Annotated in this window: 58 protein-coding genes (2 of these 58 running past the window's edge); 34 read left to right on the forward strand and 24 right to left on the reverse strand. The window is 67.1% G+C overall.

Annotated features, from left to right (window positions below):
- The 3 genes in view from NA11_RS05915 to NA11_RS05925 are tightly spaced (at most 1 nt apart) and all read right to left on the reverse strand, a layout consistent with a single transcriptional unit that may run on beyond the window.
- Positions 1-381, reverse strand: partial view of a carbohydrate ABC transporter permease gene (locus tag NA11_RS05915; protein ID WP_174567663.1) — the start only. 525 nt of this gene lie to the left of the window's left edge; the window shows 381 of its 906 coding nt (coding positions 1-381); it begins with the start codon at positions 379-381; its stop codon lies off the left edge, out of view.
- Positions 378-1,259 (reverse strand): carbohydrate ABC transporter permease, encoded by an 882-nt coding sequence (locus NA11_RS05920; protein WP_069160698.1) that lies wholly within the window; start codon positions 1,257-1,259, stop codon positions 378-380. The genes NA11_RS05915 and NA11_RS05920 overlap by 4 nt, the downstream gene beginning before the upstream one ends.
- A gap of 1 nt (position 1,260) precedes the next feature.
- Positions 1,261-2,511, reverse strand: coding sequence for an extracellular solute-binding protein (locus tag NA11_RS05925; RefSeq protein WP_245745732.1), 1,251 nt, complete (start codon positions 2,509-2,511; stop codon positions 1,261-1,263).
- Positions 2,512-2,667: 156 nt separating this feature from the next.
- Between NA11_RS05925 and NA11_RS05930 the strand changes: the two genes are divergently transcribed.
- From NA11_RS05930 to NA11_RS05955, 7 genes are all read left to right on the forward strand, one after another.
- Positions 2,668-3,585: an SIS domain-containing protein gene (locus NA11_RS05930; RefSeq protein ID WP_245745733.1), complete on the forward strand. Its 918-nt coding sequence runs from the start codon at positions 2,668-2,670 to the stop codon at positions 3,583-3,585.
- A gap of 111 nt (positions 3,586-3,696) precedes the next feature.
- Entirely contained in the window at positions 3,697-4,728 is a 1,032-nt protein-coding gene (locus NA11_RS05935) for an ROK family protein (RefSeq protein ID WP_084654204.1), read from the forward strand.
- Between the two features lie 284 nt (positions 4,729-5,012).
- Entirely contained in the window at positions 5,013-6,167 is a 1,155-nt protein-coding gene (locus NA11_RS05940) for an N-acetylglucosamine-6-phosphate deacetylase (protein ID WP_069160700.1), read from the forward strand.
- An 8-nt stretch (positions 6,168-6,175) separates the two neighbouring features.
- Positions 6,176-7,117, forward strand: coding sequence for a hexose kinase (locus NA11_RS05945; protein WP_281196818.1), 942 nt, complete (start codon positions 6,176-6,178; stop codon positions 7,115-7,117).
- A 20-nt stretch (positions 7,118-7,137) separates the two neighbouring features.
- Complete coding sequence (locus NA11_RS46990) at positions 7,138-7,263, forward strand: hypothetical protein (RefSeq protein WP_281196819.1); 126 nt, start codon at positions 7,138-7,140, stop codon at positions 7,261-7,263.
- Positions 7,254-8,081, forward strand: coding sequence for a class II fructose-bisphosphate aldolase (locus NA11_RS05950; protein ID WP_069160701.1), 828 nt, complete (start codon positions 7,254-7,256; stop codon positions 8,079-8,081). The genes NA11_RS46990 and NA11_RS05950 overlap by 10 nt, the downstream gene beginning before the upstream one ends.
- Before the next feature lie 406 nt (positions 8,082-8,487).
- Positions 8,488-9,354, forward strand: coding sequence for a PDDEXK-like endonuclease domain-containing protein (locus NA11_RS05955; protein ID WP_069160702.1), 867 nt, complete (start codon positions 8,488-8,490; stop codon positions 9,352-9,354).
- 300 nt (positions 9,355-9,654) lie between these two features.
- Here the strand turns inward: NA11_RS05955 and ramB are convergent, their stop codons facing one another.
- On the reverse strand, positions 9,655-11,061 hold the full coding sequence (gene ramB, locus NA11_RS05960) for an acetate metabolism transcriptional regulator RamB (protein WP_069160703.1): 1,407 nt from the start codon (positions 11,059-11,061) through the stop codon (positions 9,655-9,657).
- Between the two features lie 93 nt (positions 11,062-11,154).
- Here ramB and NA11_RS05965 point away from each other — a divergent pair, with 93 nt between their 5' ends.
- The 6 genes from NA11_RS05965 (at position 11,155) to NA11_RS05985 (ending at position 15,251) form a co-directional block, all read left to right on the forward strand.
- Positions 11,155-12,666, forward strand: a complete 1,512-nt coding sequence (locus NA11_RS05965; protein ID WP_069160704.1) for an ATP-dependent DNA ligase — start codon at positions 11,155-11,157, stop codon at positions 12,664-12,666.
- A gap of 79 nt (positions 12,667-12,745) precedes the next feature.
- Entirely contained in the window at positions 12,746-12,874 is a 129-nt protein-coding gene (locus NA11_RS46995) for a hypothetical protein (protein ID WP_281196820.1), read from the forward strand.
- A 91-nt stretch (positions 12,875-12,965) separates the two neighbouring features.
- Positions 12,966-14,213: an inorganic phosphate transporter gene (locus NA11_RS05970; RefSeq protein WP_069160705.1), complete on the forward strand. Its 1,248-nt coding sequence runs from the start codon at positions 12,966-12,968 to the stop codon at positions 14,211-14,213.
- 93 nt (positions 14,214-14,306) lie between these two features.
- On the forward strand, positions 14,307-14,591 hold the full coding sequence (locus NA11_RS05975; RefSeq protein ID WP_069160706.1) for a hypothetical protein: 285 nt from the start codon (positions 14,307-14,309) through the stop codon (positions 14,589-14,591).
- A gap of 10 nt (positions 14,592-14,601) precedes the next feature.
- Positions 14,602-14,937: a DUF3349 domain-containing protein gene (locus tag NA11_RS05980; RefSeq protein ID WP_069160707.1), complete on the forward strand. Its 336-nt coding sequence runs from the start codon at positions 14,602-14,604 to the stop codon at positions 14,935-14,937.
- A gap of 17 nt (positions 14,938-14,954) precedes the next feature.
- Positions 14,955-15,251: a DUF3349 domain-containing protein gene (locus NA11_RS05985; protein ID WP_069160708.1), complete on the forward strand. Its 297-nt coding sequence runs from the start codon at positions 14,955-14,957 to the stop codon at positions 15,249-15,251.
- Here NA11_RS05985 and NA11_RS05990 read toward each other — a convergent pair.
- Positions 15,248-16,021 (reverse strand): hypothetical protein, encoded by a 774-nt coding sequence (locus NA11_RS05990; protein ID WP_141717429.1) that lies wholly within the window; start codon positions 16,019-16,021, stop codon positions 15,248-15,250. The two genes, NA11_RS05985 and NA11_RS05990, sit on opposite strands and share 4 nt — an antisense overlap.
- A 248-nt stretch (positions 16,022-16,269) precedes the next feature.
- On the opposite strand from NA11_RS05990, the gene NA11_RS05995 reads away from it, so the two are divergent.
- Positions 16,270-16,638 (forward strand): hypothetical protein, encoded by a 369-nt coding sequence (locus tag NA11_RS05995; protein ID WP_069160710.1) that lies wholly within the window; start codon positions 16,270-16,272, stop codon positions 16,636-16,638.
- 93 nt (positions 16,639-16,731) lie between these two features.
- Here the strand turns inward: NA11_RS05995 and NA11_RS06000 are convergent, their stop codons facing one another.
- Positions 16,732-17,961, reverse strand: a complete 1,230-nt coding sequence (locus tag NA11_RS06000) for an MFS transporter (RefSeq protein ID WP_069160711.1) — start codon at positions 17,959-17,961, stop codon at positions 16,732-16,734.
- A 74-nt stretch (positions 17,962-18,035) separates the two neighbouring features.
- On the opposite strand from NA11_RS06000, the gene NA11_RS06005 reads away from it, so the two are divergent.
- Positions 18,036-18,878, forward strand: a complete 843-nt coding sequence (locus tag NA11_RS06005; protein WP_245745734.1) for a TetR/AcrR family transcriptional regulator — start codon at positions 18,036-18,038, stop codon at positions 18,876-18,878.
- 280 nt (positions 18,879-19,158) lie between these two features.
- On the opposite strand, the gene NA11_RS06010 is transcribed toward NA11_RS06005, so the two are convergent.
- A complete protein-coding gene (locus tag NA11_RS06010; protein WP_069160712.1) occupies positions 19,159-20,985 on the reverse strand; it encodes an acyl-CoA dehydrogenase in 1,827 nt (608 codons plus the stop codon).
- A 368-nt stretch (positions 20,986-21,353) separates the two neighbouring features.
- On the opposite strand from NA11_RS06010, the gene urtA reads away from it, so the two are divergent.
- The 6 genes from urtA (at position 21,354) to NA11_RS06040 (ending at position 26,923) form a co-directional block, all read left to right on the forward strand.
- The gene (gene urtA, locus NA11_RS06015) at positions 21,354-22,592 is read left to right on the forward strand and encodes an urea ABC transporter substrate-binding protein (RefSeq protein ID WP_141717442.1); all 1,239 of its coding nucleotides are present in this window, start codon (positions 21,354-21,356) and stop codon (positions 22,590-22,592) included.
- A gap of 73 nt (positions 22,593-22,665) precedes the next feature.
- On the forward strand, positions 22,666-23,550 hold the full coding sequence (gene urtB, locus NA11_RS06020) for an urea ABC transporter permease subunit UrtB (protein WP_069160714.1): 885 nt from the start codon (positions 22,666-22,668) through the stop codon (positions 23,548-23,550).
- Positions 23,547-24,695 (forward strand): urea ABC transporter permease subunit UrtC, encoded by a 1,149-nt coding sequence (urtC, locus tag NA11_RS06025; protein WP_069160715.1) that lies wholly within the window; start codon positions 23,547-23,549, stop codon positions 24,693-24,695. Before urtB ends, urtC begins: the two co-directional genes overlap by 4 nt.
- A complete protein-coding gene (urtD, locus tag NA11_RS06030; RefSeq protein WP_069160716.1) occupies positions 24,692-25,528 on the forward strand; it encodes an urea ABC transporter ATP-binding protein UrtD in 837 nt (278 codons plus the stop codon). The genes urtC and urtD overlap by 4 nt, the downstream gene beginning before the upstream one ends.
- A complete protein-coding gene (gene urtE / locus NA11_RS06035) occupies positions 25,528-26,220 on the forward strand; it encodes an urea ABC transporter ATP-binding subunit UrtE (RefSeq protein WP_069160717.1) in 693 nt (230 codons plus the stop codon). The genes urtD and urtE overlap by 1 nt, the downstream gene beginning before the upstream one ends.
- A 10-nt stretch (positions 26,221-26,230) precedes the next feature.
- Positions 26,231-26,923, forward strand: a complete 693-nt coding sequence (locus NA11_RS06040) for a GntR family transcriptional regulator (protein ID WP_069160718.1) — start codon at positions 26,231-26,233, stop codon at positions 26,921-26,923.
- 14 nt (positions 26,924-26,937) lie between these two features.
- Here NA11_RS06040 and NA11_RS06045 read toward each other — a convergent pair whose 3' ends face one another.
- Positions 26,938-27,810: an NERD domain-containing protein gene (locus tag NA11_RS06045; RefSeq protein WP_069160719.1), complete on the reverse strand. Its 873-nt coding sequence runs from the start codon at positions 27,808-27,810 to the stop codon at positions 26,938-26,940.
- A gap of 303 nt (positions 27,811-28,113) precedes the next feature.
- Here NA11_RS06045 and NA11_RS06050 point away from each other — a divergent pair, with 303 nt between their 5' ends.
- Positions 28,114-28,659 (forward strand): carboxymuconolactone decarboxylase family protein, encoded by a 546-nt coding sequence (locus tag NA11_RS06050; RefSeq protein ID WP_069160720.1) that lies wholly within the window; start codon positions 28,114-28,116, stop codon positions 28,657-28,659.
- A 41-nt stretch (positions 28,660-28,700) separates the two neighbouring features.
- Here the strand turns inward: NA11_RS06050 and NA11_RS06055 are convergent, their stop codons facing one another.
- The gene (locus NA11_RS06055) at positions 28,701-29,504 is read right to left on the reverse strand and encodes a TetR/AcrR family transcriptional regulator C-terminal domain-containing protein (protein WP_069160721.1); all 804 of its coding nucleotides are present in this window, start codon (positions 29,502-29,504) and stop codon (positions 28,701-28,703) included.
- Between the two features lie 128 nt (positions 29,505-29,632).
- Between NA11_RS06055 and NA11_RS06060 the strand changes: the two genes are divergently transcribed.
- Positions 29,633-30,010: a VOC family protein gene (locus NA11_RS06060; RefSeq protein WP_069160722.1), complete on the forward strand. Its 378-nt coding sequence runs from the start codon at positions 29,633-29,635 to the stop codon at positions 30,008-30,010.
- Positions 30,011-30,223: 213 nt separating this feature from the next.
- Here NA11_RS06060 and NA11_RS06065 read toward each other — a convergent pair whose 3' ends face one another.
- Positions 30,224-31,075 (reverse strand): SDR family oxidoreductase, encoded by an 852-nt coding sequence (locus NA11_RS06065; RefSeq protein ID WP_069160723.1) that lies wholly within the window; start codon positions 31,073-31,075, stop codon positions 30,224-30,226.
- 99 nt (positions 31,076-31,174) lie between these two features.
- Here NA11_RS06065 and NA11_RS06070 point away from each other — a divergent pair, with 99 nt between their 5' ends.
- The gene (locus NA11_RS06070) at positions 31,175-31,573 is read left to right on the forward strand and encodes a winged helix-turn-helix transcriptional regulator (RefSeq protein WP_069160724.1); all 399 of its coding nucleotides are present in this window, start codon (positions 31,175-31,177) and stop codon (positions 31,571-31,573) included.
- A gap of 50 nt (positions 31,574-31,623) precedes the next feature.
- Positions 31,624-32,040, forward strand: a complete 417-nt coding sequence (locus tag NA11_RS06075) for a PPOX class F420-dependent oxidoreductase (protein ID WP_069160725.1) — start codon at positions 31,624-31,626, stop codon at positions 32,038-32,040.
- Between the two features lie 17 nt (positions 32,041-32,057).
- Here the strand turns inward: NA11_RS06075 and NA11_RS06080 are convergent, their stop codons facing one another.
- Together NA11_RS06080 and lpdA are read right to left on the reverse strand one after the other, a co-directional pair.
- Complete coding sequence (locus NA11_RS06080) at positions 32,058-32,762, reverse strand: polysaccharide deacetylase family protein (RefSeq protein WP_141717444.1); 705 nt, start codon at positions 32,760-32,762, stop codon at positions 32,058-32,060.
- A gap of 91 nt (positions 32,763-32,853) precedes the next feature.
- Positions 32,854-34,257, reverse strand: a complete 1,404-nt coding sequence (lpdA, locus tag NA11_RS06085) for a dihydrolipoyl dehydrogenase (RefSeq protein ID WP_069160727.1) — start codon at positions 34,255-34,257, stop codon at positions 32,854-32,856.
- Positions 34,258-34,403: 146 nt separating this feature from the next.
- On the opposite strand from lpdA, the gene NA11_RS06090 reads away from it, so the two are divergent.
- The 3 genes from NA11_RS06090 to NA11_RS06100 all read left to right on the forward strand — a co-directional run bounded on the left by NA11_RS06090 (position 34,404) and on the right by NA11_RS06100 (position 37,206).
- Positions 34,404-35,477 (forward strand): AraC family transcriptional regulator, encoded by a 1,074-nt coding sequence (locus NA11_RS06090; protein ID WP_084654206.1) that lies wholly within the window; start codon positions 34,404-34,406, stop codon positions 35,475-35,477.
- Positions 35,478-35,718: 241 nt separating this feature from the next.
- Entirely contained in the window at positions 35,719-36,765 is a 1,047-nt protein-coding gene (locus NA11_RS06095; protein ID WP_069160728.1) for an NADP-dependent oxidoreductase, read from the forward strand.
- Between the two features lie 102 nt (positions 36,766-36,867).
- Entirely contained in the window at positions 36,868-37,206 is a 339-nt protein-coding gene (locus NA11_RS06100; protein WP_069160729.1) for an MmcQ/YjbR family DNA-binding protein, read from the forward strand.
- On the opposite strand, the gene NA11_RS06105 is transcribed toward NA11_RS06100, so the two are convergent.
- Entirely contained in the window at positions 37,203-38,177 is a 975-nt protein-coding gene (locus NA11_RS06105; protein ID WP_069160730.1) for a dipeptidase, read from the reverse strand. The genes NA11_RS06100 and NA11_RS06105 overlap by 4 nt on opposite strands.
- Before the next feature lie 170 nt (positions 38,178-38,347).
- Here NA11_RS06105 and NA11_RS06110 point away from each other — a divergent pair, with 170 nt between their 5' ends.
- Together NA11_RS06110 and NA11_RS06115 are read left to right on the forward strand one after the other, a co-directional pair.
- The gene (locus NA11_RS06110) at positions 38,348-38,884 is read left to right on the forward strand and encodes an AMIN-like domain-containing (lipo)protein (protein WP_069160731.1); all 537 of its coding nucleotides are present in this window, start codon (positions 38,348-38,350) and stop codon (positions 38,882-38,884) included.
- A gap of 40 nt (positions 38,885-38,924) precedes the next feature.
- Complete coding sequence (locus NA11_RS06115; protein ID WP_069160732.1) at positions 38,925-40,982, forward strand: prolyl oligopeptidase family serine peptidase; 2,058 nt, start codon at positions 38,925-38,927, stop codon at positions 40,980-40,982.
- Between the two features lie 100 nt (positions 40,983-41,082).
- Here NA11_RS06115 and NA11_RS06120 read toward each other — a convergent pair whose 3' ends face one another.
- The 3 genes from NA11_RS06120 to NA11_RS06130 all read right to left on the reverse strand — a co-directional run bounded on the left by NA11_RS06120 (position 41,083) and on the right by NA11_RS06130 (position 43,787).
- Positions 41,083-41,940, reverse strand: coding sequence for an alpha/beta hydrolase family protein (locus tag NA11_RS06120; RefSeq protein ID WP_069160733.1), 858 nt, complete (start codon positions 41,938-41,940; stop codon positions 41,083-41,085).
- 131 nt (positions 41,941-42,071) lie between these two features.
- A complete protein-coding gene (locus tag NA11_RS06125; protein WP_245745735.1) occupies positions 42,072-42,704 on the reverse strand; it encodes a TetR/AcrR family transcriptional regulator in 633 nt (210 codons plus the stop codon).
- A 621-nt stretch (positions 42,705-43,325) separates the two neighbouring features.
- Positions 43,326-43,787 carry a MarR family winged helix-turn-helix transcriptional regulator gene (locus NA11_RS06130; protein ID WP_174567664.1) on the reverse strand — a complete coding sequence of 154 codons (462 nt, stop codon included), beginning with the start codon at positions 43,785-43,787 and terminating at the stop codon, positions 43,326-43,328.
- Positions 43,788-43,911: 124 nt separating this feature from the next.
- On the opposite strand from NA11_RS06130, the gene NA11_RS06135 reads away from it, so the two are divergent.
- Entirely contained in the window at positions 43,912-44,916 is a 1,005-nt protein-coding gene (locus tag NA11_RS06135; protein WP_069160735.1) for an SMP-30/gluconolactonase/LRE family protein, read from the forward strand.
- A gap of 93 nt (positions 44,917-45,009) precedes the next feature.
- Here NA11_RS06135 and groL read toward each other — a convergent pair whose 3' ends face one another.
- Complete coding sequence (gene groL / locus NA11_RS06140; RefSeq protein ID WP_069160804.1) at positions 45,010-46,635, reverse strand: chaperonin GroEL; 1,626 nt, start codon at positions 46,633-46,635, stop codon at positions 45,010-45,012.
- A 216-nt stretch (positions 46,636-46,851) separates the two neighbouring features.
- A complete protein-coding gene (locus NA11_RS06145; protein WP_040739548.1) occupies positions 46,852-47,145 on the reverse strand; it encodes a hypothetical protein in 294 nt (97 codons plus the stop codon).
- A 90-nt stretch (positions 47,146-47,235) separates the two neighbouring features.
- On the opposite strand from NA11_RS06145, the gene NA11_RS06150 reads away from it, so the two are divergent.
- Entirely contained in the window at positions 47,236-49,290 is a 2,055-nt protein-coding gene (locus tag NA11_RS06150; protein WP_069160736.1) for an NAD(+) synthase, read from the forward strand.
- A gap of 68 nt (positions 49,291-49,358) precedes the next feature.
- A complete protein-coding gene (locus NA11_RS06155; RefSeq protein WP_069160805.1) occupies positions 49,359-50,033 on the forward strand; it encodes a suppressor of fused domain protein in 675 nt (224 codons plus the stop codon).
- 241 nt (positions 50,034-50,274) lie between these two features.
- On the opposite strand, the gene NA11_RS06160 is transcribed toward NA11_RS06155, so the two are convergent.
- The 6 genes from NA11_RS06160 to NA11_RS06185 form a co-directional block, all read right to left on the reverse strand.
- Positions 50,275-50,997 carry a Clp protease N-terminal domain-containing protein gene (locus NA11_RS06160; protein ID WP_069160737.1) on the reverse strand — a complete coding sequence of 241 codons (723 nt, stop codon included), beginning with the start codon at positions 50,995-50,997 and terminating at the stop codon, positions 50,275-50,277.
- Positions 50,998-51,120: 123 nt separating this feature from the next.
- On the reverse strand, positions 51,121-52,209 hold the full coding sequence (locus tag NA11_RS06165) for an NAD(P)/FAD-dependent oxidoreductase (protein ID WP_069160738.1): 1,089 nt from the start codon (positions 52,207-52,209) through the stop codon (positions 51,121-51,123).
- A gap of 91 nt (positions 52,210-52,300) precedes the next feature.
- The gene (locus NA11_RS06170; RefSeq protein ID WP_084654208.1) at positions 52,301-53,413 is read right to left on the reverse strand and encodes an RNA polymerase sigma-70 factor; all 1,113 of its coding nucleotides are present in this window, start codon (positions 53,411-53,413) and stop codon (positions 52,301-52,303) included.
- Between the two features lie 59 nt (positions 53,414-53,472).
- Positions 53,473-54,375: a CDP-alcohol phosphatidyltransferase family protein gene (locus NA11_RS06175; RefSeq protein ID WP_439957046.1), complete on the reverse strand. Its 903-nt coding sequence runs from the start codon at positions 54,373-54,375 to the stop codon at positions 53,473-53,475.
- A complete protein-coding gene (locus NA11_RS06180) occupies positions 54,375-55,103 on the reverse strand; it encodes a phosphatidylserine decarboxylase (protein ID WP_069160740.1) in 729 nt (242 codons plus the stop codon). The genes NA11_RS06175 and NA11_RS06180 overlap by 1 nt, the downstream gene beginning before the upstream one ends.
- A gap of 102 nt (positions 55,104-55,205) precedes the next feature.
- Positions 55,206-55,478, reverse strand: coding sequence for a GlsB/YeaQ/YmgE family stress response membrane protein (locus tag NA11_RS06185; protein ID WP_069160741.1), 273 nt, complete (start codon positions 55,476-55,478; stop codon positions 55,206-55,208).
- A 231-nt stretch (positions 55,479-55,709) separates the two neighbouring features.
- Between NA11_RS06185 and NA11_RS06190 the strand changes: the two genes are divergently transcribed.
- Positions 55,710-56,485: the 5' portion of a beta-ketoacyl-ACP synthase III gene (locus NA11_RS06190; RefSeq protein WP_069160742.1), read on the forward strand. The gene runs 253 nt beyond the window's last position; the window shows 776 of its 1,029 coding nt (coding positions 1-776); the start codon lies at positions 55,710-55,712; its stop codon lies beyond the right edge, outside the window.

A 56,485-nucleotide genomic window follows, 5' to 3' on the forward strand; every position in this document is an offset into this window, starting at 1 on the left:
CGGAAACTTGTGCCGCGCCGTGTAATACGCCGCGGGGATGGCGACGAGCAGCACCAGCACCGTTGCGCACACCGAGATGATGATCGTGCTCGTCAGGTTGTACGACAGCGGCGTTTCCGGGGTGTCCCACATGGTGACGTAGTTGTCCGGATGCCAGCTCTCCGGCAGGTACGTCGGTGGGATGCGCAGGATTTCGGCGCGTTCCTTCAACGAGCCGAGCACCATGACGATGAACGGCAGCAGGAACAGCGCGGCCAGCACGACGCCAACCGCGGTCAGGTCCCAGCGACGGCGCTTCGCGCGGCCCGCCGACCGTTCGTCACGCGCACCGACTTCGGTTGCGCCGGTGACCTTTTCGAGCTGGGTCAGATCGGCGGTCATCCGTCCACCTCCTGGGTAGGCCGGATCACCTTCACGTAGATCGCGATGATGACGATGATCAGCACGAAGTTCAGCACGCTCATCGCCGCCGCCGTGTCGATCTGTTGATTCTGCCGAATCAGCTTGAACAACAACGTGGTCGTCGTATCAGCCTGGAAGCCGGCGATGCTGCCGGTGATCACCTGCAGAATCGGCAGCGAGTTGAACGAGTTGATGATGTTGATGATCGTCGCCACCGCGATCGCCGGACGCAGCTGCGGCAGCGTGAGAAAGCGGTAGCGCTGCCACGCGCTCGCACCGTCGACCCGGCCCGCCTCGCCGATCTCGGCCGGAATCGCTTGCAGCCCGGCCAGAATCGTGTAGGTGGTGAAGGGGATCGAGACGAACACCGCGACACCGATCGCCACCACGAACGCGGGCCCCGGCTGCTTGGTGAAGCCGAAACCCCGGTCGAGCAGGCCGATATCGACCAGGAACCGGTTGGCGATGCCGACGTCGGGGTCGAGCATGTAGTAGAAGATCGTGGTCGTCATGACCACCGAGGCCGCCCACGGCACCAGGATCGCCATCCGGACCGCGGTGCGGCCGGGAAAGTCCTTGTTGAGGAATTGGGCGAGCCCGGCGGAGATCACCAGGGTGATCAGCACGACCGCGACCACCCAGACCACGGTGTGCACCAGGATCGAGCCGAGCTCCGAAATCTGGAACAGGGTGCGGTAGTTCGCCAGTCCGGCCGAGCCACGATCCTGCCCGTAGGCGCTCAGATCCCGAGTACTGGTCCACACCATGTAGCAGGCAGGGAAGGCGACGATAGCCGCGATCAGGACCAGCGCGGGTCCTATCCACGGTATCGCCGCCAGCGTTCCTTTGCGTCGCACGCTACTTCGCGGCTTCCTGGATCCGCGTCAACACCTGGGCCGGATCGGTGCCCTGTGCGATGGTGCCGATCTGCTGCCGGATCGCGCCTTGCGCCGCAGCCCATTTCGGGTTGTTGCTCGGGTAGAACTGCGCCACCGCGAGGGTCGAGCCGAAGGCCTTGGTCACCGGGTCCGAGGCCAGCTTGGTGGCCGCGGTGTTGGTGATCGGGATGAAGCCCTCTTTGGACACGAACTTGGCGTAAACGTCGGCGCCGTAGAAGAAGTCGAGGAACTTCTTGATCGACTCCGCCTTCTTGCCGTCCTTCTTGAACGCCATCAGGTGATCGGCGACGCCGAGGGTCACCGGGGTGCCGGTCTTGGTCGGCGACGGCGCGGTCGCGTACTGCAGGCCGGGGTTCTTCGACGCGATCTGGCCGATCGTCGGGGGCAGGCCCTCGATCATGCCGATCTTGCCCTGGATGAACGCGTTGATCACGTCCTTGCGGTCGGTCGCGCCCGGGTTCGGCTGAGTGACACCGGCATCGGCGATCTCGCGCATCGCGCGCACGCCCTCGAGGTTCTGCGGGGTGTCGACGGTGACCTTGTCACCATCGGACCACTTGCCGCCCGCGCCGAAGGTCCAGATGGAGGTCTCGCCCTGGGCTTCCTCGCTGCCGAGCGGCAGGCCGTAGCCCGAGACGCCGCCGCCGAGTGCCTGGATCTTCTTGGCCGCGTCGGTCAGCTCGGCCCAGGTCTTCGGCGGCGTGGCGACGCCGGCCTTGGTGAACAGGTCGGTGTTGTAGAACAGGGTGCGCGCAGAGGCGAACAGCGGCAGCGCGTACTGCGTTCCGTTCAGCGAGGCGTTCTTGGCGAAGCCGGGCTGGATGTCGGAGAGCACCTGCGGCGACACGACTTCACTGGCGGGATAGAGCATTCCGTCGCTGGCGAAGCTGGAGTACGCATCAATGTTCAGGACGTCGGGGGTGGTCGACTGGGACTGGAGCTTGGTGCGCACCACGTCGTTGATCGAGTTCCACGACTCCATCTGAAGGTTCACTTTGAGGCCGGGGTTCGCCTTCTCGAAGTCGGCGATGATGCCGTCCCACAGCGCCTTCGTACCGGAAGCCCCGTCGCTGTAGGCCGGAGCTAAGAAGTTGATCGTGGTGTCGGAGTCGGCGGAATCTTTCGAGCCGAACCCACAGGACGAGATCGCCAGCGCAACGCCGGTGACCATCGCGACCCCCGCGAGCACGCCGTGGAGTGGTCTTTTCACGAGCAGAACCTTTCAAATTTGCACACCCGGCGCCACTGGACAGCCGATGATGGGATCGAACAGATCGACCCGTAACTTAACCTAGTCCTAACCCTGCTCATATGTGACCGATTCGCTCGTAAATTTGACATGAACGATCACCGGGCGGATTCTGGTGTGGTGTCGATCTCCGCCGAACCCACGCCTGCCACCCATCTGGCCACCGAAATCGCCACCCAGCCCGACGACTGGGCGCGCGCCGCAACGATCGCCGCCGAACACCGCGCCATCCTCCCGCAATCCGGTGAGCGAGTGGCCGTGATCGGCTGCGGCACTTCCCTTTTCATGTCCAAAGCGATCGCGGCACTGCGCGAGAGCGCAGGCCAGGGCGTGACCGACGCCTGGCCGGCCAGCGAGGTGAGGTCCGGCCGCGAATACGACCGTTACCTGGTGATCTGCCGTTCCGGCACCACCACCGAGGTGGTCAATGCCATGCGGGACATCCCAGCACACATTCCGCGCACGGTCATCTGCTCCAGCCCCGGCACCCCGGTGCTCGAGCTCGGCGACCCGATCATGATCGACGAGGTCGACGAGCAGTCGGTCGTGCAGACCCGCTTCGCCACCACCGTCCTCGCCATCCTGCGCTGGCACCTCGGCGAGGACCTCGCCCCGGTGATCGAGCAGGCCCGCGCGGTGCTCGCCGAGGATCCCGCGATCTCGCTGGCCGACGTGCGCAGCGCAGAGGAGATCAGCTTCGTCGGCATGGGTTTCGCGGCGGCCATCGCCGAGGAGGCAGGCCTGAAGCTGCGCGAATCCTGCCAGTCCTGGACCGAGTCCTACCTGGCCACCGAGTGGCGGCACGGGCCGATCAGCATCGCGAAGCCGGGCCGCGCGGTCTGGGCGTTCGGACCGCTCGTCCCGAACTTCACCGCCGACGTCGCCGTCACCGGCGCGCACTTCGAACACCGGGACATCGACCCGATGGCCGACCTGGTCCGCATCCACCAGCTCTGCGTGCTGCGCTCGGCCGATCTCGGCCTCGACCCCGACCACCCGCGCAACCTGAACCGCTCGGTCGTCCTCGATCAGTGATCGGTACGAGCCGTGTCTACCCGCCCTGCCGGCTGCCATCCCCGAGTGGCAAGCGGCCACGCCCCCTCCGGAACCACGCCACCCCCGGCGCCGGGAACTAGGGTGCCAAGTATGAAACCCACTGCCGGTGCCGCCCGGCCCGCGGCCGGGTCTGCCGGACCGGCCGCGATGGCTCGGCCCGGCGGCACAACGACGCGTTCGGCTGCGGTACTGCCGCAGCCGGACGCGTTGGCCGACGATGCGCTTGTGCTCGGTCTCGACGTCGGTGGCACCACCATGAAAGGCGAGATCACCGACGCCGACGGCCACGTATTCGCCGCAGCGACCGTCGCAACGCCGCAGGGTGAGGCCGCATTCGAGGCGATGGGTGCGGTGGGTGACCAGTTGCTCGCCGAGTTGACCGAGGAGCAGCGCGACCGGGTCGGCCGGGCGGCCGTTGTGGTGCCGGGCATCGTCGATCCTGTCGAGTCGATCGCGGTATTCAGCAGTAACATCGGCTGGCGTGACGTGAAGGTCGGCGATCGATTCAGCGGCCGGTGGCACATGCCGGTCCTGCTCGAACACGATGTGCTCGTCGCCGGGTGGGCCGAATGGCGATTCGGCGCGGGCCGCGGCCACGACAACGTGTGCGTTGTCATCCTCGGCACCGGCATTTCCGGCACCCTGTCCGTCGGCGGTCGGCTGCTGCGCAGCAGCTACGGCCAGGTCGGCGAGTACGGCCATATCCCGGTCCGCGCGAACGGGCTGCCCTGCCCGTGCGGCAACATCGGCTGCGTCGAAACCGTTGCCTCCGGCGCCTCGATCGCGCGGGCGTACACCCGCCGGACCGGACGCGAAATGGACGGCGCCGCAGAAGTATTCGCACTGGTCGACACCGACTCGGACGCCGCGGCGGTGCTCGCCGACGCGGTCGACGCGCTCGCCGACGGTCTCATCGGCATCGTGCACGCCGCCTGCCCCGAGCTGATCATCCTCGGCGGCGGGCTCGCGGGCGCCGGTGCGGCCCTCACCGATCCACTGCACCAGGCCATCGCCGACCGCCTGCACCTGGTTCCCGCGCCCCGCGTGGTGCTCGGGGAGTACGGCGCACGCGCCGGGCTGACCGGCGCCGCGCTGTTCGCCAGGCAGGGGGCGCTGGAGTGAGGGAGCGAGTGAACCGAGGACACAGTTGTGCGGCCACGCACGACGGAGCTGAGCGTCAGCGAGGCGGAGTCGTGAGGGAGCGTCAGCGAGCGAACCGAGGGCACAGTGTGCGGCCGCGCACGACGGAGCTGAGCGTCAGCGAGGCGGGGTCGTGAGGGAGCGTCAGCGCGCGAACCGAGGGCACAGTGTGCGGCCGCGCACGACGGAGCCGAGCGTCAGCGAGGCGAAGTCGTGAGTGGCCTATCCCGCTGCGAGCGGCGCACCGGCCGAATCGAGGCCGGCGCATGACTGGCACTCTCGATCTTCGCGGCCGCATCGTTTCCGCGAGCACGACGCTGGACGACGGGGTGCTCACGGTCAGCGACCAGCGGATCACCGGGGTCCGGTCGGCGGCGGAATGGGCTGCGGCGCATCCTAATTCGGAGCTGCCGCCGTTCGCGGGGACGGTGCTGCCCGGGCTGGTCGATGTGCACAATCACGGCGGTTTCGGGCACAGGTTCGACACCGTCGACGCGGCGGAAGCACGAGCGGCCGCGCAGTTCCATCATGCGAGCGGGTCGACGACCGTGGTGGCCAGCGTCGTCACCGGGGTGGCGGCGGACATGGTCGCCCAGACCGCGATGCTGCGTGAGCTGACCGAGGACGGACTGCTCGGCGGTATTCATGCCGAGGGACCGTTTCTGTCCGAGGCACGGTGCGGGGCACAGGATCCGCGGTATCTGCGCGACCCCGATCTCGAGCTGACCGACCAGCTGCTCGCCGCGGGCGGTGGGCACCTGCGGATGATGACGCTGGCGCCGGAACGCGCCGGTTACGACGCTGTCGCGCAACGCCTGACCGACCGCGGCGTGGTGGTGGCGCTCGGGCACAGCAATGCCGATTACGGGGCGTTCCTGAAGGCGTTGCGGCCCACCGGCTTCGGCAGCATGGTCACCCATCTCGCGAACGGCATGCCACCGCTGCATCACCGCGACCCCGGTCCCGTCGGCGCTGCCCTGGTCGCGGCTGCGGGCGATGACGTGACGGTCGAGTTGATCGGCGACGGCGTGCACGTCGACCCTGGTTTCGCCGCACTGGTTTTCGCGACCGCGCCGGGCCGGGTCGCCCTGATCACCGATGCCATGCAGGCGGCCGGACTGTCGGACGGCGAATACCAGCTCGGTCCGCAGGCGGTGACCGTGCATCAAGGGGTGGCCAGGATCGCGAACGGCTCGATCGCAGGCGGCATCAGCACCCTGCTCGACGGGGTGGTGCGGGCGGTGCGCGAATCCGGCGTGCCGTTGCCCGACGCCGTCGTCGCCGCCACCGCGACGCCTGCCGCCGCGCTCGGCCTGACCGATGTCGGTGACTTGCGTATCGGCCATTTCGCCGATGCACTGGTAGTGGATGAAAACCTCCGGTTACGCCGAGTGCTCAGACGAGGACAGTGGTTGTCGTGATCCTTACCGTGACTATGAATCCCGCCTACGACATGACCTACCGGGTCGAACACTTCGAGCGCGGTCAGGCACATCGGGTCAGCTCGGTGGAGCAGCGCATCGGCGGCAAAGGCATCAACGTCACCAGAGTGCTCAATCAACTCGGAAAGTACGCCAGGGCAACGGGTTTCTCCGATCACGCCTTCGCGGCCGCCGCCGAGCTGGAGATGCCGGTCGACTTCGTGCACGCGCTGCCGTGGGTCCGGCGCACGGTGGTGATCAGCGAGTCCGAGGACGGCACCGCGACCGCCCTGTGGGAGCCGGGCGCCCGCGTCTCCAACCCGCACGCCGCCGAACAGCTCGCGGTCCGCGTGGTCGGCCTGCTGCCCGAAATCAACGGCCTGGTCATCTCGGGCTCCCTACCCGGCGGCATCTCGCCGACACTGCCCGCGGAGATCGCCCGCAGCGCCATCGCCGCCGACGTGCCGACCATCTGTGACGTCGACGGCGAAGCACTACGCCTGGCCGCCCAGGTCCCCGGCGTCATCCTGATGCCAAACGGCGACGAGCTACGCGACCTCACCGGCACCAAGCCGGCCACCCCCGACGAAGTAGTCGCCGCCGCACTGCCGTTGCTGGACAACGGCGTCCGCGCCGTCATCGCCACCCGCGGCGCCGACGGCATGGTCGCGGTCACCGCCGACGGCGCCTGGTCCGCCGTCCTCCCCGAGCCGCTCGCCGGAAACCCCACCGGCGCAGGCGATTCCGCCACCGCCGCGGTCATCGCCGCGCTCACCGCCAAGCCGGTCCCCGACTGGCCGACCATCCTCGCCGACGCGGTAGCCACCTCGGCCGCGGCCGTGGTCATCCCGGTGGCCGGCGAAATCGACCGCTGCCTGCGCACCCGCATCGCCCCCACCGTCCGCGTCTCTCAGCTGGACCTGCCCGCCCGCCGAGAAACCGTGCTGTGAGCGCGCGAACCATCGACACTGTGAGCGCGCGAACCATCGGCACAGCGCCGAGCACGGCGAAAATCCTTGCCACCCTTGTCGTTCCGGCCTCGCTCGGCGAGCAGTCCGGCGTATTCAGCATTCAGGAGATACCGCTATGTCGTTGACGCCTGTTTCCGACCTGATCGCCGCGGCGCGACCGGGTGGGCTCGGCGCCTTCAATGTGATCACGCTGGAGCATGCCGAGGCCATCGCGGCGGCGGCGGAGTCCGCGCAACGCCCTGTGGTGCTGCAACTTTCGGAGAACACGGCGGCCTACCACGGCAGTCTGGCGCCGTTGGCCCTTGCCTGCCTGCGCATTGCGGCGGACAGCACCGCCGACATCGCCGTTCACCTCGACCATGCGACCACGCCTGAATTGGTCCGCGCCGCAGTCGATCTCGGCATCCGTTCGGTCATGTACGACGGGTCGACCCTCGACTACGCCGCAAACGTCGCCTCCACCGCCGACATCACCCGCTGGTGCCACGACCGCGGCGTGCACGTCGAAGCCGAACTCGGTGAGGTCGGCGGCAAGGACGGAGCCCACGCCCCCGGCGTCCGCACCGACCCCGCCGAAGCCGTCGAATTCGTCGCGGCGACCGGCGTGGACGCCCTCGCCGTCGCCGTCGGTTCCTCGCACGCCATGCACACCCGCACCGCCACCCTCGACAACGACCTCATCGCCGCCCTCGCCGCGAAAGTCCCTGTCCCCCTGGTCCTGCACGGCTCCTCCGGCGTCCCCGACGCAGGCATGCGCGCCGCCGTCGAGCACGGCATCACCAAGGTCAACATCGCCACCCGCCTCAACGTCCTGATGACCGAGGCCATCCGCGAAACCCTGGATGCCACCCCCACCCTCTCCGACCCCCGCAAATACTTGACCCCGGCCCGCACCGCCGTCCAATCCGAAGTAACCCGCTTCCTCCACCTCCTCACCCTCTGAAAAAGTGGCGGCCGGCGACGCGCAAACACAGCGCCGCCGACCGCGGGAGGGAAGTCTCGATCGGCCGAGCAGGCGGACCACAATCCCAGGTCACGCTCCTGGTGAAGTCGGCCGGCAGCGCACGGAGCACACGCCACCGGCCGGGCTGACCACCACTCCATCAACCATCCTCAACCGACATCCCCCACCCTGCCCTCCCCACCTGAGCACAACCCCACCCCCGCCTGAGAGCCCCCTTAGGAATCACGAGTGGCACACCACGGAGTGCGCTTCTCGCACTTTGCCGCAGCCATGTGCCACTCGTGGTGACTGACCAGGAGAGCGGGCTGTGGATGGGCGCGTTTTCTGGGGATAAGTGGGCCTTGGGCGTGGGGGTTGGTTGGTGGGTGGGTGCAGGATCGCGGGCATGGGGGAACTCGATGAGCCATTTCCGGGAACGTGGGCGATTGCCGCAGGTGCGGTCAGCGCGTGGGAGTTGCGCAAGGATTTCGAGCGGGTCTATCCGGATGTTTATGTCAGGAAGGGCGTGCCTCTCGATGCGCGGGGGCGTGCGCTGGCGGTCGGGCATTGGGCCAAGGGCGAAGGCATCCTGGCCGGGTTCTCGGCCGCGGCAATGCACGGCACCCGCTGGCTCGACGCCAAACCAGCCGAGATCGTGCTGCCGCACCGCGCGCGACCACCACGGGGCGTACGGGTGTATCGCGATGCGATCCATGCCGACGAACTGTGCACACTCAGCGGTTTCCGGTGCACCACACCGGTTCGAACCGCATTCGACGTGGCGCGGCGCCTCGACTTCACCGAGGCCGTCGAGGTACTCGACGCCCTCTGCAATGCAACAAAACTCGCTCCGAAAGACATCGAGCACTTCACCGAAGTCCACCCCGGCCTCCGCGGTCGCAGCAAGGTAGGCGTCGTGCTGCCCTACATCGATGGCGGCGCCGAATCCGTCCCGGAAACCCGCACCCGCCTCCTTCTCCTGGAAGCAGGCCTACCGAAACCGGAAACCCAGATCCGCATCACCGGTCCCGACGGACTGACCGTCGCTCGCCTCGACATGGGTTGGCGCCGTTGGCAAGTGGCCGTCGAATACGACGGAGCCCACCATTGGACCGACCACGACCAACGCGCCTGGGACATCGACCGCAACGCAGTCCTCGAATCCCTCGGCTGGACCCTCATCCGAGTCAGCGCCACCCTCCTGACCACCCGACCCCACACCATCATCTCCCGAGTCACCCGCGCCCTCCGCGCCCACAACGCCGACTACTGACGAGTGGCACACCACGGAGAGGCCTTCTCGCACTTTGCCGCAGCCATGTGCCACTCGTCGGGCGAAGGGGCCTGGTCGGCGGCGCGAGCGAGGGGTGCGCCGCCGACCCGGCGCTGCGGTGGACCGGGCAGTGGTCCACCGGGTCTTGGCGGTGGTGATGAACGCCTTCTACCTTTGTCGGTTCGGCTGAAAGGTGGCGTCATCGCCGCTGTGAGTCCGCTGGGAGTGGGCCCCCCGATCAGATGGAGTTGCCTGAGCAGATGGAGGCAGTGCGTATCGAGTCGGCGCGAAGCCGGTCGACTACTTCAGGACGTAGGGGGAGACGGAGCTGCGGTGCTCGCTGATGTCGAGGACCTTGCCGAGGGGTGGGAAGGCGCGCTGCGGGCAGTTGGTGCGTTCGCAGACGCGGCAGCCCGCGCCGATGGGGGTGGGCTGGACCTCGTCGAGATCGATGCCGTCGGCGTAGATCACGCGGCCCGCGTGGCGCAGCTCGCAGCCCAGTCCGATGGCGAAGGTCTTGGACGGCTGGCCGTAGCGGGTGGCGCGGCGTTCGACGGTGCGGGCGACCCACAGGTATTTGCGGCCGTCGGGCATCTGCGCGATCTGCGTCATGATCTTGCCCGGGTAGGCGAAGGTCTCGTAGACATTCCAGAGCGGACAGGTTCCGCCGCTGGCGGAGAAGTGGAAACCGGTGGCGGACTGGCGTTTCGACATATTGCCCGCGCGGTCGACGCGGACGAAGGAGAACGGGACGCCGCGTAGCTTGGGCCGCTGCAGCGTCGAAAGCCGGTGGCAGATGGTCTCGTAACTCTGGGTGAAGAAGGCCGAGAGCCGCTCGATGTCGTAGCGGAAGTCCTCGGCCACCTCGAGGAAGTGGGTGTAGGGCAGCACGGTGGCGGCCGCGAAGTAGTTCGCGAGCCCGAGCATGGCCAGCTTGCGGGTGTCTTCGGACGCGAAATTGCCTTCCTCGACCAACTTTTCGAGTAGATCACCGCATTCGAAGTAGGCGAGTTCGGCGGCGAGCTTGAAGGTGCGCTGCCCGCCGGAAAGGTGCGGCGCGATCTCCAGGCGCTGCGTCTGCGGATCGTAGCGGTGCAGCACGCCCTCGCCGAGGTCGATGCGCTCCACGATCCGCACGTCGTGTGCGCGCAGGATCCTGGCCACCTCGCTGTTCACGTCGCCGCCGTGGAAGCGGATGCGCGCGGTGAGTTCCTCTGCGGCGGCATCCAATTCGTGGATGTAGTTCTGGCGCTGGTAGAAGTAGTCGCGCACTTCCTCGTGCGGCTTGCTGATCGCCGCGCTGCCCGAGCCGTCGGCGAACCGGTCCTCGGTGGCGGCGGCCAGCTGGGCCGAGGTGTTGCGGTAGCGGTTGTGCATGTTGACCAGGGCGCGCGCCATGCTCGGGTGCGCCGAGACCATGTCGGCGATCTCCTGGGTGTCGGCCTCGATGCCGAGTTCCTGGTCCATCACGACCTCTTGCAGCTCGGCGATGAGCCGGGTGTCGTCCTGGGAGGAGAAGAAGGTCGCGTCGACCCCGAATACCTCGCTGATCCGCAGCAGCACCGGCACGGTGAGCGGGCGCACGTCGTGCTCGATCTGGTTGAGGTAGCTCGCCGAGATCTCCAGCTTCTGGGCGAGTGAGACCTGGCTCAGCCCTCGTTCGGTCCGCAGCTGACGAAGCCGCGCCCCGACGTAAGTCTTGGCCATGCGTCCAGTTTATGGGCGATTTCGCAACCCTGCCAATGGGGAATTAGCAGCAGAGCTGAGCGATATGTCACAGGCGCGCGTTACCGTCGACGGGTGTTGTTCTCGCATGTCGTCCAGGTTTCCGAGGCAGTCCGCGCGACCAGGTCGCGAAAGACGAAGATCGCAGCGTTCGCCGAGCTGTTGACCGCCGCCGCGCCGGCGGAGCTCGCGCCGGTGGTCGCGTGGGCATCCGGCGAGCTACGCCAGGGACGCATCGGGACCGGGTGGCGAACCCTCACCGCCATGGACACTACATCGGCACCTGTTGCGGCACTGACAGTTTCGGCGGTCGACGACGCGCTGACCGAGTTGGCGGGCACCTCGGGTTCCGGATCGACGGCGCGACGCAAAGCGCTCCTGTCCGCGCTGTGGACGGCCGCGACCGCCGACGAACAAGCGTTCCTGCTTCGCCTGCTGACCGGCGAGCTGCGTCAGGGTGCGCTCACCGCGATCGTCGCCGAGGCGGTCGCGGTGGCTGCCGAGGTGCCGATCGACCTGGTGCGCCGCGCCTACATGCTGTCCGGTGCGCTGCCTGTCACCGCGATTGCCGCGCTGACCGGCGGTGTCGAGGCGCTCGGCGCCTTCCGGCTCGAGGTGGGCAGGCCGATCCAGCCCATGCTCGCCTCGCCGGGCGCATCTCTGGACGAGGTGCTCGACGAGTTCGACGGCGACGTGAGCGTCGAACAGAAGATGGACGGTGCACGGATCCAGGTGCATCGCGGCGGCGCCGAGGTGTGGGTGTTCACCAGAACCCTGCGCGACATCACCGCGGGCGTGCCCGAACTGGTGCAGTTGGTGGCCGGGCTCGACTGCACCAGCGTCGTGCTGGACGGGGAGACCTTGGCGCTCAACGATTCCGGGCGGCCACGTCCGTTCCAGGAGACGATGAGCCGATTCGCCGAGGTGAGCTCGACGCGCGAATTGTTGTTGCACCCTTACTTTTTCGACTGCTTGCATCTCGACGGTCATGACCTGCTCGACGCGCCGCTGTCGGAGCGGCGCGCCGCGCTCACGAAGGTGGCGGGTGAGCACAGCATTCCCGCGCTGATCCGGCCGGACGCGGAGGCCGCCGCCGAATACTTCGACGGTGCGCTGGCCGCAGGCCACGAAGGCCTGATGATCAAGTCACTGTCCGCGCCCTACGCGGCGGGCAGGCGTGGCCGGGCCTGGCAGAAGATCAAGCCGACGCACACCCTCGACCTGTTGGTCCTCGGCGCCGAATGGGGCTACGGCCGCCGCACCGGCTACCTGTCCAACCTGCACCTCGGCGCCCGCGACCCGATGACCGGCGAACCGGTGATGGTCGGCAAGACCTTCAAGGGCCTCACCGACGCACTGCTGCAATGGCAGACGGCGGAATTCCCACGCCACGAACGGGCCCGCGACGATCAGACCGTCTATCTGTTCCCCGAACTCGTCGTCGAAATCGCGCTGGACGGGGTGCAGGTCAGCCCGCGCTACCCCGGCGGTGTCGCCCTGCGCTTCGCCCGCGTGGTGCGCTACCGCCCCGACAAGGAGGCCATCGATGCCGACACCATCGACACGGTCCGCGCGTTGCTGCCGTGAGCCGAGGGAGCCGGATTTTGGATCCCATTGGCCCAGGCTTGGCACCTCTTTACCGAGCGGTGTCGCGACCGAGACCCAGGTGAATGCGCAGGTATTTCTCGATGAACACTGCAACGCCCTGCTCGGTGCCGCACTCCAGGCGAATGTCCGGATCGATGATCGTTTCGTGCACCCGCCGATGATCACCGGCGGCACCCGATTCGGCTGATAGAGGACAGGATCCAACTTAACGCATGGCCGACGCGCGGTGAAGGGCAACCATCTGGCAATCGTATTGACCTGTACCGCACACTAGAGGCGTGACCGTCGAATTACTGGTTCTTCTGATCGTCATCGTCACAGCCCTCGCGTTCGATTTCACCAACGGCTTCCACGACACCGCCAACGCCATGGCGACGTCGATCGCCACCGGAGCACTCCGGCCGCGCACCGCGGTCGCGCTGTCGGCCATCCTCAATCTGGTCGGCGCCTTTCTTTCGGTAGCCGTCGCCGCCACCGTGGCCAAGGGCATCGTCCGGCTCGACGCCGTGCAGGGCCACGACCTGTTGATCATCGTGTTCGCCGGCCTGGTCGGCGGCATTCTGTGGAACTTGCTCACCTGGCTGTTCGGCTTGCCGTCGAGTTCCTCGCACGCCCTGTTCGGCGGCCTGATCGGCGCCACCCTCGCGGCGCTCGGTTGGAGCGGCGTGATCTGGGCGGCGGGGTCGGACGGCGTGCTGACCAAGATTATTTTGCCTGCCGTGCTCGCGCCGATCGTCGCCGCGATGGTGTCGGCCATCGGTACCTGGCTGGTCTATCGGATCACCGACAAGTCCGATCCCGGTAAGCGGGAAGAGGGTTTTCGGTGGGGCCAGATCGGCTCGGCGTCACTGGTCTCGCTGGCGCACGGCACCAACGACGCGCAGAAGACGATGGGCGTGATCTTCCTGGCGCTGGTCGCGCACGGCACGCTCACCAAGAACGCGGAGATGCCGCTGTGGGTGATGGCCGCGTGTGCCGTCGCCATCGCGGCGGGCACCTACCTCGGCGGCTGGCGGATCATCCGCACGCTCGGCAAAGGACTCGTCGAGATCGAATCGCCGCAGGGCCTGGCTGCCGAATCCGCGTCGGCGGCGATCATTCTCACCTCGGCGCATTTCGGGCTGCCGCTGTCGACCACACAGACCGCGACCGGGTCGATCCTCGGCACCGGGATCGGCAAGGGTGCGGAGGTGCGGTGGGGAGTGATGGGCCGCATGGTGGTCGCGTGGTTGTGCACGCTGCCGCTGGCCGGTATCGCGGGCGCAGCGTGCTGGGCGATCGCACACTTCATCGGCGGGCTGCCCGGCGTGCTCGTGGTGTTCGCGATCCTGCTCACCCTGTCCGCGGCGATCTATCTGCGCTCGCGCCGGGATCCGGTCGACACCAGCAACGTCAACGAATGGCCTGGTCATCCGCCGGGCATCGCGGTCGATGCCGCGAGCGGGAACGGATCGGCGGCAGCCGTCGGCGCGACCGCCGATGCGGTCGTGGAACCGGACAAGTCGAATCGATCGGCACAGGTCTAGGAGTGAATGTGCTTATGTCGAGCACAAATCCGAGCTCTCTCGTCGTGCCTGCGGCGCGACAGGACAGTTCAGTACCGCAACGGGAGGCGTGACGTGCACACACTCATCACGAATCTGAACGCGCTGTGGAAAGTGACACTGGCCGGGCTGGTGCTCGGCGCCGGGCTGCCGATGGTGTTCGCGGTCGCGATCCGATTCTGGTCGGCGGCCGAGACGGTGAGCGCGGACGGCCGTGTGACACAACGCAATTACCCGGCGCTGACGGTTGCGCTGCTGTGCTTCGCGCTGATCATCACCGCCATTCTTACCGGGATCCTTTATACAGCAAAGGCTTTCATCGCCACCCACTTCGGTATCCATCTGTTCGGACAGTCCTGAAGGGCGCAATGTGACGGATCAAGCGAAATCCGCGGAGCTCAGGCCGAATCTGCTCAGCCGGATCATCGGCTGGCTGCGCGCAGGCTATCCCCAAGGCATCCCGAGCTCGGACTACGTCGCCCTGTTCGCGGTGCTGCACCGGCACCTCACCGACTACGAGGTCGCCGCGATCGCCGCGGAACTGGCGGCGTCGAATCCGGACGGCGAGATCACCAACCCCGACATCGAGGACGCCATCGCGCGATTCGCGAAGGAACAGCCTGCCGAACACGACGTCGCCAGGGTCGCCTCGCGTCTCGCCGCAGGCGGCTGGCCGCTCGCCACTCCGCCGACCGACGCCGACTGAGCGCGTTGGCTTCGGCGATGCCACCCTTCCTGACCGCCATCATCGACTGGCTGCGGGCCGGATATCCGGACGGCGTACCGGAATCCGACTACATCCCGCTGCTGGCTCTGCTCCGGCGCCGCCTCTCCGACGACGAGGTACGTCAGATCGCCGCCGAGCTGGCCAGTTCCGGTGACCTGCCCGACAAGACCGACATCCAAGTGATGATCACCAAGGTCACCAACGAAATGCCTTCGGAGGCAGACGTTTCCCGCGTCCAGGCGCGCCTCGAAGCGCACGCATGGCCGGACGACGGTTCAGCCGACCGCGGTTAGCGGGGCGGAGCAGGCTCGGGAAAGAAGAAGGCGGAGTTGTCTTCTGAGATGCCGGGGATGTGGTGGAACGGCGTCAGGATCGAGAGCGCGGGGGTGCCGCCTGCAGGGTCGCGCCAGACATGGATATCCCAGAAGCGGCCGTGGGCAGGGCCCGGGGCGACCATCGGCAGTGGCAGCATCTCGCCCGCGGTCTCACCACGATGATGCTCGGCTGGGGGTTGTGGAGTGAATTCCCAGTCGAGGACGGAATGCACGCCCTGCTCGTGGACGAACCAATCCTCTTGCGCGACACAAAGATCAGTGGACGTCGGGAATTCGCCAGGGGTGTACATGACGCCGTGCCCCCAACCGGCGAGCTCATAGGGAAACGCGGGCCGGTATGGATCACCGTCATGGGCCAGGTCAGGATTGGGGCGATACATCAGCGCTCCCGGGTTTCCGGAGCGGACCTGCTGATCCATGATCGCGTCCGGACGCGCGAACGACGTCCCGATCCCCTCGAAACTGGCCAGCATATGCAACGGAACGGCATACCCGAGCGCCGCCAACGCGGCGAGATCCGCAGGCCCACGCAGCGTCGTGAGATGCCCGAGTCGCGCAACCAGCCGCGCCTCATCCGCACGCAACGAGGCTGCGCGCGCCTCACCATCGCAATAGCCGATGGTGTCGACATGCGCGTCGCCGTGATCGTGCGCAGCCGCCACACCCGATGCCGCCAGCACGCACACCGTCACCGCGACAACCAGAGAACTAGCCCAGATCATGCGCATGAACAGGAACAATAGCTATCTCGAATAACTCCGAGTTGGATTCGGCCAGGGCTGGCGTGGCTCCGACTCGGGGAGGTTGACTGCCCCGCGACACTCCGATCCGACATCTCCTCCGGTCCAAATACACGGAAGTACGGTGAACCAGACCGGCTGGTCTACCTGAAGGGATTGGTTCGATGCGAAACGTCCGGACAAGCGTGACCACTGCGGGTGTGGCATCAATAGTCGCCGCAGCCTGCTGGGTAGCCATGTCGCCCACCGCGTTGGCCGCGGATGCGACAGTCACACTGGACAAGAAGGCGACCTGGAAGACGGACCAGGACGATGACGAGATTCTGTACGTCTCCGGAACTGCCTCCTGTGCCACCGGAACCGCCAAGGTCATCGTTGGGGCAGCAGACAGTGATCGCCTTCGCTGGCACGCAACCAGCGATGAATTCACCTGCAATGGGAAACCACACACCTGGCAGGCGCGTATCGAGGTACCGGATGGCGGTCAGCTGAACACTGGCGGCAAGGAAAAAGCGATCGCCGCGTTAACCGTGAACGACGAGGTCATCGTCAAGTCCGGCGAAGTAACCGTGGAAATCCCCGAACGTCAGGAAGACGCGAACTGACAGTACATACCACAGAGCGAAGGCCGACTCCGGAGGTAGTTCCGGTGTCGGCCTTCGCTTTTCACTGCTTCGACGGCGACCGTCGAGTCCTGATCAGGCCGACTGTGCCCGCCGTTGCATGCGGAGTCCGACCAGGGTCATGGCGAGAGCGGCGACGAGCAGCAGGGCAAGGGTCCAGGCGAGGGCCGAAAAGCCGTGCGGCGCAGCGGCCGCCGCTACCAGCGGGCCTATCGTGGCGCCGACGTAGAAGCTGAACATCGCGACCGACATGGCGGCGGCGCGGGATTCGCCGCCGAGCTCGCCCGCGCTTTGCAGGACGGCGGGGCCGATGATGCCGAGGCCGCCGACCAGGACGGCGAGCAGCACGGTGAGGGTTGCGAGGTGGGCTCCTTCGAAGGTGGCGGCCACCATGGCGGCGGCCGCGATCAGGACGCCGAGGGTGATCTGGCTGTGCTTGGTGAGGCGGGCCAGCGGGATGGCCAGCAGCGGCAGCAGCATCATCACCGGAAGGCCGCCTGCCCGCAGGGCCAGCAGTTCGCCGGAACCCTTGACCACGCCGGTGAGTTCGAGGCCGGTGTAGATGCCGACCATCACCGCCATACTCATGGCGCCTGCGACCAGCATCGGCAGCAGCGAGCGGATGCGAAGCACCGCGGGGATGGCGGCATAGCTGTGCCGCAGCGGCCGATCGCGCCCGGTCGGCGCGTCGTCGAGCAGCACCTTGCGCAGCAGTACCGCGAGCGCCGCGAAGACTACGGCGGAGCCGAGGAATACGGTGCGCCACGGGAACGAGGCGACGACCGCCTGGGACACGATCTGTGCGATCACCGTCGCGGCGAGGAATGACGTGGCGACCGATGTGGTTGTCACGGCACGATGTTCGGGCGCGATGCGGGTCGCGACATAGGCCATGATCGCGGGCGGAATCGAGCCGACGACCAACCCTTGCACGATCCGCAGTCCAACGGCCAGCGGTGCACTGAAGGCGAGGCCGGTCAACAGTGTGACCACTGCCGCGACGAGCATGCCGGTCACCAGGACCTTGCGGTGCCCGTAGCGATCCGACAGCGGTCCGAAGAGCACGAAGCCGCCGGCATAACCGAACGCGAAGGCGCTGATGATCCAGGTCATCACGCCGGAGCCGACCTGCCAGTCCGCCTTCATGGCGGTGAAAAGCGGGATGGGTACATACATTTGACCGGTGGCGAGCAGGGCGGACAGCACGAAGACGGGCAGGGTGCGCGCGGTGTGGGCGCGCGGCGAGACACGGGAGGACGCGGTGGCCGCTGGCGCGGCGGTGAGCGGAAGTGTCGGCGAAGCCATGGGACGACAGTACGACCGGCGCCAGCTCGATGTCAACCAAATAGTTGGTTTATTCAAGTGCTAAAATGTGGGGCATGACGGCCACGATGAAGCGCAGTGACGCCACCAAGCAGGCGTTGCTGCGGGCGGCGCGAGACGAATTCGCCGAACACGGCCTGGCCGGGGCGCGCGTCGATCGCATCGCCGAGGCAGCCGGGGTGAACAAAGAGCGCATCTACGGCCTGTTCGGCAGCAAGGACAAGCTGTTCGACGTCATCCTGATCGACACCATGCGCGAGTTCATGAACGTGGTCCAGCCGTTGACCGAGACGGACGCGGGCAAGTACGTGGCCAAGCTGTTCGACTACCACAACAGCAACCCGCACCTGCTGCGCCTCATCCTGTGGGAGGCCCTGCATCGCGGCGTCGACGCACACGATATCGATGGCTGGCGCGCGGAGGTCTACGAGCAGAAATTCGATTCGGCCAGTGCGCAATTCGGCGTCGACCCGCAGCATGCGGGACGGTTGCTACTTGCCCTGTGCGGACTGTCCAACTGGAGCCTTGCCGTGCCGCAAACCACCAGGCTGCTGCTCGGCGCCGACGCCGACGACAAGGACGCGACCCGGGAGTTCCTCCAAGAGTTCGCCCGAGCAGCGATGCGCAACCTTCCGTTCGCGAGCAACCAGGAGAACACACCGGACCCGGCAACCGCCGAACCAGTCAATGCATTGACTGCTGGCGTCGACCGCGCCGCCGAAGTCGATCAAGCAGCGCAACGCCTCCGAAAAGCGCAGGCAGCAGCCGACGCAGCCCGCGACGAACTCGCCGCAGCCCTACGCGCCGCGCACGCCGACGGCACCAGCGCCAACCAACTCGCCCGCCAGGTATCGGGCACCGTATCCCGTCCCGTCGTCCTGAAACTGCTCGCCGACTAAGCCCCGCCGCCCGACGAGTGGCACATGGCTGCGGCAAAGTGCGAGAAGGCGTCTCCGTGGTGTGCCACTCGTGGCCTCAGGCGCTCAGCCCATCCGGCCATGCCGGCGGCACGGCGGGCCGGTTCTGGATGTGGGTGCGTAACTAGTGGGGGCTGCCTTAGCCGACGAGAGTGGAACCCTCGCTGCGGGCGGAAGGGCGGCTCAACGGAGCCACCCCTTCGGCCGACAGTTGGCGGCCGAAGGGGCAAGAAACAGGCGCGCCGATCCGGCGCGCTCCTGGTCAGAACGCCGCTTCGTCCAGATTCATGATGTCGTTGTCGATCGCGGCGATGATTCCCCGCACCGCGGTCAACCCCGGCAGCACGCTCTTCGCGAAGAAGCTTGCGGCAGCGACCTTTCCGGCATAGAACGGCTGATCCTTCGCCGAGGCGCCCGAGGCGAGCGCGGCAGCGGCGATCTCGGCCTGCACCAGCAGCCGCCAGCCGATGAGCAGATCACCGACCGCGAGCAGGAAGCGCACCGACCCGAGCCCGACCTTGTACAGCTCGGCCGGATCCTGCTGCCCCGCCATCAGATAGCCGGTCAGCGTGGCCGCCATCGCCTGCACGTCGGCCAACGCCGTCTGCAGCAGCTCGCGTTCGGTCTCGAACCGTCCGCTCTTCGTGTCGAGGAACGCGGCGATCTGCCCGGTGATGTGCCCGATCGCCACACCCTTGTCCCGAATGATCTTGCGGAAGAAGAAGTCCTGCGCCTGGATCGCGGTGGTGCCCTCGTACAGCGAGTCGATCTTCGCGTCGCGGATGTACTGCTCGATCGGGTAGTCCTGCAGGTAACCCGAGCCGCCGAAGGTCTGCAGCGATTCGGTCAGGTACTGGTAGGCCCGCTCGGAACCGACACCCTTGACGATCGGCAGCAGCAAATCGTCGACGCGGTGCGCCAATTCGGCGTCCGCGCCGGAAACCAGCTGCGCCACATCGGCATTCTGATGTGCCGCGGTGTAGAGGTACACCGCGCGCAGCCCCTCGGCGTAGGCCTTCTGCATGGCCAGGCTGCGCCGCACATCGGGGTGCCTGGTGATCGGCACGCGCGGCGCCGCCTTGTCGGTCATCTTGGTCAGATCCGCGCCCTGGATCCGCTCCTTGGCGTAGGCGAGCGCGTTCAGGTACCCGGTGGACAGCGTGCCGGACGACTTGATGCCGACCATCATTCGCGCGTTCTCGATCACCTGGAACATCTGCGCGATGCCATCGTGCACATCGCCGACCAGCCAGCCGACCGCGGGCACGTCGCCACCGAAGGTGAGCTCGCAGGTGGGCGAGGACTTCAGGCCCATCTTGTGCTCGACATTGGTCGCGTAAACACCGTTGCGGGCGCCGAGGTCGAGCGTCTCGGGGTCGAACAGGAATTTCGGCACGTAGAACAGCGATAGCCCCTTGGTGCCTGGTCCCGCGCCTTCGGGGCGGGCGAGCACCAGGTGGAAGATGTTTTCGGCGGTATCGCCGACGTCACCACCGGAGATGAAGCGCTTCACGCCCTCGATGTGCCAGGTGCCGTCAGGCTGCTCGATCGCCTTGGTGCGCCCAGCGCCGACATCGGAGCCCGCGTCCGGCTCGGTCAGCACCATGGTGCCCTGCCAGCCGCGCTCGTAGCCTTGGGTGGCCCAGCGCTTCTGCTGCTCGGTGCCGACGTTGTAGAGCACCGACCCCATCACCGGGCCCATGTTGAAGAAGATGGCCGACGGGTTGGCACAGGTGATCATCTCCTGCACCGCCCACACCACCGCGGCGGGCGCGGGCGTGCCGCCCATCCCCTCGGGCAGGCCGAGCCTGCTCCAGTCCGAGTCGTGCACGGCGTCGATGCTCTTGCGCAGCGGCTCCGGCACCGAAATCGAGTAGGTCGCCGGGTCGAATGCGACCGGGTCGCGGTCGGCGGCCGCGAAGGACTCTGCGATCGGCCCCTCGGCGAGCCGCTTCACCTCGGCCAGGATCTCGCGCACGGTGTCGGAGTCGAGGTCGCCGTAGGCGCCGGTATCGAGCAGCTTGTCCAGCCCGAACACTTCGAACAGATTGAACTCGATGTCCCGCACGTTCGCCTTGTAGTGACCCACGACGGTCCTCCCAGGTTTCAGCCGTTTTGACGTTGTACAAACGAAGCGTGCCGTACGGCGGTGACGCTACGCAACCGTAGGGTCACCCAGATCTCACCGAGGTTCACCAGCCGGTAACCGCAAAGGTTCACATGCCCGAAACACCCGAAACGGACTCGTCATCGAGAGATATTCCGGCGCAACAACTTCTGGCTACCGTTCACCTCGAATACAACCGTTGTATACAACTCGGTCGACAGCTCTGACCGGGGCATAAGGCGGAGGTATTCGCCGCGGTGCACGTCGTGCCGCCGAATTGCCTGATGAAGTGAGAAGGGTCCCGCCCCATGTCAGATTCCCCTGCCGTCCATCGACACAGTCCCCGACGCATGGTCAAGGCGATGGCGGTCCCGACCGCGGTAGCGCTCGCCGGATTGTTGCTGACCGCCTGTGGCGCCAAGGACGACGCCTCGACCACCGGGACGAATGCGACATCCTGCGTCGACACCTCGAAGGATTCGATCAAGGTCGGTTCCTTGCATTCGCTGTCGGGCACGATGGCGATTTCCGAGGTCACCGTGGCCAATTCGACCAAGCTGGCGGTCGACCAGATCAACGCCGCGGGCGGCGTCATGGGCAAGAAGATCGAGCTGGTGCTCGAGGACGGCGCATCGGACCCGAAGACCTTCGCCGAGAAGGCCGAAAAGCTGATCAGCTCCGACTGTGTCGCCGCGGTGTTCGGCGGCTGGACCTCGTCGAGCCGCAAGGCGATGAAGCCGAAATTCGAGAGCCTCAACTCGCTGCTCTACTACCCGGTGCAGTACGAGGGCCTGGAGGACAGCAAGAACATCTTCTATACCGGCGCGACCACCAACCAGCAGATCATTCCGGCGCTGGACTATCTGAAGCAGAAGGGCATCACGTCCCTCTACCTGGTCGGCTCCGACTATGTCTTCCCGCAGACCGCCAACCGCGAGATCAAGGCGTACGCGAAGGCCAACGGCATCGAGATCAAGGGTGAGGACTACACCCCGCTCGGCTCGACCGACTTCTCCACCATCGTGAACAAGGTGCGCACCGCCAAGGCGGGCGCGGTGTTCAACACCCTCAACGGCGACTCGAACGTGGCGTTCTTCCGTGAGTACACCAACGCAGGGCTGAAAGCCGCTGAGATGCCGGTGGTTTCGGTGTCCATCGCCGAGGAAGAGGTCGCAGGCATCGGCGCGCAGAACATCGCGGGGCAGCTGACGGCGTGGAACTACTACCAGACCGTCGACTCGCCCGCGAACAAGAAGTTCGTCGCGGACTACAAGGCCGCGTTCGGCGCCGACAAGCCGACCTCGGACCCGATGGAGGCCGCCTATGCCTCGGTCTACCTGTGGAAGAACACGGTGGAGAAGGCGAAGTCGTTCGCGGTGAAAGACATTCAGGCCGCCGCCGACGGCGTGAGCTTCGACGCGCCGGAGGGCCTGGTCACCGTCGACGGCTCGAACCACCACATCACCAAGACCGCCAGGATCGGCGAGATCCGGCCGGACGGGCTCATCTACACCGTGTGGGATTCGGGCAAGGCCGTCACGCCGGACCCGTACCTGAAGTCCTACGACTGGGCCAAGGGCCTCAAGTAATTCGCCCGATCGGTATGGGGTGGACGCACTCTCGCGTCCACCCCATACCGGCCCGAGATCCGAGGAGTCTGTTGTGGACGTCGTGATCGGCCAGCTCTTCACGGGGCTGAGTCTGGGATCAATTCTTCTGCTCGCCGCGTTGGGGCTTGCGCTGACCTTCGGTCAGATGGGCGTGATCAACATGGCGCACGGCGAGTTCATCATGGCCGGGTGCTACACGACCTATGTCGTGCAGAAGGTCATCTCGTCCGCCGGTGTGTCGCTGGTGGTTTCGCTGCTGGTCGGCTTTCTGGTCGGCGGCCTGCTCGGCGCGGCGCTGGAGATGGGCATGATCCGCTGGATGTACGACCGGCCGCTGGACACCCTGCTGGTCACCTTCGGTGTCGGGCTGGTGTTGCAACAGCTGGCCCGCGATATTTTCGGCGCGCCTGCCAAGAATGTCGTTGCGCCCGAATGGCTCAGCGGCGGTGTCACCATTCTCGGCGCCGTGGTGCCGAAGAGCCGCATCTTCATTCTGGTGCTCGCCGTCGCCGCGGTGATCACCTTGGCCACCGTGCTGAAGGCGACGCCGATGGGCAGGCGCATCCGCGCCGTGGTGCAGAACCGCGGTCTGGCCGAAACCAGTGGCGTCTCCAGTCGTTTCACCGATATCAGCACGTTCTTCATCGGCTCGGGGCTGGCAGGCGTCGCTGGTGTCGCGCTCACCCTGATCGGTTCGACCAGCCCGACCATCGGGCAGAGCTATCTGATCGACGCCTTCCTCGTGGTGGTGATCGGCGGGCTCGGCCAGATCAAGGGCACGGTGATCGCGGCGTTCGCGCTCGGCCTGCTCAACTCGTTCATCGAGTACTCGACGACCGCGTCGATCGCGAAGGTCATCGTGTTCGTCGTCATCGTCGTCTTCCTGCAGGTCCGCCCGCAAGGCCTGTTCACGGTTCGCACAAGGAGTTTGGCATGACCACACTCACCCGACGGTGGCGCGAACACTCCACCCTCACCGCGTTGGGCGGCTTCGCCGTCGCCGCCGTCCTGTTGTTCGCGGTCGCGCCCGCGGTACTGAGCGACTTCCGGTTGAACCTGCTCGCGAAGTTCCTGTGCTTCGCCATCGTTGCAGTCGGCATCGGATTGGCGTGGGGCCGTGGCGGCATGCTCACGCTCGGCCAGGGGGTGTTCTTCGGCATCGGTGCCTACATCATGGCGATGCACCTGCAGATGGCCGATGCCGCCCGGCTCGGCAACGACGTTCCGGAGTTCATGGAGATCTCCGGCATCAGCGAATTGCCGTCGTTCTGGCAGCCTTTCGCGTCCGCGCCGGTGGCGCTGATCGGCATCCTCGTGCTGCCTGCGCTGGTGGCGGCGGTGCTCGGGTTCGGGGTGTTCAAGCGGCGGGTCAAGGGCGCCTACTTCGCGATCCTCAGCCAGGCGCTGGCCGCGGCGCTGGCGATCCTGCTCACCGGACAACAAGCCATCGGCGGCTTCACCGGCCTGTCGGACTTCCGCGCGTTCTTCGGCTTCAAGCTCTCGGACCCGGCGAACCGGAAGATGCTGTTCTTCCTCGCGGCGGGCACGCTGCTCGTGGTGGTCGCGCTGGTGCGTCAGCTGATGCGCAGCAGGTACGGCGAATTGCTTGTCGCGGTGCGGGATCAGGAGGAGCGGGTGCGCTTCCTCGGGTACGACCCGGCGAACGTCAAGATCGTCGCGTATGTGGTCGCCGCGTTCTTCGCAGGCATCGCCGGTGCGCTGTTCACGCCGATCGTCGGCATCATCTCCCCCGCCGATATCGGCGTCGTGCCGTCCATCGCCTTCCTCATCGGCGTCGCCATCGGCGGGCGGACCACCCTGCTCGGCCCGGTGCTCGGGGCGATCGGGGTGGCGTGGGCGCAGACGGCGTTCTCCGAGGAGTTCCCGTCCGGCTGGACCTATCTGCAGGGCGTGCTGTTCATCGTGGTGATCGGCTTCATCCCGGCCGGGCTGGCCGGCGTCTGGCCGCTGCTGAAAGGGCTGCTGGACAGCAGGTTCCGCCGGCAAAGACCGGTCACGCAGACCGTGCTCGCGCCGCCACCGGCGCGCGCGACCACACCGGAGAAGGTGGAATCCCGATGACCGCAACGACACCAGCGCCGAAGCTCGGCGGCAACGCCGGGATGTCCGGCAGCGACTATCTCGAAATCCGTGGTCTCTCGGTGAGTTTCGACGGATTCAAAGCGGTCACCGATGTCGATCTCACGGTGCTGCAAGGCGATCTGCGCTTCCTGATCGGCCCCAACGGCGCGGGCAAGACGACGCTGATCGACGCGATCACCGGCCTGGTTCCGGCGACCGGCTCGGCGCAGAAGGCAGGCGTCGAACTGCTCGGCAAGAAGGTGCACCAGATCGCCAGGCTCGGCATCGGCCGCACCTTCCAGACGGCGAGCGTGTTCGAACAGCTCAGCGTGCTACAGAATCTCGACATCGCCGCGGGTGCGCGCCGCTCGGCGCTCACCATGCTGCGTCGCCGCACGTCGGTGCTGCCGAGCATCGAGGAGGCGCTGGAGCTCACCGGCCTCGGCGACCTGCGCGACCGGCCCGCCGGCGTGCTCGCGCACGGGCAGAAGCAATGGCTCGAGATCGGCATGCTGCTGGTGCAGAACGCGTCGGTGCTGCTGCTGGACGAACCGGTGGCGGGCATGAGCGCCGAGGAGCGCGAGGAGACCGGAAACCTGTTGCGCCGCATCGGCGGTGAACGGGTCGTCGTGGTGGTCGAGCACGACATGGACTTCATGCGCGCCTTCGCCAGCTCGGTGACCGTCCTCGCCGCGGGCAAGGTGCTCAGCGAAGGCACCGTCGAGCAGGTGCAGGCGGACCCGAAGGTGCAGGAGGTCTACCTGGGGACCACAGCGGCCATCGGAACCGCCTTGGAAGACGAAATATCGGTGCCAAGCAAGGAGTCCGTCTGATGCTCGAGCTCATCGACGTCCATGCCGGCTACGGCCGGACCGAAGTGATTCATGGTGTCTCGCTGACCGTTCCCGACGACAGCGTGGTGGCCGTCATGGGGCACAACGGGGCAGGCAAGACCACGCTGCTGCGCACCGCCGTCGGGTTGATCGGCGCCAAGTCGGGCAGGCTGGAGTTCAACGGCGAGCCGATCACCAAGCTGTCGCCGTCGCGGCGGGTGCGGCGCGGCATCGCGTATGTGCCGCAGGGCCAACAGAGTTTCCCGCAGCTGACCACCGCGGAGAACCTGCAGGTGGTCGCCGACGGCCGCAAGCGGGGCAAGGCGCTGATCGACGAGTCGCTCGATCTGTTTCCGGCGCTGCGCGAGCTGTTGCCCCGCAAGGCAGGTCTGCTCTCCGGCGGGCAGCGCCAGCAGCTGGCCATCGCCAGGGCGCTGATCACCGAGCCGACGCTGCTCATTCTCGACGAACCCACCGAGGGCATCCAGCCGTCGGTGGTCGCCGAGATCGAGCGCACCATCATCGATCTGACGCGACGAGGTGGGTTGAGCGTGCTGCTGGTGGAACAGCACATCGGCTTCGCACTGCAAGCGGCGCAACGGTATTACATCCTGCAATCCGGCCGGGTCACCTCCAGCGGGGCGGGCGGCGCAGGCGCGGAGTCAACAGTCCGCTCGGCGATGGCGATCTGAGCTGGCCGCCGTGCCGCGCAGGGGGCGAATCCCGTTGCGCGAGCGGGTCTATCACGCGCTGCGCCGGGATCTGGCCGCCGGGGCGTTCGTGCCGACCGAGCGGCTCGGCGAGGAACGGCTCGCGGACACCTACGGGGTCTCGCGCACCCCGGTTCGGGAGGCGCTCGTCCGGCTGCACGCCGACGGGCTTGTCGAACGGCACGCCGACGGGCTGTACCCGTACCGACCACGGCTCGACGAGCTCGATCATCTGTACGAGCTGCGAATCGTGCTGGAAGCCAGGGGTATTCAACGAATGCACCCCGACGCGCTGGCCGGGCACGACCTGGCCTCGATTCGGGCCGAGCTCGATATCTGGCGCGCGCTGCGCGACAACCCGCCCGAACCCGGTCCGGCGCTGGCCGCCGACGAACAGTTCCACACGGTGCTGCTGGCCGCCGCGGGCAACGCCGCGCTGGCCGATGCCCTTGCCGCCGTGCACATTCGGGTGCGCCCGGTCCGCACGCTCGACGTGCCGACCCCGGATCGCATCGCCACCATGACCACCGAACACATCGCGATCGCCGAACAACTCCTGTCCGGCGACGCGACCGCAGCCCTGCACACCCTCACCACGCATATCGACACCTCACGCGCCCACGTCCTCGCCCGCGCGCAGCACGCCATGGAACTGACGAAACTTGCTCGCGCCGTACGAGATTGATGTCGCGCTCGGTTTCAGCAGTCTGTCTGGAACGGGAAGCACGGGGTCGTGCGGGACGGCGCGGGCGGCCGGGGCGGGCTCGTCACACTGGTGGTCGGCGAAACCGGGTGTGAGGATTCGTGAGCCAATGAGTTGGCGATCACGCCGACGACGGCGATCATCCCGACGACCGCGACGGCGGCGACCACCCAGCCCGCGTAGGACTGTCGTTTCGTCGGGGGCCCGGGCGTCGGCTCGACCTTGGGTTTCGGCGGGCGCGGAATGACGCTCGGCGACTCCTGTGCCACCTGCTCGAACCCGGCGTCGACCAGCTCCTGACGGGGCGGCACACCGTCCGCGAGGCCGAGCGCGGTGCAGTCGCCGATCACCCGGTCGGCCGTCCACTTCCGCGGTCCTGCCGAAAAGCCCTCGAGATAGATGCGCAGCTCGGTCGCATCGGAGACGTTGCCGACGACGACGTCGAGGCCGGGCCGCAGGTTGGTGCGCGACGGGCGCACCACCGCACCGCGGAACGGAACGAGCAGCACCGCGCCGCACACATGCCCCGGATCGAGCAGCCCCTTTTCCAGCGCGCTCTTCACCGCGAAGATGCCGTGCTCCAGCCGATCGGACGGGCTGCCGGCCTGCTCGTCCAGGTCCGCGTCGGCATCGCTGATCCGCCACGGCCCGGCACCGGAGATGTTGAGAATGCCACTCTGCCTGCGCCGGAAGCCACGCACCTCCAGCACCGTGAGCCCGCGCGGCGTCCAGATCACCGCATCGATCTGTCGCCCGCCGACTTGGAGGTCGACCATGGCGAGCGCGGTCGACGGGTACGACCGCAGGCATTCGACGAATTCTTGTTCGGCATCGGAGAGCTGCGCCCCGGGGTTGACCCTCACCAGCATGTCGAGCTAGTCCGCCTCTCCGCGTCTCCAGGCCGCACTAGCGAGAGCCGCATTCGCTGCGCTCAGAGCCTGCTATCGAGTGCACGGTGAGCAGCAGGATTCCCCGACGAATTACCCCTGCGCTCACAAAAAGATCGTAACCGTGGAAACCTCACGCTGCGCAGGCAATTCGGCACGATGGTTCCGGTCAGCCCATTTCCGGCGCAGGTCGCACCCTCGATTCGACGGGTACTCGCCGGTAGGCTGACGGCTCGGGCAGGCGCCGCCTGGCCGCACCCCTCACGCGAAGGTGGCGACCCACGCATGGTTTCAACGCCGCGGCCACGCATTGCGCCCGGACGATTCCGGGAGCTCGGCCCGATCAACTGGGTGGTCTGGCAGGTACTTTCCCGTGCCGCTGGCACCGAGGACGCGCACCTGTTCAGCACGCTCGGCCGCACCAGGGGACTGTTTCGCGGCTGGCTGCACTACTCGGGCAAGTTGATGCCGGGCGGGCGGCTGCCGCGGCACGAGTCGGAGCTGGTCATTCTGCGCGTCGCGCACCTGCGGAGCTGCGAGTACGAGATGGATCATCACATTCGCCTCGGCAGGCGGGCCGGGGTGACCGCGGAGATCCTCGACCGCGTGCGGGTCGGGCCGACGGCGCCGGACTGGTCGGACAAGCATCGGGCGCTGCTCGCTGTCGTCGACCAGATGGTCGAGACGCGGGACGTGGATGACGCGCACTGGGCCGACCTGGCCGCGCACTACGACGAGCGGACACTGATCGAGATCGTGCTGCTGATCAACCAGTACGAGGGGTTGGCGGCCACCATCACCGCGCTGCGCATCCAACGCGACGGGATCTAGCACCGCACGCTGCACGTCTCACTTGTCGATGAGACACAGGTTCAGCGCTCGCCGATGAGACGCGCCAGACCGTCGAGGACCCTGGCCAGCCCGAATTCGTAGGCATGGTCGGCGCTCACCGTCGAGTCGTACGCCTGGCCCGCCGCTTGCCCGACGCGGGCCGCCAGCGGAAACCGCTCGGCGTCGAACAGCTGCGCCAGCAGCGGCGCCGCGCGCTCCCACCACTGATGATCGGACATGGCGCTGTCCGCGGCGGCCCGCTCGGCATCGATCCCGATCCTGGCCACCGAGGTGACGAAGCCGAGCACGAAGGTCAGCGCCGCGTCCATCGTGACGTCGTCCAGGCCGAGGCCGTCGAACGCGCCCAGCTCGTGGTCGTACTTCGCGGTGAGGCCAGGCCCGAGCGGCGGGCGGGTGGTCGGCAGGTACGCGAGCCACGGATGCCTGGCCAGCAGCGCGCGATTGGCCGCGGCGATCGTGCCGACCCGATCGCGCCACGGCAGGTCGGTCAGGTCCGCGCGGTCCATCTGGCCGTAGACCTTGTCCACCATCAGGTCGAGCAGTTCGGCTTTGCCAGGCACGTAGGTGTAGGTGGCCATCGGGGTCAGGCCGAGCTCGGTCGCCACCGCGCGCATGGTGAGGGCGCCGATGCCTGCCGCGTCGGCGATCGCGATGGCCGCGTCGACGACGGCGTCGATGCTGCTGCGTTGTTTCGGGCCACGGCTCGGACTCGGGTTCGCAGGCACCCGCCAGAGCAACTCCAGGGTGCGCACCGGATCGCCTGCGCCGCTTCGGTCTTGCTTGCCGCGGCGGTCGCCGGGCGCCCGTGCCGAGCCGTCGTCCACCCTGCCCTCCTCAACTGGTCGAGTTCCGATCGTATCGATGTGATGTAGATCACGGTGCGGCTGGGCTGGAATTTTTCTACAAAGTATAGCGTACTTAGTACATAATAAGTCTCGACCCGAGGAGAACCATGCGCATCACCGCTTCCGCCCTCTCGCTCAACGTCGCCGATCCGCAAGCCTCGGCGAAGTTCCTCATCGACCACCTCGGTTTCGTCGAGAAGATGTCCGCCGACGGCTTCGTCTCGCTGGACCGGCCCGACGCCGGGCTCAACATGATCTACCTGCGCACCGGGCTGAAGACGTTCAAGCCGCAGAGCGCGGCGGGCAGCGCGGGCGAAGGACTGCTTGTCGTGTTCGTCGTCGACGACATCGACGGGGAGTACGCCAGGCTGCAGAGCGAGGGCGTGCCGATCGTCACGCCGATCGAGACCGAGGAGTGGGGCGAGCGCTACTTCCAGATGCGCGACCCGAACGGGATCATCGTGCAGCTCGTGCAGTGGGTGTGAACCAGCGGCGTCTTGCGGACCGCCGGAACCTCACCGGGTTCATGCGGTTACCGAGTTCGATGAGGTCGTCGGCGACGAGAGCGTAAGCGCGGTGAGGTTCCGTGCAGTGGAACCACACCACGTTCACGTCGTCGCCGTCCGACCCTTATCGCCACAGACCTGCACCAGGTGCCGAATGCGCTCGACACCAGGCGATTACGTAGTGTCCGGCGATCAGCTCAGTGCCGCGCGGAACACCTCGATCGCCGGTGTCGACGCGCGGCCGAGCAGCTTCTGCAAGTCGCCGCTGTGTATGTCGAGGATGCCGCCGACGATGCCGGTTTCCGCGTCGCCGAGCACTTTCGCGTAGTCGGCGGGCACGCCTGCCTGGATGAGCCCGGCGACGTATTCGTCTTCCGACAGGTTCTCATAGCGGACCGGCGTACCCGCCGCCTCCGAAATGACCTGGGCCAGTTCGACATAGGTGAGATGCTCGTCACCGCCGAGCTCGTAGACCTGTCCGGCATGGCCGTCGGTGGTGAGCACCGTCGCGGCCACCGCGGCATAGTCGGCACGCGCGGCGCCTGCCACGCGACCCTCGCCCGCCGCACCGTGCAGCACACCGGACTCGACCGCGTGCGCGAGTCCGCCGAGGTAGTTCTCCCAGTACCACCCGTTGCGCAGAATCACATGCGGGACAGTCGAATCCGCAAGCAACGCTTCGGTGCCGATGTGTTCCTTCGCGAGGATCAGCGGGCTTTCCGCCCCGCGCGGAATGCTGGTATAGGCGAGTAGTTCCACGCCCGCACGCTCGGCGGCGCGAATGACGTTGCCGTGTTGGACTACTCGGTTGCCGAACTCGTTACCGGAGACCAGCAGCACCCGGTCGACACCGGTGAGCGCGCGGTCGAGTGCGGCGACGTCGTCATAGCTCGCCTGCCGGACGTCCACGCCACGCTCGGCCAGGTCGGCCACCTTCTGCGGATCACGCACGATCGCGACGACCGGCGTCGCTCCGATGCGCAGCAGTTCTTCCACGACGAGACGGCCCAGTTGTCCACTGGCTCCGGTGACGGCAACGGTCATGACTACCTCCTAGAGTAGGTACGGCTTGATAAGCACTAACTAATAGTAAGTACTATTCATTCCTACACCACTATGGGCACGGTGGGTACCATCGGATTCATGAGTACGCAGCACGCATCGTCGCCAGCCGTCGACGATCCGACGCTAGAAGCCGACGTCTTCGCACGAAACTGCACGTCACGACCGGTTCTGCAGAATGTCGCGAGCCGATGGGGCACCCTCGCCCTCGTCGCACTACGCGAAGGTCCCTACCGATTCAGCGCATTGCGCAGGCGCGTCGACGGCGTCAGCGAACGCATGCTCTCGCAGACCCTGCAAGCACTGGAGCGCGACGGCATGGTGCACCGCGAAGTGCACGAAACCATCCCGCCGCGTGTCGAATACACGCTGACCGAGCTCGGCGCCGAGGTCGCCGACCAGCTCGAATCGCTCATCCAGGTGGTCGAGCGAAACATGCCGAAGGTGCGCGAAGCCCAAGCCGTCTATCACCGCGACTGACGGCGCGCCGCTGCGGGAAGAGACCGAGATCACCGCCGGTTGATACCGGCATGGACCTCGTCTCCGCGCTCGATTTCGCCCGCACCCACCAGCGTTCGGTGCTGACCACGATCCGCCGCAACGGCCGCCCGCAACTGTCCAACGTGCTGCACGTGGTCGGCGACGACGGCGTCCTCCGGATCTCCATCACCGCCGATCGCGCGAAGTACCACAATCTCGTCCGCGACCCATGGGCCGCCATCCACGTCACCCGCGACGACTTCTTCGCCTACGCCGTCCTCGAAGGCATCGCCGACGTCACCCCGGTCGCCGCCGACCCCGCCGACCCCACCGTCGACGCCCTGGTCGACTACTACCGCGCCGCCTCCGGCGAACACCCCGACTGGGACGAATACCGCCGAGCCATGGTCACCGACCACCGCGCCCTCGTCCGCTTCACCCCCAACCACGCCTACGGCCTGCTCTGACCGATAGACGGCGGTGATCAGTGTTGGAGGAGGTCGGAGACGGTGACGAAACGGTAACCGGCGGTGCGGAGTTCGGTGATGATGCGGGGGATGGCGGCGAGGGAGTCGGCGCCGTGTTTGTGCATGACGTGGAGCAGGATGATGGAGCCTGGGCGAGCTTTGCTGACGGTGTCGGCGACGATCTCGTCGGTGGTGGCGATCGTGCCGGAGTCGGGTTCGATGTCCCAGGTGACCGTGGTGCGGCGGTGTTCGGCGAGATAGTGCGGTAGGGACCAGAGTTTCTTGCCGTTGGGTGGGCGGAAAGTGACGGGTCCCTGGTAGCCGGTTTTGCTGATTTCGGCGTCGGTGCGTTCGATTTCGTCGCGGACGGTGTCGGCGGAGACCAGGACCATACGGCGGTGGGTGTAGGTGTGATTGCCGATTTCGTGGCCTGCGGCGGCGATGGCCCTGCCGTAGTCGGGGTGGGCGGCGAGGTCGCTGCCGACCAGGTAGAAGGTGGCCGGAACCTGTGCTTCGGCAAGGGTTTTCAGAACGTCGGGGGTGCGGTCGGTCGGCCCGTCGTCGAGGGTGAGGGCGACAACCTTGTCGGTGGTGTCGACCCGCGACACCAAATGCCCTGCCAGTTGAAAGGTGCGCGAGTTCATCAGGAAATAGCCGCCGACAGCGAGGACGAGCACGATGACGAGAACCAGCACACCACCGATGAGCCCTTTGCGCCGCATCATTGCTGTCTAGCAGGTTCGCGCCGACAACGAAAACGGTGGCGCCCGAACCTTTCCAGGCCGGACGCCACCGTCGAAGTACGCAGCGAGCTCAGAAGTTGATCATGTGCCCGGCGAGCCCGTGGAAGGCTTCCTGCAGCGCTTCGCTGAGCGTCGGGTGGGTGTGCACGTTGCGGGTCAGCTCGTTGACGGTGAGGTCCCACTTCTGGGCCAGCGTCAGCTCAGGCAGCAGCTCGGAGACGTCGGGGCCGATGAGGTGGCCGCCGAGCAGTTCGCCGTACTTGGCGTCGGCGACCAGCTTGACGAAACCGGTCGGATCGCCGAGGCCGTGCGCCTTGCCGTTGGCGGTGAACGGGAAGGTCGCGACCTTCACGTCATAGCCCTCGTCGCGCGCCTGCTGCTCGGTGAGACCGAAGCTGGCGACCTGCGGCTGACAGAAGGTGGCGCGCGGCATCATCCGGTAGTCACCGAGGGTGACGGTGTCCGCACCCGCGATGGTCTCGGCGGCGACCACACCCTGCGCCTCCGCGACATGCGCGAGCTGCAGCTTCGCGGTGACGTCACCGATGGCGTAGATGTGCGGCACGTTGGTGCGCATGTAGTCGTCGATCGCGATGGCGCCGCGGTCGGTGAGCTGGACGCCCGCCGCCTCGAGGCCGTAGCCCTCGACGCGGGGAGCGAAGCCGACGGCCTGCAGCACCTTGTCGACGGTGACCGTCTCCACGTTGCCGGACTTGTTGTCCTTGATCGCGACGGTGACCTTCGAGCCGTCGTCGTCGATGGACTGCACGGCGGCACCGGTGGTGATGGTGATCCCGAGCTTCTTGTACTGCTTGGTGATCTCCTTGGACACATCGACGTCCTCGTTCGGCAGCGCGCGGTCGAGGAACTCGACGATGCGCACGTCGACGCCGTAGTTCTTGAGGACGTAGCCGAACTCCATGCCGATCGCGCCCGCGCCGACGATCAGGATCGAGCCGGGCAGGTCGCGGGTGAGGATCTGCTCCTCGTAGGTGACCACGTTGTCGCTGAGCTTGGTGCCGGGCAGCAGCTTGGTGACGGTGCCCGTCGCGATGATCACGTTGTCGAAGGTGACGGTCTCGGTTCCGCCCTTCGACAACTCGACCGACAGGGTGTTCGCGTCGGTGAAGGTGCCCTTGCCGTCGAACTCGTCGATCTTGTTCTTCTTCATCAGGAAGTGGACGCCCTTGACTCGGCCGTCCGCCACCTTGCGGCTGCGGTCGAACGCAACCCCGAAGTCGAAGTTCACCTCACCGGAGATGCCGAAGGTCTTGGCTTCCTTCGTGAAGATATGGGCCAGCTCGGCGTTGCGCAGCAGCGCCTTGGAAGGGATGCAGCCCACGTTGAGGCAGACACCACCCCAATACTTCTGCTCGACGATCGCGGTACGGAGGCCAAGTTGTGCCGCGCGGATGGCGGCGACATAACCGCCAGGACCGGCACCGAGAACGACAACGTCGTAATGGGAAGTCACGCTGTCGAGCCTAACTCTGTTGCTTGGAGTTGGCCCACCGGTCCCCCGCAACATTGAGCCGTGCGCCACAACCGGGCGGGAAAGTCCGGTGCGTACTGCACCTATCGGGTACGGGAGTGCCACTCGTCGCGCGTTAATGTTGGCGCGTGGTGGATCAATCGACGCGAGCTGATCCACGCACGTCGGCCGACTCGGATCGGTCCGGGCCTGGGTCGCTGCTCGACGGGACCGCCTCGACGCACCTCATCCGGTTGGTTCGCGATACGGCGCGACGGACCGGGGTCGCCGAGGAACAACTGGCCGCCATCCACGGCGTGGACGACACCGCGTTGGCGGGCGAGCTCAACCGGATCCCGCTGCATTCGCTGCTCCGACTGTGGGAACTACTCGCGACGGCAAGGCCGGAGCCCGGCGCGGGTCTCGCGGTCGTCGCTGCCGCACCGCTCGGCACCCTGACCACGTGGGACTACCTCGTCACCAACGGCCCGACCCTCGCCGACGCGCTCGGTGCCGCGCAGCCGTACCACCGGCTGGTCACCGCGGCCGCCGAAGGCTTCGGCCTGACCCAGGACGGTGACCTGACCGTCGAGTTCCGCACCACCGCAGGGGATCCGGCGGTCGCCGCGGTGATCAACGAGTACGTGCTTGCGTACTACCTGCGGCGGGCGCGCGAGGCGACCGGTCGCCAGGTCGTCCCGGCGCGCGTCGCGTTCAGCCGGGCCGCGCCGCGCAATCACGACGCACTGACCGCCGCGTTCGGCACGGATCGCATCGAATTCGACGCTCCCGCAGACACCATCACGTTCCGCGCCGACGATGCGACCGCTCCTTTGCCGCGCGCCGACCCGATGCTCGCCGACCTACTGCGCAGTCACGCCGACCTGGTGTTGGCCACCGCACGCCCGATCCCCGGACCGCTCGAGGCGTTCCGCATCGCCCTCGCCGCCGCGCTCACCGCGGGTGATCCGTCGCTGACCTCGGTCGCGCATCGGATGGCGGTCAGTCCGCGCACCCTGCAACGCCAGCTCGCCGAACACGGCACCACGTGGCGCCACGAATTCGATCTCGTCCGGTACGAGCAAGCGAAAACCCTACTCGCCGAAGGACGTTTGACCACCTCCGCGATCGCAACCCGGCTCGGCTTCACCGACGACCGCGCCCTGCGCAAAGCCTTCCACCGCTGGAGCGGCACCTCCCCCACCCGTTCGCGCCTCGCTTAGCGAGTGGCACATGGCTGCGGCGTTTGTCGAGAGGACCTCTCCACCATGTGCCACTCGTTGGTGAATATCCGGCAGGAGGGCGGGCCGCAGCCGACAGTTGCTGATCGGTTCACCTGGGAAAACAGGGTGGCGCGAATGGACCGGGTGGCGGCGTCGGCGGACCTGGGAACGAGTGCCCTGCGCTCATAGCGTTTGTCGTACCGGATCGGAGCGGTTCGGACAGCGAAGAAGAGGCAGAGCAATGAGCGTTCAGACCACCAACCAGGCGAGCAGCACCGGCGTCCTGCCGCAGACCTCGCGGGAGATCCAGTTGGCCGCGCGGCCGACCGGTGCGCCGACGGCGGAACATTTCGCGCTGGTGGCGCGGCCGATCCAGGAGCTCGCCGACGGACAGGTCCTGGTGCGCAACACCTGGATGTCGGTGGACCCCTACATGCGCGGACGGATGGATGATCGCCCGTCCTACATCGCACCGTTCCAGTTGGGCGAGGCGCTGGAGGGATCCGCGGTCGGCGAGGTGATCGCGTCGAAGGCGGCGAGCCTGCCCGTCGGCAGCACGGTGACGCACTTCGCGGGCTGGCGCGAGTATGTGGTGCTCGACGCGGAAACCGCTACCCCCGTGGACACTTCGCTCGCGGCCGCACACCACTACCTCGGCGCGCTCGGCACAACCGGTCTCACCGCTTATGCCGCATTGACGGATGTCGCACCGGTGAAACCCGGTGACACCGTGTTCATCTCGGCGGCGGCAGGTGCGGTGGGCAGCGTGGCCGGGCAGATCGCCAAGGCCCTCGGCGCGGCGAAGGTGATCGGCTCCGCGGGCGGACCGGCCAAAACCAGGCTGCTCCTCGACGAATTCGGCTTCGACGCCGCCATCGACTACCGGGCGGGCGATCTGGCCGGACAGTTGGCGGCCGCCGCTCCCGACGGCATCGACGTCTACCTCGACAGTGTCGGCGGCGAACACCTGCGGGTCGCGGTCGACGCGATGCGCCCGAAGGGCCGGGTCGCGCTGGTCGGCGCGATCAGCGGCTACAACGGCGCCACCGCCGAGCCAGGCCCTGATCTGTACAAGGCTGCGACACGGGAGGTTTCGCTGCGCGGCATGCTCGTCAGCAGCTACTTCCCGATCTTCGGCGACTACATCGCCAAGGCCGCGGCCTGGCTGGCCGACGGCACGATCCGCACCACGGAGACGGTCTACGAGGGCCTCGACCAGGCGCCCGCGGCCTTCCTCGGTGTGCTCTCCGGCGCCAACACCGGCAAGATGCTGGTCCGCCTCGGGTGAGATACATGGCTGGTGGCGCGACCGATTCGGTCGCGCCACACCTGTTTTCGGCCCATCATTCGGCCCGGTTCAGCTGTCGTACCCCGGCGCGATACTGAGCCGATGGTGACAGCTGATGACGTGCGGCGGATCGCGATGAGCCTGCCGCGCACCACCGAGGCGCTGGTCAGAGACCGGGTGAAGTATCGGATAGGCCGGATCGTCTACCTGGCGCTTTCCGCGGACGAAACCCGCATGGGCTTCGCCTTTCCCAAGGCCGAGCGGGTGGCACTGGTCGAAGCCGAGCCGGACAAGTTCATGATGCCGCGCCCGTCGGACGAGCGGTACAACTGGGTCCGGGTCCGGCTGGCCGCCATCGACGAGGCGGAACTGACCGAGCTAATCGAAGAAGCCTGGCGCATGTGTGTCCCCAAGCGAGTAGCCAAGGACCATCTCGGCTAGTCGCGCCAGACCTGCTCGGCGACTCGCGCGAAGTTGCCGCCGAACAGGGCCGCTCGATCGCTCGGGCTGAATCCGCGGCGGGTCAGCACCTCGTCGAGACCGGGAACCTCGCTGAGGCCGAGGAGGTCTTCTGGCGGGACCCATTGCAGTGGCCCCCATTTGGTGTATGCCTCGGGGTAGGAGGCCGGATCCGAGCGCAGCATCTCGTTGAAATCCTCGGCATCGAACGAATAATCCGAGCCGACGCCGATGTGCTCGATGCCGACCAGCTCCACGCCGTATTCGACGTGGTCGGCCATCGCCTCGATCCGTGCCGCCTTTTCGTCGACTCCGTTGTGGCCGAGGAAGATTCCGACACCGTTGAGCCCGATCACGCCGCCGGTCGCGGCGCACGCCTTGGCCTGCTCATCGGTGATATTGCGGGGATGATCCCAGAGCGCGGCGAAGTTGGAGTGGCTGTAAATCATCGGCACCTGTGTGTGTTTCGCGAGATCGAGGCCGCTGCGCCGGGAACAGTGCGATCCGTCGACGAAAATGCCGACCTCGTTGAGTTTGCGCACGAGGTCACGGCCGTAGGCGGTGAGGCCGGTGTCATCGGTGTCCAGGCAGCCGCAGCCCGCCTGGTTGGCGCGGTTGTAGGTCGGCAGCAGGGAGCGAAGACCCAACTCGTAGAACAGCTCCGCGTTGTCCAGGTTGCCGCCGAGTGGTCCGGAGTCCTCGAGATCGAAGGCCAGCGCGATGACGTCCGGGTCGCCGATGTCGGAAATGCTGTGCACCAACCGGAATCGTCCGTCGGCGAGCGCGTCCGCACGGAACTGACGCGCCAGCTGCATCGAATCCTCGGTCGTCTGCGCCGAATACCCGATGTTCACCGACAGGTACGAACCGAGCGGATAGCGGGCGAGGTCCGCGATGCGCGCGCCTGGCTGCAACGGCAGACAGCAGTGCTGCTCCCAGAGAAACGGCGGCAACCGGAACCTCCTGGTCGAATCAACCTCGAACCAGCGATCCTACGGAGCGGGGCGGGCCACGACCGCATCCGCCGACGGTGTCGAGCGGCCTGGATTCGCCGACGTAACAGCATGTCCAATTCGCCCGATTCACTCCATGCTTCATTCTTACTGCCTGAAGGCGGTGCGACATGCGTCGCGTACTTCTCTTGATTGTCTCCGTCGCCACCTGCGTCGGCCTGTGGATCGTTCCCGGACCGGCCGCGGCGGCTCCCCCGTATTGCGGACAGGTGTGGGGTTCGCTCGACAAGACGAGCGGGTCGATGTCGAGCGCGCCGATCACCAACGTGCGCGCAGGCCGACACGACTGCTTCGACCGGCTGGTGTTCGACCTCGCCGGTCCGGTGTCCGGCTACCGTGCTGGCTACGTCGGCGGGATCTCGATGGACGGCTCAGGCGCGACGGTCCCGGTGCGCGGCGGCGCGTTCCTGAACATCGTCGTGCTGGCGCCTGCCTACGACAACGCGGGCAACGCCACCTACCGGCCCGCGAACCGCGGTGAACTGGTCGACGTCACCGGCTACCAAACCTTCCGCCAGGTGGCATGGGCCGGATCGTTCGAGGGCCAGACCACCATCGGCCTCGGCGTGCGCGGCAGGCTGCCGTTCCGGGTCTTCACCCTCGACGGCCCCGCCCGGGTAGTCGTCGACGTAGCGCACTTCTGGTAGCCCTGACGGCTCGGTTCGGACCGCTCGGCACAATATGGGGATGCGCGGCGTTGAGCAGGACATGACCGACCCTTACCTCTGGCTCGAGGAAGTCACCGACGAGCGGGCCCTCGACTGGGCGCGGGCGCACAACGATGTGGTCGTCGAGCGATTCGCCTCGTCGGACCGGTTCAGCGCGCTCGAGCACCGCATCCTGGACATGCTCGACACCGATACGAAGATCGCCTACCCGGGCCGGCGTGGTCAGTGGCTCTACAACTTCTGGCGCGACGCCGAGCACCCGCGCGGGCTGTGGCGGCGCACCACGTTCGCCGAGTACGCCAAGGACTCCCCCGACTGGGACGTGCTGATCGACCTGGACGCGCTGGCCGCCGCCGAGGAAGAGAACTGGGTCTGGGGCGGCGCAGGCGTGCTGCGCCCCGAGCAGTCCCGCGCGCTGATCAGCCTGTCTCGCGGCGGCGCCGACGCCAAGGTGGTGCGCGAATTCGACATGGCGACAAGGCAGTTCATCGAACCGGCGGACGGCGGTTTCTTCCTGCCGGAGGCGAAGTCCGAGCTGCGCTGGATCGATCTCGATTCCGTCTATGTCGGAACGGATTTCGGCCCAGGCTCGCTGACCGACTCCGGGTATCCGCGCATCGCCAAGCGCTGGCAGCGCGGCACCGCGCTGGCCGACGCGCAGACCGTCTTCGAGGGTGCAGCCGACGACGTCGCGGTCTCGGCGGGCTATGACCGAACCCCCGGCTACGAACGCCATTTCGTCGGCCGCGCCACCGACTTCTTCAACGAAGAGGTGTACCTGCTCGAAAACGACGGCACACTGCGGCAACTGGAGACACCGAGCGACGCGAGCGAGTCCTGGTACAAGAATTGGCTGCTCGTGCGCCTCAAGTCCCCGTGGGAGGTCGGCGGCACCACCTACCCGGCGGGCGCCCTGCTTGCCACCGGCCTCGACGAGTTCCTCGCAGGCGCACGCGACTTCGAGGTGGTGTTCACTCCCGACGCACACACCTCGCTGCACGGTTACGGCTGGACCGAGAACTATCTGCTGCTGATCACCCTCGAAGATGTGCAGACCAAGCTCTATGTGGTGACACCTGGCGCCGACGGCTGGCGCAGGGAACCGCTGGCCGACACCCCGCAGATGGCGACGACCAGCGTGATGAACCTCGACCCGCTCGAGGGCGGCGACGAATTCATGCTCACCACCAGCGGATTCACCACCCCCGCCACCCTGCTGACCGGCTCGGTCGGCGGCCACGCCGAGCAGCTCAAGCAGGAGCCGGGCTTCTTCGACGCCGACGGTATCGAGACCGAGCAGTTCTTCGCGACCTCCGACGACGGAACTATGGTGCCGTACTTCGTGATCCGCCACCGCGACCGCAAGGGCACCCCCGGCCCGACGGTGATGTCCGGCTACGGCGGCTTCGAGATCTCCCGCACGCCCGCCTACAGCGGCGCGTCCGGCATGGGTTGGCTGGAACGCGGCGGCACCTGGGTGACGACGAACATCCGCGGCGGCGGCGAGTACGGTCCGCAGTGGCACACGGTCGCGCAGAAGGCCAACCGGCACAAGGCATTCGAGGACTTCGCCGCGATCGCCAAGGATCTGGTCGCGCGCGGCATCACCACCGCGGATCAGCTCGGCGCGGTCGGCGGCAGCAATGGCGGCCTGCTGATGGGCGTGATGCTGACCCGCTACCCGGAGTTGTTCGGCGCCATCGTCTGCCAGGTGCCGCTGCTGGATATGCGGCGCTACCACCTGCTGCTGGCCGGCGCCTCGTGGATCGCCGAATACGGTGACCCGGACAAGCCGGAGGAGTGGGAGTACCTCAGCAAATACTCGCCGTATCAGAACGCAAGTGCCGACGTCGCCTACCCGCCGATCCTGCTCACCACCTCCACCCGCGACGACCGGGTGCACCCGGGCCATGCCAGGAAAATGGCTGCGCTGCTGGAGGAACAGGGCCACGAGTTCTGGTATCACGAAAACATCGAGGGCGGCCACGGCGGTGCGGCGGACAACAAGCAGTCGGCGTTCCAGGCGGGGTTGATCTACGAGTTCTTCACGCAGATGCTGATCGAACGGCGCGGATGAGCATTCGCCTCGCCCGCGCCGGATCAGGTGCGGGGCGAGGCGGCCATGGCCACTTCGGCTTCCGATATCTACGCCGTAGACACGATCTATACCGTAGGGCTCAGCGGTCGCGCAACCACTTCTCGATCTGGTCGATCGTGCTGCCCGACTGCTGAATCCAGCCGTTGTGCCCCAACGGTTCCGGCTGATGCCACTGCGTCACCTCGGCCTGCGGCAGCTTCTCGAGCAGGTGCTCGGCGGAACCGGGCGGGGTGAGATCGTCACCGGTCATGGTGATCGACAGCACCGGCAGCTTCAGGCGCGCGATCCGCTCCTCGTAGTCGATGTCCGCGCCGACCGGAACGAACCGGCCGGTGCGGGCCAGCCGCGCCCAATCCGCGATCAGCACCTTCGACTGGCGGCCGAAGCCGCCCGAGATCTTGTCGCCCGGCCAGAAGCCTGCCAGGTTGGCGGTCAGCGAGATCGCCGCCGTGCCCATGAGGATGCCCGGCCCCGAAAGTCCGGGATAGCCACGGTGATACGGCGTGCCGGAGGCGATGAACACCAATCCGCCGAGCCTGCCGCGGATCCGGGCGGCATACATGACGGCAAGCTGGCCGCCCATGCTGTGGCCGACCAGGTACGGCGTGCTGGCCGGGAACCGGTCGCGCACCACCTGGAAGATCGCCGGGAAGTCGACCGAAACCAGCTCGTGGTAGCCGAAGGTGCTGGCGGAGCTGGGTTTCGGCGTGCTGGCGCCGTTGCCGCGCAGCTCGCCGATGGCGACGTCGAACCCGCGCTTGGCCAACCCGGTGCCGAACGTCGAGTAGTACTCGGCGGGCACGCCGAGCCCGGGCACGATCACCAGCACCGGACGCGGGGTGTCCGGCGTGACCGGATGCCGGTGCTCGCCGACGGCCGGGATCAGTCGGACCGGAACGGTGCTGCCGTCGGGCATCTGGATCGGAACCGTCTCCATCCCGGGAACGCTACCGCGAGGCGCCGCACGTGTGCAGATCGGCGACGCCGGTGCTGCGGTGAACGGGCTCCCTCCGACAGTGCCCGTTCCCCTCGCCCCAGCCCAGTGCGATCAGCCGCCGGAGCAGGCCGTCAGGCGCCGACCGCCCCCATGATCACCCTGCTCAGCACCCGGATCACGTCGTCGAGCGGCGCGCGCGGATCCGATCCGCTCCATGCGTCGACCACGTAGTTGACGGCGCCGATGATGGCGAGCACCCGCATCTCGTAGTCGCCGGTCGGGATCTCGCCGTGCATGGCGGCATCCTCCGCGGCACCGGCCAGCAGCGAACCCCACACGCGGCGCAGCTCTAGCCGGAACTTCTCCACCTTCGGGCCTGCGCCGACCACCTCGACCAGCGCCACCCGCGCCTTGCGCGGATCGGAGCCGATCGACTCGACGTACGCGCGCACGGCGGCGTCGATGATCTCGAGCGCACTGGCGTCGGCCTTGTTCTCCAACGCCTTGGTGACCGTGTCCCGCGACTCTCGATCGATCTGCTCGTAGAGCTCGAGTAGTAGGGACTCGCGGCCGGTGAACTCCTCATAGAACTGTCGTGAGGAGAGCCCGGCGTCCTTACAGATGGCGCCGACCGAACTATTGGCGTAGCCGTCGCGCGCGAAGACCGTCAGGCCCGATTCCAGAAAACGCGCACGCCGCTGACGTTGCCGGTCCTCGACGGGTTGCCCGGCATACATTCGACCCGTATTCGCATCCTGTGACATTGGGGCAGACAATACAGAAGCCCTGGAAGGCCTTGTCATCGATCGGGCTGTTCGTTTCAACCCTGTGCTGACCGGTGGTTTGCCGAAAGTTGGCGAGACCGTAGAGGACTCAATGCATACTTGTACGATCTGAAGCAGTCCATCTCCGAAACAGTGACTTGTGCATGGCAAATGCCGAGAGGGACGGTAGGACGTTCTGTACAACCCCAGCAACCTTGTCGTCACTGACTGTTTGCCCTAATGGGCGTTTGGGGCAGACCGACACACTCCCCGTGATTTTGACGGGAATTCGTAGAATTATTGGTAAACCGAACCGGTCCGCTGGTTCTGCCGGATTCGTCCCGTCACCTGCCGACGTCGCCCGACATCGGCGAATACGGCGTGGAATAGCAACGGCATATGGTGAGCCACATGCTGATTGCGTTGCTCTACGGACTCGGCACCGCCGTGCCGCTCGTGCTCGGCGCCGTGATCGGGGGGTCGCACTGCTGAGGGCGGTCGCGGTCGGCAACACGTGCCGGAGGCGATCAGCGGCGCGGCATTGATGCGGGACAAGCACGGCATTCGCGAGTGGGGGCCGTTGTGGCTCTGGATCGCAACGGGTTTGACGCAGTGATCGCGCTATTTCTTTGGCGCAGTGGCGGTTTCAGGCCGGACCGAGTACAGATCCGCGCAGCGGGTGAGCAGCTCCTGCAGTGTTGCGCGCTCGGCGTCGGTGAATCCCGCCGCCACCGCGCGTTCGACCCGCACCGCGCGCGCGTCCGCGTCCTTCATGACGGCGGCCCCGTCCTCGGTGAGGCGGGTCTCGAGGATGTTTTTGTGCCACGCGTGCGGGGTCCGCTCGATGAGGCCGCGGTCCTGCAGGTTGGTCAGCACCGTGTTCATCGTCGGCGGCGTCACGCCGCACAGTCGCGCCAGTGCCGCGGCCGAGATGCCGGGGTTCTCGTCGAGGAACAGCAGCGCGGCGTACTGCGCGACGGTGACGCCCGCCGGCTTCAACGCGGCGTTCTTCGCCGTGTTCAGCGCCTGCTCGGCGCGCTTCACGTACGAGCCGATGCGCTCGGTGGAAGGCAGGGACGTCATAACCGCATGGTATCTGCCCACTCCCATGTTCGACTCTTGACGATAGTTAGAACTCTAATCTATGTTCGTCTCGTTACTTAGATGTGAGTTCATCTGAGCGATAGACCTTATGAGAGGCACAACCATGTCCCACGCAACGCGCCGCCGGCTCTCGGCCGCCGCCATCGCGCTGACCTGCACCGCCGTGGCCGCCTGTGGATCAACCGACGAGGCCGCGGCGCCCGCCCCGCGGATCAGCACCGCCTACGCACTGCCGAACGACCGCGCGTACCCCGAGGGGATCGCGGTCGACGCACGCACCGGCGACACCTACGTCGGCTCGTACACCAACGGCAGCGTGTACCGGGCCGCCCGGGGAGCCGCCCGAGCCGAGATCTTCCTGCCCGAAGGCGCGGACGGCAGGCAGACCGCCAACGGACTGGAGGTCGACCGCGCAGGTCGACTGTGGGTCACCGACTCCACCGCGGGAGTCACCGTCTACGACACCGCAACTCGGGCCGCGATCGCCCGATTCGACGTTCCGGGCACCGCTGCCCGCTTCGTCAACGACCTCGCCATCACCCCCGACGGCACCGCGTACCTGACCGACAGCGCACGCAGCGTCGTCTACCGGGTCACCACCGATCAGCTGGCCGACGCCGTCGCACACGGCGGCCGCGCCGAACTCACCCCGCACTGTGACCTGAGCGCCGTCGTCGCGCAGCACGACCCGAACGCGTTCACCCTCAACGGCATTGCCGCCGACCCTGCAGGCCGCTACCTGCTGACCGTCGACATGAACGCAGGCGAGCTGTTCCGAATCCCCCTCGCCCCCAACGCCACCGACCCGATCCGCAAGGTCACCCTGCACGGCGGCGACCTCACCCACGGCGACGGCCTCGAACTACACGACAACACCCTGTGGGTCGCGCAGAACACGATCAACACCATCTCCCGCTGGGCCGTCACCGAGGACGGCACCGCAGCCACCAGGAACAGCGTCTTCACCGACGAGTCGCTCGGCCTACCGACAACGTTGGTCCGCACCAACAACCAAACCCTCGTCGTCGCCTCCCAATTCGACAAGGGCGGCCCCATGGGGCCAGGCACACCGAAGCCCTTCACCGTCCTGGCCGTCGACGGCATCTGACCGGGCTGCTCCCACAACCACAAAAGGCCGAAGGCCGGCCCACCAGATGGTGGACCGGCCTTCGGTTCGAAAAGTGTTGCCGGGTGGCAGGACTCAGAAGTCCATGCCGCCCATGCCACCGGTCGGGTCGCCGGCGGGAGCGGCGGCCTTCTCCGGCTTGTCGGCGACGACGGCCTCGGTGGTGAGGAACAGAGCCGCGATGGACGCCGCGTTCTGCAGCGCGGAGCGGGTGACCTTCACCGGGTCGGCGACACCGGCGGCAAGCAGGTCCTCGTACACGCCGGTGTCGGCGTTGAGGCCGTGGCCTGCGGGCAGGTTGGAAACCTTCTCGGCGACAACGCCGGGCTCGAGGCCTGCGTTGAAGGCGATCTGCTTCAGCGGGGCCGACAGCGCGACGCGCACGATGTTCGCGCCGGTCGCCTCGTCACCGCTCAGCTTCAGGTCGTCCAGTGCAGGCGCCGACTGCAGCAGAGCAACGCCACCACCGGCGACGATGCCCTCTTCGACGGCGGCCTTGGCGTTGCGCACGGCATCTTCGATGCGGTGCTTGCGCTCCTTGAGCTCGACCTCGGTCGCGGCACCGGCCTTGATGACCGCAACACCGCCGGCCAGCTTGGCCAGACGCTCCTGCAGCTTCTCCCGGTCGTAGTCCGAATCCGAGTTCTCGATCTCGGCACGGATCTGCGCAACGCGGCCCTTGATGGCCTCGGCGTCGCCGGCACCCTCGACGATGGTGGTCTCGTCCTTGGTGATGACAACCTTGCGCGCCTGGCCGAGCAGCTCGATGCCTGCGGTCTCCAGCGAGAGGCCGACCTCTTCGGTGATGACCTCGCCACCGGTCAGGATGCCGATGTCGGCGAGCTGCGCCTTGCGACGGTCACCGAAGCCGGGCGCCTTGACGGCGACAGACTTGAAGGTGCCACGGATCTTGTTGACCACCAGGGTGGACAGGGCTTCGCCCTCGACGTCCTCGGCGATGATCAGCAGCGGCTTGCCGGCCTGGATGACCTTCTCCAGCAGCGGGAGCAGGTCCTTGACGGTCGCGACCTTCGAGCCGACGAGCAGGATGTACGGGTCCTCGAGGACCGCTTCCTGACGCTCGGGGTCGGTGACGAAGTAACCCGAGATGTAGCCCTTGTCGAAGCGCATGCCCTCGGTGAGCTCCAGCTGGAGACCGAAGGTGTTGCTCTCCTCGACGGTGATGACGCCTTCCTTGCCGACCTTGTCCATGGCCTCGGCGATGAGCTCACCGATGGACGAGTCGCCCGCGGAGATACCAGCGGTAGCAGCGATCTGCTCCTTGGTGTCGATCTCCTTGGCGGTGTCGAGCAGCTTGGCGGTGACGGCCTCGACGGCCTTCTCGATGCCACGCTTCAGACCGAGGGGGTTCGCGCCGGCCGCGACGTTACGCAGGCCTTCACGCACGAGCGCCTGGGCGAGCACGGTGGCGGTGGTGGTGCCGTCGCCAGCGACGTCGTCCGTCTTCTTGGCAACTTCCTTGACCAGCTCGGCGCCGATCTTCTCGTACGGGTCCTCCAGCTCGATCTCCTTGGCGATGGAAACACCATCGTTGGTGATCGTGGGGGCGCCCCACTTCTTCTCCAGGACAACGTTGCGACCCTTCGGCCCCAGCGTCACCTTGACCGCGTCAGCGAGGGCATTGAGGCCCCGCTCGAGACCGCGACGGGCCTCTTCGTCGTACGCAATTGTCTTGGCCATGGCGTTGTTGAGATCCTCCATGTATATGGCTGACACACAGGACGATCGCAGGTCGGATCGCCCCATTACGCTGGCCAGGTTCGGTGCCCGCGACGGACGACCGAGGGTGTCGATGGAACCCGGTCTCACCGTCCCGACCTGGCACTCACAGGTAGAGAGTGCCAAAGCCATTTCTAGCACTCAGGGGTGCCGAGTGCAAGGTCGGGGTGGGGCTGACTAGGCCCGGTCGTCGACGCGCAGCACCAGCGCCACGAACGCGTCCGTCCTGCGTTCCTCCGGGGAACGCGGCTCGCCACCCTCGACCGTGACGAGCTCAGCATCGTGCAACAACAATTCGGCCTCGACCCGCATGATCGCCCGAATAAATGGGGGCGCCACCTCGGGAGGTAGGTCGCCGTTTACGACATAACCGCCGTCCGGCTGGGACTCTGTGGAGACATATGAAAGCGCACGCAGTAGGTCGGCGCGTCGTTCCCCCGCGATTAGGTCGGAATCCGTTTCATCCGCCATTGCTACAGCTTAGCGGGCCGCGGGCCCGCGTAGATTACGGAGGGGAAATCATGATCGACACCGGCTTTTTCTCGGCGTAAGGGGACGGCGATGGGGCAACTGCCCTTCGAATCGCTCTATCGACACGGTTTCGCGCGGGTGGCGGTGGCCGTGCCCGGCGTGCGGGTCGCGGATCCGGCGTACAACGTCGAGCAGACCGTGACGCTGGCCAGGCAGGCGGCGGCCGACGGCGTGCTGTTGACCGTGTTCCCCGAGCTCGGGCTGTCCAGCTACACGGCCGACGACCTGTTCCACCAGGACGCGCTGGACGATGCCGTGCACGACGCGCTGGCGCGAGTCGTCGCTGCCAGCGTGGATATCGACACCGTGCTGGTGGTCGGTGCACCGGTGCGGACTCAGGGGCGGCTGTTCAACTGTGCGATCGCGGTGTGCCGCGGCGCTGTGCTCGGCGCCGTGCCCAAGAGCTACCTGCCGAACTATCGGGAGTTCTACGAGAAGCGCCAGTTCGCGGCGGCCAGGGAGAACCTGGACACGCACCTCACGATCGCCGGGCAGCGGGTGCCGTTCGGCGCCGATCTGCTGTTCACCGCGACCAACCTCGACGGGTTCGTCTTTCATCTGGAGATCTGCGAGGACGGCTGGGTCCCGGTGCCGCCGAGCGGGTATGCGGCGCTGGCCGGGGCCACGGTGCTGGTGAACCTGTCGGCGAGCAATATCGTCATCGGCAAGGCCGACTACCGCAGAGCCCTGTGCACCTCGCATTCGGCGCGTTTCCTGGCCGCCTATCTGTATTCGGCTGCGGGGCACGGCGAATCGACGACCGATCTGGCCTGGGACGGGCAGGCACTGGTGTGCGAGAACGGCGACCTGCTCGCCGAAGGCGTCCGTTTTTCCGACCATCCCCAATTGGTCACCGCTGACCTGGATCTGCGCCGACTTGCCGCGGATCGTTTGCGCACCACCAGTTTTGCCGACAATGTGCACGACCACCGGGAACAACTCGCCAAGCTGCGGCGCATCGACGTGGAATTGCCGATACCCGAGGGCGCCGTCGAGCTCAGGCGCGAAATCGAACGATTCCCTTATGTGCCCGCCGATCCCACGGTACGTAATGAACGCTGCGCCGAAGTACATCACATCCAGGTGGAAGGGTTGAGCACGCGGCTGCGCGCCACCGGAATGCGGCGGGTGGTCATCGGTGTTTCCGGCGGACTGGATTCCACCCAGGCACTGATCGTGGCGGCCAAGACCATGGACCGGCTCGGCCTGCCCCGGGCAAATGTGTTGGCGTACACCATGCCCGGCTTCGCGACGAGCACCAGAACCCGCACCGACGCGCACCGGTTGATGGCCGCGCTCGGCGTGACGGCGGCGGAGATCGACATCCGCCCTTCGGCGACCCAGATGCTCAGGGACCTGGGCCATCCGGCCGCCGACGGGGTGCCGCAGTACGACATCACCTATGAAAATGTGCAGGCGGGCGAGCGGACATCGCACTTGTTCCGGCTGGCGAATCAGCACGGCGCGCTCGTGCTCGGCACCGGCGATCTCAGCGAACTCGCCCTCGGCTGGTGCACTTTCGGCGTCGGCGACCACATGGCGCACTACAGCGTGAATGCCTCCGTGCCGAAGACGCTGATCAAATACCTGATCGCCTGGTCGGTCGAGACCGAACAGTTCGGGAAGGCAGGCAGCGAGGTGCTCGCCTCGATCCTGCACACCGAGATCTCACCGGAACTGGTGCCCGCCACCGATTCTGCGGTGCCGAGTCAGAGCTCCGAAGCCACGGTCGGCCCGTACGAACTGCAGGACTTCCACCTCTACTACCTGCTGCGCTTCGGCTACCGCCCGAGCCGCATCGCCTACCTCGCCAGGCACGCGTGGTCGGACGCGAGCCGCGGGCCATGGCCGGACCTGATCCCCGCCGATCAGCGCAACACCTACGACCTGCCGACCATCAAACGGTGGCTCGCGGAATTCCTGCGCCGCTTCGTGCAGACCAGCCAGTTCAAACGCTCGACCCTGCCCAACGCCCCCAAGGTCGGCTCCGGCGGCTCGCTGTCGCCGCGCGGCGACTGGCGCGCACCCAGCGACGCCTCGGCCGCGGCCTGGCTGGACGAGCTGTCCCGCAACGTCCCGGACTGACCTGCTGCCCGGCAACGCATTCCGACACGGACAGCGGGGACAGACCTGGATTGCCTAGGGTGACGGGTGTGAGTGAAGCACCCGGCTGGAAGGCCATCGACGACGCACTGCAGCCGCTGTACGGCGATACCGAACCTTTCCACTGGGCCACTGATCATCGCTGGTCGCTCGGCGGTCCCGATCCGCTCGACGGGATCAGCGCGTACGCGCGCACCGAGCCGGTCCCGCATTGGCACTACATCAGTTACGGCATGACCGAGCTGTACGAGAAGGAGTGGGACAACCCCGACGAGTCCGGCTGGGGATTCGAGTTCACCTTCCGGTTAGCCCGTAAGCCCACCGATACCGAGCCGCCGGTGTGGCCGGCCACCTTTCTGCAGAACCTGGCGCGCTATGTCTTCCAGTCCGGCAAGTGGTTCGAGCCGGGGCACACGATCAAAGCGAACGGGCCGATCGCCGCAGACCAGCCGGATTCGGGCATCCGCGCCGTCGGCTTCATCGCCGACCCCGAGCTCGATCCCATCGAAACCCCGCACGGCAGACTGCATTTCCTGCAACTGGTGGGACTGACCATGCCGGAGTACCGGGCCGCGCAGGGCGGGCGGACGCTCGCCCTGCTCGCCGAGCTGGCACCGCAGCTCCCGCTGTTCGTCACCGATACCGAACGCGCACCGCTGGTTTCGGAGCCGAAGCCGCAGGCGCAATGGCCGCGCTGGGGCGGCGGCCTGCGCGGCCGGGCCTGAGCCGCCTCGAAAGAAACGTCTCAGGCGGCACGCGCTGCGGGGAATCGTTGCGTCGGCGTGGCTTGCTGCTGCGTAGCCCTGCGACGAATTGCCCGGCGCCGACACGTTCGTGTCGTGCGTACGGCGCGAAAGCCGAGACGGGCGTTGCGGATCCACATTCGGATCGGCCATGCAAGCACGAGACCGATGCCGAGCAGCGCGGCAACCACGGCGGCCTGCCCCGCACCAGACCGCGCCGTGCTCATTGCCCCTGGACCACGATCTGGGAAAGCAGCTCGACCAGATGGGCTTCGGTCTTCGCCTTGTCGACCCCGAGGTCGGTCAGCAAGCCGCTGCCGTTCTCCTGCTCCAGCAGCGCGAGCAGAATGTGCTCGGTGCCGATGTAGTTGTGCCCCAAGCGAAGTGCCTCACGGAAGGTGAGTTCGAGTGCCTTCTTGGCATCCGGGTCGAAGGGAATGAGCGCGGGCAGCTCCGTCGAGGTGGGCGGCAGCGCGGCGTTGGCGGCGTCGCGGACCGCGTCGAGGGTGACGCCGTTGGTCGGGATCGCTGCCGCGCCGAGGCCTTCCGGCTCGGACAGCAGGCCGAGCACCAGATGCGCGACCGTGATCTGCGCATTGTTTGCCGTACGCGCGGCCTCCTGCGCGGCAACCACCACCGCGCGGGCCCGGGTGGTGAACCGCGCGAAGCCCGCGTTCGGGTCCATCTGACCGGCATCGCCCGGCGTCTTCGGCACGAAACGCTTCTGCGCGGCCTGCTTGGTGACGCCCATGCTTGCGCCGATATCGGTCCACGACGCGCCGGTCCGGCGCGCCTGGTCGACGAAGTGTCCGATCAGGTGGTCGGCGAGTTCGCCGAGGTGGTTTCCGACGACCACCGCGTCGGAGAGTTGGTCGAGTGCGTTGTCGGGGCGGGCTTTCTTGATGCCGTCGATCAGGTCGTCGAGGCGGATCGAAGGGTTCGTCATGCGTCAACCATAGGTTGACGATCCTTCATCGTCAACCCGAAGTTGACGAACCGCGCTCCGCTACCGGACGCCAGTGCGGCGACGCCGCACCGACACCCGAAACATCCATGGCGCCACGGTGATTCACGGACGCGCTGCCCATGCCGCCCCGCGCACTATCCCCTCCTTCACCCAGGCGGCCACCCGGCCGGTCAGCACCGCGCGCGCGGGCGAATCGTCGGCGTGCAGCGCCTGGATGACACCGTCACGGCGGCCGAGGCTCACACACTGGACCACGTACCGGAACCGCAGCGTGTCCGGCTCGGCACCGCGCAGCCGTGCGGCGATGGCGTCGGCCGCGTACTTGCCGGTGGGCAGCGCGGTCGCGCACGCCATCCGCAGTTCCCGGCCGCCGGGGCCGGCGACAACGGCGCTGTCGCCCGCGGCGTAGATATCCGGATGCGTGGTCGACCGCAGCGACGAGTCGGTCAGCACCCGCCCGGTGGCATCCACCTCGAGACCGGCCCGTGCCGCCAGATCCGGCACGCCGAACCCGGCGGTCCACACCGTCGCGGCCGACTCGATGGTCGTGCCATCGGCCAGACGGACCCCGGCCGCAGTCACCTCGATCACCTTGGCATCCGAGCGGATCTCGACGCCGAGCCGCTCCAGCACCCGACGGATATGGGCTTGTGCGCGTGCCGACAGCCAGGCACCCGGCTCTGCGGATCCGAGCAGTACAACGTGCGAATCCGTTTGTGTTTCAGCTAGTTCCGCAGCCAGCTCGATTCCGGTGGCACCGTTGCCGACCACGACGACGGTCCCCGCCACCGCGGCGAACCCGGCCGTGTCCTCGGGCGTCGACACCGAGCAGGCATGTTCGGCAACACCAGGCACACCGTCGAGGTCGGCGCTGCTGCCGAGCGCGTAGACCAGGGTGTCGTAGTCGAGAGCCGCTGCGGTGTCGAGCAATACGCGCTTCTGCTCAGTGTCGAGCTCCGTAGCACTCGCGCGAACGAAACGAATCTTCTTTCCTGCCAACCGCTCCCGCAGATCCCACGCCGGAATCCGCTGTCCGGCCGCCTGTTGATGCAGCCGCACCCGTTCGACGAAGTGGGTCCGGCTGTCTACCACGGTGATCTCGGCCCCGCGCGCCTTGTCCGCGAGGCGGCGTGCGGCGGCCAGGCCCGCGTATCCGGCGCCGAGGACGACGATCCGATGCTGTCCGGTCATGATGTGGCTCCTCTCTAGATCGGCTGACACCATCCAGACCGGATAGCCCCGCCATCTATGACAGCGGGCCGCCGTGAGCCGCATCACGCCCTTACACGGACGCCTTACCGGACTTCGCGAAGTAGGCGAGCTTCTCGGGATTGACCACCAGGCGCAGCGTGGCGACCGCGCCGCCGACGAACTCCACCGCGACCACCGCGAGCGGGGCTCCCTCGATCCTGGCCACCGCGGCGGGTGCGCCGTTGACCTCCTCGACGCGGATCTCCCAGCCGGGCACCTCCCACCGGAACAGTCCGGCCAGGTACCGCGCGACCTGCTTCGCACCGACGACCGGCCGCCGGGCCGCGTTGACCTGACCGCCACCATCGGCGGTCGAGACGACATCGGCGGTCAACATCTCCTCCAGCGCTTCGAGGTCGCCGTTGCGTGCCGCCTTGAGGAACCGCTGAATCAATTCACCCGCATGCTCGGGCGGAATATCGAAGCGCGCCCGGCCTTCTCGCACCCGAATGCCCGCCCGCCGGAAGATCTGCTGCGAGTTGGACTCGCTGATGGTCAACATGTCGGCGATCTCGCGGTGCGCATAGCCGAACGCCTCGCGCAGCACGAAGACCGCCCGCTCGACCGGGGTCAACCGCTCCAGCGCGGTCAGCAGCGCCAGCGAAACCTGCTCGCGCTCTTCGACGGTCTCCAGCGGGCCGAGCTCGCCGTGCGCGGTGGGCACCGGCTCGGGCAGCCACGGCCCGGCATAGGTCTCCCGCCGCGCCCGCGCCGAAACCAGTTCGGTGCGACAGTGATTCACCAGCACGGTCGTCAACCAGGCTTCGGCGGCACGGATTCGGCTCCGATCGGCGGCGTCCCAGCGCAGATAGGTCTCCTGCACGGCGTCCTCGGCTTCGGCGGCCGATCCGAGCATGCGATAGGCGAGTGCGAACAGCCGAGGTCGATGGCCGACGAATTCCCGCACCCCGTCCGGCTCCATCGCCACCTCCCTGTGCTTACCCGCCCCGCCGGCTGTCGTCCCCGTGTGGCCCCGACCTCCGGACATGACCGTACCGCTCACGCGGGCGGACAGTCGCCCGAGTTCGCCACCCGCAGAACCGGCAAAGCCGAACAGCCGTTTCAGGCCGAACGTCGCCGCACCGAAACCACCGGCGCCGAACCCCGTGCCGCCGAAGCCGCCGACCGTCACCAGAGTGTCCATACCCGGGAGCCTGCGCGTCCCCCCTTGCCAAGACCTTAAGAAATCCCAGCGAGAAGTAACTAGCGCGGCATGTCGTCGATACCGCGCTGCTTACCGCCCGGCCTGCGTAACCGAAGCCGGGCGGTGGAGCCGCGAATCGCGGGGCGACGGATCACCGGCCGACGCTGCGCACGCCGTTGCGCGCGCCGCTCGGCGGGCTTGTGCTGCCAGGTTTCTGGACGCGCGGCGACCCAGCGCTGCGAGTGCCAGGCGAACGGAATGTGCCCGAGGTACAGCGCGACCAGGATCAGCAGCAGCACGACCGGGAAGGTGACGAGCAGCGCCGCGGCGAGCGCGACGAGCACGAGCAACCCGGCGGCAGCCTGCGGCGCCACCGACACCGACTTCATGGCCAACGTCGGAATGGTGCTGACGCACAACGCCGCCGCACCGACGGTCCACGCCGCGACGGCGTAGAAACCGACCCACCACCCGTCGCCGAATTCGACGAACAGCGCGACCGGAACCATCGCGATGAGCGCGCCCGCCGGCGCGGGCACCCCGACGAAGTATTCGCGGGACCATTCCGGGCGGGTGTCGTCGTCCAACAGCGTGTTGAACCTGGCCAGCCGCAGCACGATGCTCACCGCGAACAGCAGGGCGATGATCCAGCCCGCGGTTTCGCTGTGCAGCAGCGTCACATAGAGCACCAGCGCTGGTGCGACGCCGAAGGAGATGGCATCGGAGAGCGAGTCGAGCTCAGCGCCGATCTTGGTGGTGGCGTCGAGCATGCGCGCGAGCCGACCGTCGAGAGTGTCGAGGACCGCCGCGGCGCCGATCATCGCGAGCGCGAGGTCGAGCCGGTTGTCCAGGCCGAACTTCACCGCGGACAACCCGGCGCACAGCGCCAGGATGGTCACCACACTCGGCAGCAGCCGGATCGTGCGGCGCCGTCGCCGCTGGGTCGGAACAGCCGACTCCATCATGAAGTGGACGAAGACTCGAGCACCGCCAGCACGGTTTCGCCGCCGATGGTGCGCTGACCCGGCTCGACGAGCAGCTCGGTGCCTGCCGGGAAGTAGGTGTCGACGCGCGAGCCGAAGCGGATCAGCCCGTAGGTGTCGCCGATGGTCAGCTTGTCCCCGGCTTTGGCGTCGCAGACGATGCGGCGGGCGAGCAGCCCCGCGATCTGCACCACCACCACCTGCTGGCCTTCCGCGGTATCGAGCACCATGCTGTTGCGCTCGTTCGCGGCACTGGCTTCCGGCAGGTCGGCGGAGAGGAACTTGCCCGGCTGATGCAGCACGCTGCGCACGACGCCGGACACCGGCGTGCGCTGCACGTGCACGTCGAGCACTGAGAGGAAGATGCTCACCCGGGGCAGCGGCTGCTCGCCGAGGCCCAATTCCGCTGGCGGAGCGGCGGTATCGACGAGGGCGACCTCGCCGTCGGCGGGCGCGACCACGGCGCCTGCCCGGTTCGGCGGCACCCGATTCGGGTGGCGGAAGAACGTCGCACACGCAGCGGCGGCCAGCAGTCCCGTTCGGCGTACCCACTTGCGCCTGCCGCCGAGGACGGCGACCGCGAGGGGTGCTGCGACAAACGGAAGCCCGGCGGGATGCAGTGGGGGAATCGCGTTGCGGATCAGATCGGCAACGTGACCGACTCCGGTGCGTTCAGGCGTGCCGGGCGGCGTGGGACGGCGGGCCACAGGCTCCTCTTTCGTGCTAGATGCAGACGGATCGCGCCTTCAACGATAGGACCGGCGCAAGCGTTCACACCTTACGGGACAGGAGCCTGTGGCACGGCGTCGTCAGCTTCGGACTTTGCGTCCTGTCACCAGCCCGACCAGGAACAGCAGGATCACCGCGCCACCGAGGCAGGTGAAGAAGCTGAACCAGAGGCCGCCACCTTGGACATCGACACCAAGCAACTTCAAGAAGAACCCACCGAGCAGGCCGCCGACGATGCCTACGACGATGTTGAGCAGGATGCCCTGCTGGGCATCCGTCTTCATGATCTTGCTGGCGATCCAGCCCGCAAGACCGCCGATGATGATCCACCCGATAATCCCGAGACCGAGCATGGTGACCTCGCATCACTAGTTGGGTTTCACGCCGCCTGAAAGCAATTCAGCGTGCTACGAGGGTATACCCGGGGGATGTGAGAATACGCACGACAGATCGGCGATTCTCGGGCTAATATGAGGGGGCCTCATGTCTACGGCTCCGTAGGTGTTGGCTTGTTGATGAGGGACCCTTTCGAGGCTTCGCGCGGACGACCCGGCGCCGGTGCCGCAGGTACATAGGAGACGCACATGGCTGCTCGCATCGCCCAGACCACAGGGGCAGAGCACACGGCGATCCTCGGGCTCGGCGTTTACCGCCCGGCCCGAGTCGTGACCAACGACGAAGTGGCCGGTCCGATCAACTCGAGCGATGAGTGGATCCAGACCAGGTCCGGCATCAAGACCCGGCGGTTCGCCGACAAGTCCGAAACCCTGCACAGCATGAGCGTCGCGGCCGCGCGTGACGCACTGGCATCGTCGGGCATCGCCGTCGATCAGGTCGACTGCGTGATCGTCGCGACCTCGACCCATCTGCTGCTCACCCCCGCCGCCGCACCGCGCATCGCCACCGACCTCGGCATGAACGGCTCCGCCGCGTTCGACGTCTCCGCGGGCTGCGCAGGCTTCTGCCACGCCCTCGCGCTCGCCTCGGACCTGGTCCGGATCGGCACCGCCCAGCACGTGCTGGTGATCGGCGCGGAGAAGCTCACCGACACCATCAACCCGACCGACCGCTCGACGGCGTTCCTGTTCGCCGACGGCGCGGGCGCCGTGGTCGTCGGCCCGTCGGACGAGCAGGGCATCGGGCCGACGGTCTGGGGTTCCGACGGCACCCAGCACCACGCGATCCGCCAGGACAAGGACTGGGTCGAGTTCTTCCAGGAGATCGAGGAAAAGGGCACCGCCGCCGTGCGCCCCTACATGGCGATGGAGGGCACCGCGGTATTCCGTTGGGCCGCACACTCGCTGGAGAAGGTCTGCCGCGACGCCGTCGACCGGGCCGGACTGTCCACCGACGACCTGGA

This window comes from Nocardia altamirensis NBRC 108246, from assembly GCF_001612685.1.
Lineage (GTDB): Bacteria > Actinomycetota > Actinomycetes > Mycobacteriales > Mycobacteriaceae > Nocardia > Nocardia altamirensis.

Excerpts from the sequence above, each read along its gene's own strand:
- urtC (WP_069160715.1), top strand. The coding sequence starts at position 23,547 with ATGACCACACTCACCCGACGGTGGCGCGAACACTCCACCCTCACCGCG.
- NA11_RS06165 (WP_069160738.1), bottom strand. The coding sequence starts at position 52,209 with ATGACCGGACAGCATCGGATCGTCGTCCTCGGCGCCGGATACGCGGGC.
- urtE (WP_069160717.1), top strand. The coding sequence starts at position 25,528 with ATGCTCGAGCTCATCGACGTCCATGCCGGCTACGGCCGGACCGAAGTG.
- NA11_RS06045 (WP_069160719.1), bottom strand. The coding sequence starts at position 27,810 with ATGCTGGTGAGGGTCAACCCCGGGGCGCAGCTCTCCGATGCCGAACAA.
- NA11_RS06145 (WP_040739548.1), bottom strand. The coding sequence starts at position 47,145 with ATGGCGGATGAAACGGATTCCGACCTAATCGCGGGGGAACGACGCGCC.
- NA11_RS06125 (WP_245745735.1), bottom strand. The coding sequence starts at position 42,704 with ATGTCACAGGATGCGAATACGGGTCGAATGTATGCCGGGCAACCCGTC.
- NA11_RS06000 (WP_069160711.1), bottom strand. The coding sequence starts at position 17,961 with ATGGCTTCGCCGACACTTCCGCTCACCGCCGCGCCAGCGGCCACCGCG.
- NA11_RS05995 (WP_069160710.1), top strand. The coding sequence starts at position 16,270 with ATGTCGCCCACCGCGTTGGCCGCGGATGCGACAGTCACACTGGACAAG.
- NA11_RS05950 (WP_069160701.1), top strand. The coding sequence starts at position 7,254 with ATGTCGTTGACGCCTGTTTCCGACCTGATCGCCGCGGCGCGACCGGGT.
- NA11_RS06100 (WP_069160729.1), top strand. The coding sequence starts at position 36,868 with ATGGTGACAGCTGATGACGTGCGGCGGATCGCGATGAGCCTGCCGCGC.
- NA11_RS06170 (WP_084654208.1), bottom strand. The coding sequence starts at position 53,413 with ATGGACACTCTGGTGACGGTCGGCGGCTTCGGCGGCACGGGGTTCGGC.
- NA11_RS05985 (WP_069160708.1), top strand. The coding sequence starts at position 14,955 with ATGCCACCCTTCCTGACCGCCATCATCGACTGGCTGCGGGCCGGATAT.
- NA11_RS06060 (WP_069160722.1), top strand. The coding sequence starts at position 29,633 with ATGCGCATCACCGCTTCCGCCCTCTCGCTCAACGTCGCCGATCCGCAA.
- NA11_RS06175 (WP_439957046.1), bottom strand. The coding sequence starts at position 54,375 with ATGGAGTCGGCTGTTCCGACCCAGCGGCGACGGCGCCGCACGATCCGG.
- NA11_RS06095 (WP_069160728.1), top strand. The coding sequence starts at position 35,719 with ATGAGCGTTCAGACCACCAACCAGGCGAGCAGCACCGGCGTCCTGCCG.
- NA11_RS06120 (WP_069160733.1), bottom strand. The coding sequence starts at position 41,940 with ATGGAGACGGTTCCGATCCAGATGCCCGACGGCAGCACCGTTCCGGTC.
- ramB (WP_069160703.1), bottom strand. The coding sequence starts at position 11,061 with ATGGCCAAGACTTACGTCGGGGCGCGGCTTCGTCAGCTGCGGACCGAA.
- NA11_RS05935 (WP_084654204.1), top strand. The coding sequence starts at position 3,697 with ATGAAACCCACTGCCGGTGCCGCCCGGCCCGCGGCCGGGTCTGCCGGA.
- NA11_RS06160 (WP_069160737.1), bottom strand. The coding sequence starts at position 50,997 with ATGACGAACCCTTCGATCCGCCTCGACGACCTGATCGACGGCATCAAG.
- NA11_RS06075 (WP_069160725.1), top strand. The coding sequence starts at position 31,624 with ATGGACCTCGTCTCCGCGCTCGATTTCGCCCGCACCCACCAGCGTTCG.
- NA11_RS06070 (WP_069160724.1), top strand. The coding sequence starts at position 31,175 with ATGAGTACGCAGCACGCATCGTCGCCAGCCGTCGACGATCCGACGCTA.
- NA11_RS06185 (WP_069160741.1), bottom strand. The coding sequence starts at position 55,478 with ATGCTCGGTCTCGGGATTATCGGGTGGATCATCATCGGCGGTCTTGCG.
- NA11_RS06110 (WP_069160731.1), top strand. The coding sequence starts at position 38,348 with ATGCGTCGCGTACTTCTCTTGATTGTCTCCGTCGCCACCTGCGTCGGC.
- NA11_RS05955 (WP_069160702.1), top strand. The coding sequence starts at position 8,488 with ATGGGGGAACTCGATGAGCCATTTCCGGGAACGTGGGCGATTGCCGCA.
- urtD (WP_069160716.1), top strand. The coding sequence starts at position 24,692 with ATGACCGCAACGACACCAGCGCCGAAGCTCGGCGGCAACGCCGGGATG.
- NA11_RS06005 (WP_245745734.1), top strand. The coding sequence starts at position 18,036 with ATGACGGCCACGATGAAGCGCAGTGACGCCACCAAGCAGGCGTTGCTG.
- NA11_RS06130 (WP_174567664.1), bottom strand. The coding sequence starts at position 43,787 with ATGACGTCCCTGCCTTCCACCGAGCGCATCGGCTCGTACGTGAAGCGC.
- NA11_RS06150 (WP_069160736.1), top strand. The coding sequence starts at position 47,236 with ATGGGGCAACTGCCCTTCGAATCGCTCTATCGACACGGTTTCGCGCGG.
- NA11_RS05990 (WP_141717429.1), bottom strand. The coding sequence starts at position 16,021 with ATGCGCATGATCTGGGCTAGTTCTCTGGTTGTCGCGGTGACGGTGTGC.
- urtA (WP_141717442.1), top strand. The coding sequence starts at position 21,354 with ATGGTCAAGGCGATGGCGGTCCCGACCGCGGTAGCGCTCGCCGGATTG.
- NA11_RS06065 (WP_069160723.1), bottom strand. The coding sequence starts at position 31,075 with ATGACCGTTGCCGTCACCGGAGCCAGTGGACAACTGGGCCGTCTCGTC.
- NA11_RS06050 (WP_069160720.1), top strand. The coding sequence starts at position 28,114 with ATGGTTTCAACGCCGCGGCCACGCATTGCGCCCGGACGATTCCGGGAG.
- groL (WP_069160804.1), bottom strand. The coding sequence starts at position 46,635 with ATGGCCAAGACAATTGCGTACGACGAAGAGGCCCGTCGCGGTCTCGAG.
- NA11_RS06115 (WP_069160732.1), top strand. The coding sequence starts at position 38,925 with ATGCGCGGCGTTGAGCAGGACATGACCGACCCTTACCTCTGGCTCGAG.
- NA11_RS05940 (WP_069160700.1), top strand. The coding sequence starts at position 5,013 with ATGACTGGCACTCTCGATCTTCGCGGCCGCATCGTTTCCGCGAGCACG.
- NA11_RS06135 (WP_069160735.1), top strand. The coding sequence starts at position 43,912 with ATGTCCCACGCAACGCGCCGCCGGCTCTCGGCCGCCGCCATCGCGCTG.
- NA11_RS06080 (WP_141717444.1), bottom strand. The coding sequence starts at position 32,762 with ATGCGGCGCAAAGGGCTCATCGGTGGTGTGCTGGTTCTCGTCATCGTG.